This window comes from Microbacterium hydrocarbonoxydans (genome assembly GCF_000956475.1).
Taxonomy (GTDB): domain Bacteria; phylum Actinomycetota; class Actinomycetes; order Actinomycetales; family Microbacteriaceae; genus Microbacterium; species Microbacterium hydrocarbonoxydans_A.
In genome coordinates this window covers 165,859-214,798 of record NZ_JYJB01000004.1, presented here as the reverse complement: position 1 = coordinate 214,798, position 48,940 = coordinate 165,859, and the positions used below count along the sequence as shown (strand labels likewise).

The 48,940-nt window shown below is 68.9% G+C and carries 48 protein-coding genes and 1 riboswitch (1 of these 49 cut by a window edge); of the genes, 8 read left to right on the top strand and 40 right to left on the bottom strand.

Annotation, left to right across the window (positions count from 1 at the left end):
- The first annotated feature begins 554 nt into the window (after window positions 1-554).
- Complete coding sequence (locus RS84_RS02260) at window positions 555-1,754, top strand: CoA transferase (protein WP_045256120.1); 1,200 nt, start codon at window positions 555-557, stop codon at window positions 1,752-1,754.
- Here RS84_RS02260 and RS84_RS02255 read toward each other — a convergent pair.
- Genes RS84_RS02255 through RS84_RS02245 form a run of 3 tightly spaced genes read right to left on the bottom strand, consistent with a single transcriptional unit; the run spans window position 1,739 to window position 4,839 of the window.
- The gene (locus tag RS84_RS02255; protein WP_045256119.1) at window positions 1,739-2,533 is read right to left on the bottom strand and encodes a DUF4184 family protein; all 795 of its coding nucleotides are present in this window, start codon (window positions 2,531-2,533) and stop codon (window positions 1,739-1,741) included. The genes RS84_RS02260 and RS84_RS02255 overlap by 16 nt on opposite strands.
- 12 nt (window positions 2,534-2,545) lie before the next feature.
- A complete protein-coding gene (gene tyrS, locus RS84_RS02250; protein ID WP_045256118.1) occupies window positions 2,546-3,847 on the bottom strand; it encodes a tyrosine--tRNA ligase in 1,302 nt (433 codons plus the stop codon).
- Window positions 3,848-3,885: 38 nt separating this feature from the next.
- Window positions 3,886-4,839: an aldo/keto reductase gene (locus RS84_RS02245; RefSeq protein WP_045256117.1), complete on the bottom strand. Its 954-nt coding sequence runs from the start codon at window positions 4,837-4,839 to the stop codon at window positions 3,886-3,888.
- A 54-nt stretch (window positions 4,840-4,893) separates the two neighbouring features.
- On the opposite strand from RS84_RS02245, the gene RS84_RS02240 reads away from it, so the two are divergent.
- A complete protein-coding gene (locus RS84_RS02240) occupies window positions 4,894-5,250 on the top strand; it encodes a MerR family transcriptional regulator (RefSeq protein ID WP_045256116.1) in 357 nt (118 codons plus the stop codon).
- A 6-nt stretch (window positions 5,251-5,256) separates the two neighbouring features.
- Here the strand turns inward: RS84_RS02240 and RS84_RS02235 are convergent, their stop codons facing one another.
- On the bottom strand, window positions 5,257-6,039 hold the full coding sequence (locus RS84_RS02235; protein ID WP_045256115.1) for a hypothetical protein: 783 nt from the start codon (window positions 6,037-6,039) through the stop codon (window positions 5,257-5,259).
- Complete coding sequence (locus RS84_RS02230; RefSeq protein WP_045256114.1) at window positions 6,036-6,680, bottom strand: SatD family protein; 645 nt, start codon at window positions 6,678-6,680, stop codon at window positions 6,036-6,038. Before RS84_RS02230 ends, RS84_RS02235 begins: the two co-directional genes overlap by 4 nt.
- A 60-nt stretch (window positions 6,681-6,740) precedes the next feature.
- Here RS84_RS02230 and RS84_RS02225 point away from each other — a divergent pair, with 60 nt between their 5' ends.
- Entirely contained in the window at window positions 6,741-7,340 is a 600-nt protein-coding gene (locus RS84_RS02225; protein WP_045256113.1) for a DUF1349 domain-containing protein, read from the top strand.
- Between the two features lie 35 nt (window positions 7,341-7,375).
- Here RS84_RS02225 and argH read toward each other — a convergent pair whose 3' ends face one another.
- The 20 genes from argH to RS84_RS02125 all read right to left on the bottom strand — a co-directional run bounded on the left by argH (window position 7,376) and on the right by RS84_RS02125 (window position 30,310).
- A complete protein-coding gene (argH, locus tag RS84_RS02220; RefSeq protein ID WP_045256112.1) occupies window positions 7,376-8,806 on the bottom strand; it encodes an argininosuccinate lyase in 1,431 nt (476 codons plus the stop codon).
- Window positions 8,806-9,741, bottom strand: coding sequence for an ornithine carbamoyltransferase (gene argF / locus RS84_RS02215; RefSeq protein ID WP_045256111.1), 936 nt, complete (start codon window positions 9,739-9,741; stop codon window positions 8,806-8,808). The genes argH and argF overlap by 1 nt, the downstream gene beginning before the upstream one ends.
- Window positions 9,738-10,949: an acetylornithine transaminase gene (locus RS84_RS02210; RefSeq protein WP_045256110.1), complete on the bottom strand. Its 1,212-nt coding sequence runs from the start codon at window positions 10,947-10,949 to the stop codon at window positions 9,738-9,740. The genes argF and RS84_RS02210 overlap by 4 nt, the downstream gene beginning before the upstream one ends.
- Window positions 10,946-11,863, bottom strand: a complete 918-nt coding sequence (argB, locus tag RS84_RS02205; protein WP_045256109.1) for an acetylglutamate kinase — start codon at window positions 11,861-11,863, stop codon at window positions 10,946-10,948. Before argB ends, RS84_RS02210 begins: the two co-directional genes overlap by 4 nt.
- Window positions 11,860-13,017, bottom strand: a complete 1,158-nt coding sequence (gene argJ, locus RS84_RS02200; RefSeq protein ID WP_045256108.1) for a bifunctional glutamate N-acetyltransferase/amino-acid acetyltransferase ArgJ — start codon at window positions 13,015-13,017, stop codon at window positions 11,860-11,862. Before argJ ends, argB begins: the two co-directional genes overlap by 4 nt.
- Complete coding sequence (gene argC, locus RS84_RS02195; protein WP_045256107.1) at window positions 13,014-14,066, bottom strand: N-acetyl-gamma-glutamyl-phosphate reductase; 1,053 nt, start codon at window positions 14,064-14,066, stop codon at window positions 13,014-13,016. Before argC ends, argJ begins: the two co-directional genes overlap by 4 nt.
- Before the next feature lie 225 nt (window positions 14,067-14,291).
- Window positions 14,292-16,424, bottom strand: coding sequence for a bifunctional hydroxymethylpyrimidine kinase/phosphomethylpyrimidine kinase (locus RS84_RS02190; RefSeq protein WP_052676176.1), 2,133 nt, complete (start codon window positions 16,422-16,424; stop codon window positions 14,292-14,294).
- Window positions 16,421-17,269, bottom strand: a complete 849-nt coding sequence (gene thiM, locus RS84_RS02185; protein ID WP_045256106.1) for a hydroxyethylthiazole kinase — start codon at window positions 17,267-17,269, stop codon at window positions 16,421-16,423. Before thiM ends, RS84_RS02190 begins: the two co-directional genes overlap by 4 nt.
- Window positions 17,259-17,353: riboswitch (TPP riboswitch) on the bottom strand. Its footprint overlaps the gene before it by 11 nt.
- Window positions 17,354-17,359: 6 nt before the next feature.
- Window positions 17,360-18,340, bottom strand: coding sequence for an NAD-dependent epimerase/dehydratase family protein (locus RS84_RS02180; RefSeq protein WP_045256105.1), 981 nt, complete (start codon window positions 18,338-18,340; stop codon window positions 17,360-17,362).
- Window positions 18,341-18,397: 57 nt separating this feature from the next.
- Window positions 18,398-19,114 (bottom strand): DUF402 domain-containing protein, encoded by a 717-nt coding sequence (locus tag RS84_RS02175; protein WP_052676175.1) that lies wholly within the window; start codon window positions 19,112-19,114, stop codon window positions 18,398-18,400.
- A 37-nt stretch (window positions 19,115-19,151) separates the two neighbouring features.
- Complete coding sequence (gene pheT / locus RS84_RS02170; protein ID WP_045256104.1) at window positions 19,152-21,656, bottom strand: phenylalanine--tRNA ligase subunit beta; 2,505 nt, start codon at window positions 21,654-21,656, stop codon at window positions 19,152-19,154.
- Window positions 21,656-22,696: a phenylalanine--tRNA ligase subunit alpha gene (gene pheS / locus RS84_RS02165; RefSeq protein WP_045256103.1), complete on the bottom strand. Its 1,041-nt coding sequence runs from the start codon at window positions 22,694-22,696 to the stop codon at window positions 21,656-21,658. Before pheS ends, pheT begins: the two co-directional genes overlap by 1 nt.
- 42 nt (window positions 22,697-22,738) lie before the next feature.
- Window positions 22,739-23,665, bottom strand: coding sequence for an amino acid ABC transporter permease (locus RS84_RS02160; protein WP_045256102.1), 927 nt, complete (start codon window positions 23,663-23,665; stop codon window positions 22,739-22,741).
- Window positions 23,662-24,309 (bottom strand): amino acid ABC transporter permease, encoded by a 648-nt coding sequence (locus tag RS84_RS02155; RefSeq protein ID WP_045256101.1) that lies wholly within the window; start codon window positions 24,307-24,309, stop codon window positions 23,662-23,664. Before RS84_RS02155 ends, RS84_RS02160 begins: the two co-directional genes overlap by 4 nt.
- Window positions 24,310-24,386: 77 nt before the next feature.
- Complete coding sequence (locus tag RS84_RS02150) at window positions 24,387-25,304, bottom strand: glutamate ABC transporter substrate-binding protein (RefSeq protein ID WP_045256100.1); 918 nt, start codon at window positions 25,302-25,304, stop codon at window positions 24,387-24,389.
- 42 nt (window positions 25,305-25,346) lie between these two features.
- Window positions 25,347-26,096 carry an amino acid ABC transporter ATP-binding protein gene (locus tag RS84_RS02145; RefSeq protein ID WP_414738809.1) on the bottom strand — a complete coding sequence of 250 codons (750 nt, stop codon included), beginning with the start codon at window positions 26,094-26,096 and terminating at the stop codon, window positions 25,347-25,349.
- A gap of 284 nt (window positions 26,097-26,380) precedes the next feature.
- Entirely contained in the window at window positions 26,381-27,343 is a 963-nt protein-coding gene (locus RS84_RS02140; protein WP_045256099.1) for a TAXI family TRAP transporter solute-binding subunit, read from the bottom strand.
- Window positions 27,340-28,716, bottom strand: coding sequence for a sensor histidine kinase (locus RS84_RS02135; protein ID WP_045256098.1), 1,377 nt, complete (start codon window positions 28,714-28,716; stop codon window positions 27,340-27,342). The genes RS84_RS02140 and RS84_RS02135 overlap by 4 nt, the downstream gene beginning before the upstream one ends.
- A 3-nt stretch (window positions 28,717-28,719) precedes the next feature.
- Window positions 28,720-29,391, bottom strand: a complete 672-nt coding sequence (locus RS84_RS02130) for a response regulator transcription factor (RefSeq protein WP_045256097.1) — start codon at window positions 29,389-29,391, stop codon at window positions 28,720-28,722.
- A gap of 106 nt (window positions 29,392-29,497) precedes the next feature.
- Window positions 29,498-30,310: a TrmH family RNA methyltransferase gene (locus RS84_RS02125; RefSeq protein ID WP_045256096.1), complete on the bottom strand. Its 813-nt coding sequence runs from the start codon at window positions 30,308-30,310 to the stop codon at window positions 29,498-29,500.
- Window positions 30,311-30,398: 88 nt separating this feature from the next.
- Between RS84_RS02125 and RS84_RS02120 the strand changes: the two genes are divergently transcribed.
- Entirely contained in the window at window positions 30,399-30,851 is a 453-nt protein-coding gene (locus tag RS84_RS02120) for a DUF2809 domain-containing protein (RefSeq protein WP_045256095.1), read from the top strand.
- Window positions 30,852-30,859: 8 nt separating this feature from the next.
- Here RS84_RS02120 and rplT read toward each other — a convergent pair whose 3' ends face one another.
- The 3 genes from rplT to infC form a co-directional block, all read right to left on the bottom strand.
- Entirely contained in the window at window positions 30,860-31,246 is a 387-nt protein-coding gene (gene rplT / locus RS84_RS02115; protein ID WP_017202428.1) for a 50S ribosomal protein L20, read from the bottom strand.
- A 33-nt stretch (window positions 31,247-31,279) separates the two neighbouring features.
- Window positions 31,280-31,474: a 50S ribosomal protein L35 gene (rpmI, locus tag RS84_RS02110; protein WP_025105280.1), complete on the bottom strand. Its 195-nt coding sequence runs from the start codon at window positions 31,472-31,474 to the stop codon at window positions 31,280-31,282.
- A 73-nt stretch (window positions 31,475-31,547) separates the two neighbouring features.
- Window positions 31,548-32,222 (bottom strand): translation initiation factor IF-3, encoded by a 675-nt coding sequence (gene infC, locus RS84_RS02105; RefSeq protein WP_082061995.1) that lies wholly within the window; start codon window positions 32,220-32,222, stop codon window positions 31,548-31,550.
- A 206-nt stretch (window positions 32,223-32,428) separates the two neighbouring features.
- Between infC and RS84_RS02100 the strand changes: the two genes are divergently transcribed.
- The gene (locus tag RS84_RS02100) at window positions 32,429-32,821 is read left to right on the top strand and encodes a DUF1844 domain-containing protein (protein WP_045256094.1); all 393 of its coding nucleotides are present in this window, start codon (window positions 32,429-32,431) and stop codon (window positions 32,819-32,821) included.
- 209 nt (window positions 32,822-33,030) lie between these two features.
- Here RS84_RS02100 and RS84_RS02095 read toward each other — a convergent pair whose 3' ends face one another.
- The 6 genes from RS84_RS02095 to RS84_RS02070 form a co-directional block, all read right to left on the bottom strand.
- The gene (locus RS84_RS02095; RefSeq protein ID WP_045256093.1) at window positions 33,031-33,882 is read right to left on the bottom strand and encodes an SseB family protein; all 852 of its coding nucleotides are present in this window, start codon (window positions 33,880-33,882) and stop codon (window positions 33,031-33,033) included.
- Window positions 33,866-34,612 carry a bifunctional 1-(5-phosphoribosyl)-5-((5-phosphoribosylamino)methylideneamino)imidazole-4-carboxamide isomerase/phosphoribosylanthranilate isomerase PriA gene (priA, locus tag RS84_RS02090; RefSeq protein ID WP_045256092.1) on the bottom strand — a complete coding sequence of 249 codons (747 nt, stop codon included), beginning with the start codon at window positions 34,610-34,612 and terminating at the stop codon, window positions 33,866-33,868. Before priA ends, RS84_RS02095 begins: the two co-directional genes overlap by 17 nt.
- Before the next feature lie 100 nt (window positions 34,613-34,712).
- Window positions 34,713-35,348 carry an imidazole glycerol phosphate synthase subunit HisH gene (gene hisH / locus RS84_RS02085; RefSeq protein WP_045256091.1) on the bottom strand — a complete coding sequence of 212 codons (636 nt, stop codon included), beginning with the start codon at window positions 35,346-35,348 and terminating at the stop codon, window positions 34,713-34,715.
- Complete coding sequence (gene hisB / locus RS84_RS02080; RefSeq protein WP_045256090.1) at window positions 35,345-35,956, bottom strand: imidazoleglycerol-phosphate dehydratase HisB; 612 nt, start codon at window positions 35,954-35,956, stop codon at window positions 35,345-35,347. The genes hisH and hisB overlap by 4 nt, the downstream gene beginning before the upstream one ends.
- Window positions 35,953-37,047, bottom strand: coding sequence for a histidinol-phosphate transaminase (locus RS84_RS02075; protein WP_200891950.1), 1,095 nt, complete (start codon window positions 37,045-37,047; stop codon window positions 35,953-35,955). Before RS84_RS02075 ends, hisB begins: the two co-directional genes overlap by 4 nt.
- Before the next feature lie 100 nt (window positions 37,048-37,147).
- On the bottom strand, window positions 37,148-37,510 hold the full coding sequence (locus RS84_RS02070; RefSeq protein WP_045256088.1) for a LysM peptidoglycan-binding domain-containing protein: 363 nt from the start codon (window positions 37,508-37,510) through the stop codon (window positions 37,148-37,150).
- 292 nt (window positions 37,511-37,802) lie between these two features.
- On the opposite strand from RS84_RS02070, the gene lexA reads away from it, so the two are divergent.
- A complete protein-coding gene (gene lexA / locus RS84_RS02065; protein WP_045256087.1) occupies window positions 37,803-38,489 on the top strand; it encodes a transcriptional repressor LexA in 687 nt (228 codons plus the stop codon).
- 7 nt (window positions 38,490-38,496) lie between these two features.
- Here lexA and RS84_RS02060 read toward each other — a convergent pair whose 3' ends face one another.
- Entirely contained in the window at window positions 38,497-39,672 is a 1,176-nt protein-coding gene (locus RS84_RS02060) for a GAF domain-containing protein (protein ID WP_235281362.1), read from the bottom strand.
- Between the two features lie 110 nt (window positions 39,673-39,782).
- On the opposite strand from RS84_RS02060, the gene RS84_RS02055 reads away from it, so the two are divergent.
- Window positions 39,783-41,591 (top strand): flavin-containing monooxygenase, encoded by a 1,809-nt coding sequence (locus RS84_RS02055; RefSeq protein ID WP_152641733.1) that lies wholly within the window; start codon window positions 39,783-39,785, stop codon window positions 41,589-41,591.
- 52 nt (window positions 41,592-41,643) lie between these two features.
- On the opposite strand, the gene metE is transcribed toward RS84_RS02055, so the two are convergent.
- Together metE and RS84_RS02045 are read right to left on the bottom strand one after the other, a co-directional pair.
- Window positions 41,644-43,956 carry a 5-methyltetrahydropteroyltriglutamate--homocysteine S-methyltransferase gene (metE, locus tag RS84_RS02050; RefSeq protein ID WP_045256084.1) on the bottom strand — a complete coding sequence of 771 codons (2,313 nt, stop codon included), beginning with the start codon at window positions 43,954-43,956 and terminating at the stop codon, window positions 41,644-41,646.
- Window positions 43,957-44,052: 96 nt separating this feature from the next.
- Window positions 44,053-44,994 (bottom strand): methylenetetrahydrofolate reductase, encoded by a 942-nt coding sequence (locus RS84_RS02045; RefSeq protein ID WP_045256083.1) that lies wholly within the window; start codon window positions 44,992-44,994, stop codon window positions 44,053-44,055.
- Window positions 44,995-45,173: 179 nt separating this feature from the next.
- On the opposite strand from RS84_RS02045, the gene RS84_RS02040 reads away from it, so the two are divergent.
- The gene (locus RS84_RS02040; RefSeq protein ID WP_045256082.1) at window positions 45,174-47,033 is read left to right on the top strand and encodes a prolyl oligopeptidase family serine peptidase; all 1,860 of its coding nucleotides are present in this window, start codon (window positions 45,174-45,176) and stop codon (window positions 47,031-47,033) included.
- Between the two features lie 46 nt (window positions 47,034-47,079).
- Here RS84_RS02040 and smpB read toward each other — a convergent pair whose 3' ends face one another.
- The 3 genes in view from smpB to ftsE are tightly spaced (at most 53 nt apart) and all read right to left on the bottom strand, a layout consistent with a single transcriptional unit that may run on beyond the window.
- Window positions 47,080-47,556, bottom strand: coding sequence for an SsrA-binding protein SmpB (gene smpB / locus RS84_RS02035; RefSeq protein WP_045256081.1), 477 nt, complete (start codon window positions 47,554-47,556; stop codon window positions 47,080-47,082).
- A 53-nt stretch (window positions 47,557-47,609) separates the two neighbouring features.
- Window positions 47,610-48,524 (bottom strand): permease-like cell division protein FtsX, encoded by a 915-nt coding sequence (ftsX, locus tag RS84_RS02030; RefSeq protein WP_045256080.1) that lies wholly within the window; start codon window positions 48,522-48,524, stop codon window positions 47,610-47,612.
- Window positions 48,521-48,940, bottom strand: partial view of a cell division ATP-binding protein FtsE gene (gene ftsE / locus RS84_RS02025; protein ID WP_045256079.1) — the 3' end only. The gene runs 633 nt beyond the window's last position; 420 of the gene's 1,053 nt are visible here — the last part of the coding sequence; its start codon lies off the right edge, out of view; it ends in the stop codon at window positions 48,521-48,523. Before ftsE ends, ftsX begins: the two co-directional genes overlap by 4 nt.

Genomic DNA, 48,940 nt, shown 5'->3' with positions numbered 1-48,940 from the left:
CCCCACCGAAGTGGAGTCGAGGTTATTTGGCATTTGACAAGTGCACGCTGTTGAGTTCTCAAGGATCGGACGCTCCCCCGACCCAACCATCACAGTCAGGCCCGAAGGGCAACTTCTCAATCTTACCCAGCTCATTTCGCATGTCAAATCGACACGCATTTTGGCTGAATTCCAGATCTGCCGCTCGGTCCTTATCGCGCCGAAGCAACTTCACTAGCTTATCCATCCCGCCGTGCTTGTCAAATCGGCCTGCGGTGCAGATCTTTCGATCCGCGGTGCTGAGCCTGACAGCCCCAGAGGGTGGATCTCCCATCCTAGACGCGAAGCGACTGTCTCACAAGTGAGTGGATGTGGGAGGTGGTTCTCCGCTTGAGGGGGGTGAAGCTCTCGGCCTCTCCGCTTCCCTGTGGGGCGAACAAGTAATAAGTTACGTGGATTCCGGGGTTCTGGCAAATCGGAGCGCTGCCCCCGGGCGTGTCGTCGCACCGCGCGAGGACGATTCCCCCAGTCCAGCCCATGAAACGCCCGAGCGATCGCCGGAGTACGCTCGCATCATGCAGGTTCCGCTGCCTTCGAAGCTCGCCGTCGGCGACCTCGCCTGGTCGAGCGTCGCCGCCTTCGCGGAGGCGGCCGGCATCCGCGCCCCGCTCGATCCCGCGAGTATCGCGCTCGCCTATCGGAGCGACCGTCTGCTCACGGTCGACGGCCTCGCGCCTGACGTGTGGTCGCCTCTCTCAGGGTTCTGGCGAACCCGCGATGGCTGGGTGCGCACGCACGGCAATTACCCGCATCATGCGCGGAGGCTTCTGGACGGTCTCGATGTCGTCGACGCAGCCCACGTCCCCGCGGCATTCGCGGAGAGGACCTCAGCCGAGGCAGTGGCCGCGATCACGGCGCAAGGTGGTCTGGCGGTCGAGGTCCGACCCGAGGACCATGCGCGCGATGCGGACCTCCGGTCTACGGCCCTGGTCGAAGTCGCTCATCACCCCTCCCCCGGAGGCGGACGCAGCCGTGACGATCGGCACGGTCCGGAGGGCATCCGCGTCCTCGACCTCACGCGGGTGATCGCCGGCCCGGTGTGCACGCGGAGTCTGGCGCTGCTCGGCGCCGACGTGCTCCGCATCGATCCGCCCGGTCTGCCGGAGCCCGAGTGGCAGCACTTCGATACCGGGCACGGCAAGCGATCTGCGGTGCTGGATGCTCGTTCGCCCCTGCTCCGCGAGCTTCTCGATCTGGCGGATGTGGTCGTGCTCGGCTATCGCCCTGCCGCTCTCGCGCGCCTGGGTCTCTCGCCCGGTGAGCTGATCGAGCGTCATCCCGGCCTGATCGTCGCGCAGCTCAGCGCGTGGGGCATCGACTTTCCGGAGCGCGCCGGTTTCGACAGCCTGGTCCAGGCAGAGTCGGGCATCGCGCTGATCGAGTCCCCCGACGGCGATCGACCCGGTGCCCTTCCGGCTCAGGCCCTCGACCACAGCGCGGGATATCTGCTCGCGGCATCCGTGCTCTCGCTCCTGAGGAGGCGGCAGGTCGAAGGCGGAAGCTGGATCACCCGGACGTCGCTGCGCCGCATCGCGGCCGAGCTGCTGGGGATGCCGCGCCGCCCGGCACCGGAACCGGAGCTGGACATCGATCCCGCCGAGCACACGGCGGTCTTCGATATCGGCGGACGCATCGTGACGACCGCTCGCCCGGCTGTTCCGGGGGTCGAGTTCCGTGCGCCGAGACCCTGGGGAGCGGATCAGCCGCGCTGGTGAACCGACCGGAACACGGGGAGCAGGCCGCAGAGCAGCAGGATGAGCGCACCCCAGACCGCGCACGCCGGTGGAAGCACTCGATACGCGAGGTGCTGTGCGGTGAAATCCGCAGTCAGGGGTCCGTACGCGAACAGACCCATGAGCCATGCCGTCGCCAGGATCACGGGCAGCGAGATCCACCATGAGATCCGCACCGCGGCCGGCAGCATGCGCTCGATGTCGTCACGCGGAGAGGCCGCCCGCAATCGCAGCACCGCCCACACGGCGATGATCATCAGGGCGATGACCGCTGAGCCGTGTTGCAGCCACTTGAACCCGGTGAACGGCCCCCACTGCTGGTCGAGGAGGGGGAAGACCGACACTCCCCATCGCCCCTCGTGCGTGAACGAATCCCACAGGATGTGCGACGCCGCGCCCAGGATCAGCGACACCGCAAGCAGCATCGGGTACCAGTGCGAGTGCCCGGCCCCGACCGCACTGAGCAGCGAGGAGCGGGCTGTCGCCGACCACTCGCGCGGCAGTCTCCTCGCCAGCCACGCAGGCGCGAGCTCGGGCACGGCCGGGCGCAGCACCACGCGCCAGATCAGGAACAGCGCGAACGCGAGAAGCCCGGTCCATACGAGGTTCGCGTACGTGTGCGTGAACCCGTACCCGATTCCCGCGCCTCTGACGAAAAGAGGCAGGTCGGGCGTCATCGTTCCGATCGCGATCGCCGCGGGCATGAGCGGCGTGCGCACGAACGGCAGAGCGACCAGCGCGTGGCTCGGAGTGAACGGCATCCGCTCGGGAGATCAGCCGATGAAGACGCCCGCGAGGGTCTTCTTGCCACGGCGGAGCACGGAGACTCCCCCGGGCAGAGCGCCCTGCACGGTCGCTGCATCATCGTCGACCTTCACGCCGTCGAGCGACACGCCGCCCTGGGCGATCGCACGCCGAGCCTCGCTGAGGCTGGAGACGAGGCTCGTGGCCACAAGAGCCTCGACGACGGGACTTCCCGCGGCGACGGTCGCGTTCGGAAGCTCCTCCAGCGCCGTGCGCAGCGTCGAGGCGTCGAGCGCGGTCAGATCCCCCTGGCCGAACAGGGCCTCGGATGCCGCGATCACGGCGGATGCGGCCTCGAGCCCGTGCACGGTGGCGACGACTTCGAGAGCCAGGCGCTTCTGCGCGGCGCGACGGAAGGGTTCGGACTCAACGAGGGCCGCGTACTCTTCGATCTCGGCACGGGTGAGGAACGTGAAGACCTTGAGACGGTCGATCACATCGGCATCCGTCGTGCTCAGCCAGAACTGGTACATGCGGTACGGGCTGCACATCTCGGCATCGAGCCAGATGGCGTTGCCCTCGCTCTTGCCGAACTTGGTGCCGTCGCTGTTGGTGATCAGCGGCGTGCCGATCGCGTGCACCGAGACGCCCTCCGCGCGGCGGATGAGGTCCGTGCCGCTGGTGAGGTTGCCCCACTGGTCGCTGCCACCCGTCTGCAGCACGCAGTCGTACTGACGGTACAGCTCGAGGTAGTCGAGACCCTGCAGGATCTGGTAGCTGAACTCCGTGTAGCTGATGCCCTCGTCGGAGTTGAGACGCGCGGCGACGGCATCCTTCTTCAGCATCGTGCCGACACGATAGTGCTTGCCGATCTCGCGCAGGAAGTCGATCGCCGACAGCGGCGCCGTCCAGTCGAGGTTGTTCACGATGCGAGCGGCGTTCTCGCCCTCGAAGCTCAGGTAGCGCTCGACCTGCGCGCGCAGGCGTCCGACCCACTCGGCCACGGTCTCGCGAGTGTTGAGCGTGCGCTCGGCCGTGGGTCGGGGGTCGCCGACCAGACCGGTCGAGCCGCCGACCAGTCCGAGCGGCTTGTGGCCGGCGAGCTGGATGCGACGCAGCGTCAGCAGCTGCACCAGATTCCCCAGGTGCAGGCTGGGCGCGGTCGGGTCGAACCCGCAGTAATACGTGATGGGGTCTCCCGCGAGCAGGGCGCGAAGCGCCTCCTGGTCGGTGGACACGTGGACCAGGCCACGCCAGACGAGTTCGTCCCACACGTTCTCGAACGTGGGATCGATCGCCGGCGCCGCGGTCGTCAGATCGGGAGTTGACACGCGCTCAAGGCTATCAGCGACGTCACGTGCGGATCGCCTCAGAGCGGGGCGTCCAGCCGCGCGAGGTCCTCGGCGGTGAGAGAGATGGCTGCAGCATCCATCGCTGCGTCCAGCTGGTAGAGCTTGCTGCCGCCGATGATGGGACGGATGCCGTGGGCCAGCTGCCACGCAAGAACGATCTGTCCCCGGCCGGCGCCGTGCTCGGCGGCGATCTCGGTCAGCGCCGTGAGCCTGTCTTCTGTCCCCTGGTGCTGATAGACATCCGGAATCGGCTTGTCCTGATTGTCGTACGCGCCGGAGAGCAGCGGGGTGTACGCCCAGATCTCGATGCCGTTCGCCGACGCGAAGTCCCGCTGCTCGGCGCTCAGGACGCCGAAGGGATGCACGACGCCCGGCGGCCTGGTACCGGGTCGCACCTGCAGATACGTGCTGTTGAGCTGGAGCGCGTCGATGGGGACGCCGCCGATCGCCTTGGCGTGGGCGCGAGCGCGCTCCACACGCCACGCCGGGTGATTCGAGGCGCCGACGCGCCGTACGAAGCCCTCCGCTGTCAACCCGGCCAGCCCTTCGACGGATTCTTCGATCGGCACCGAGCGGTCCTCCTGGTGCAGCCAGAGGAGGTCGACCACGTCGATGCCGAGTCGACGGCGGCTCCCATCGAACGCCTCGCGGATCGCCCTGGCGGAGAGTCCTGTGCGGTGTTCCGGCCACGAGCCCGGCCACAGAGGTTCGGCTCCGACCTTCGTGGAGATGCGGATCCGTTCTCGCGCGCTCGGCCGCTCGGCCAGCCAGCGCCCGATCACGGTCTCCGAGGCCCCTCCGTGGCCGGTCGGACTCGCCCAGAAGCTGTAGCAGTCGGCGGTGTCGATCCACGTGCCTCCCCGCTCGACGAATCGATCGAGCAGGGTGAACGACGTGTCCTGGTCGACGAGGGATCCGAAGGACATCGCGCCGAGCACGAGGGGCGATGCGCTGCTGTTCAGGTCTGTCATGTCTTCACCCTGCAACCTGGAGCGCGCTCCAGGTCAACTTCTAAGCTCGACCTCATGGCGACGTACACTCCGGCCGAGACCGCGGCCCGCTCCGGATTCAGCATCGACACGCTCCGCTACTACGAGCGCGAAGGCATCCTGCCCGCCGTTCCCCGCACTCCCGGCGGGCATCGCGCGTACTCGGACGCCGAACTCGGACTGCTCGAGTTCCTCAAGTGCCTTCGCGAGACGGGCATGCCCGTGGAGCGGCTGCGTCGATACGGACAGCTGTGCCAGGTCGAGGACAGCGTGCCCGAGCGGATAGCCCTGCTCGAAGAGCATGCCGAGGCGGTCGAGCGGCAGCTCGCAGAGGTTCTGGCGCAGCAGCAGCGGCTCGCGGAGAAGCTCGCCTGGTATCGTTCGCTCGGCTGAGCCGGATCAGCTGTGTGCGGCCCACCACACCAGGAACGCCGCTCCGAGCCCGATCACCCAGCTGACCAGGCTTCCCACCAGGAAGTACTCGGCCCGCGCACCCGTCTCGCCGTCGCGCGAGATCTCCGGAAACCGGACGATGCCCTTCGCCGCGAGCATCGCCGCGAGGATCGGGTACGCCGCCGCCAGCGTGAGGATCATCACCAGGATCCGCTCGAGCGGCCCGATCAGACGACCGCCCTTGAACCCCGCGCGCGGGTCGCGGACGGCCAGCGCCCCCTGGTCCGCAGCCTCGACCCCCTCGGTCACCGGTGCGGGCGCTTCGGGCACGGGTGCCGCCGCGGACTCGAGGGGGCGCCAGGTGTGCTCGCCGTCGAGCGCAGCGCGCACCACGAGGTTCGCCGACTCGAGCAGGAAGACGCCTGCGCCCAGTGCCAGAACGGCCAGATCGAACGGCACGTCGCCGAATGGCGACCGCAGCGCCCAGACCTCGCCGATCAGCCCTGCTTCGGTGCGAGCGCCGAACCAGACGACGGCGCCGACACTCACGACTCCGAGCAGTACGGCCGGCCAGAAGCCGAGAGGAGCCTGACGTTCGGACGGCATGCACCATACCCAGAGCGTCCCGACGATCAGAGCCGCGATCATAGGCAGGAGCGCGTCGCTGACGCTTCCCAGGATGAGCAGGATCACGGTCACCGTGAGATAGCCGATCCAACGCCGGGGTGCGAACTGCCTGACGAGATCGGCGGCGCCGACCGCGAGAAGCATGAGCCCTGCGATGATCATTCGTCGCCTCCTCTGAGGGTGGCCACTCCCTCGAGCAATGCCGCGGCGCCCGCGTTGCGCAGCGCTTTGGAGACGCTGGGCTGCGAGATGCCCTCCTCCGTCGCGAGCTCCTGCTGCGAACGCCCTTGAAGCCGTCCGTAGGTGAGCCGGCGTTCGCGCTCGCTCATCGCGCCGACGATCTCGTCTCTCGCGAGGAGGTAGGCGTTGGATGCCGCGATGGTGCTCTGCATGACCTCATCCTGCCCCGGGGCTCCGACAATCCACGTCCGCGTGCGCGGCACGGCGCGCTCCTCCCGCGCGTGCACCGTCTCGATCGCCGCGCGGGCGGCGTACCAGCCCGGCCCGTCGGCGAGTTCGCGATGCACCGATTCCACGGCCCGCACCTCTCCCACCCCGATCCCGAAGCGGAAGGCGACGCCGTCCGGCAGACGCAGCTGAATCATCAGAAGCGAGACTAGAGCGTCTCCCAGGTCGCGATAGACGCCCTGCTGCTCGTCGCCCACCGTGGGCGTGAGGGGCTGATCCGCGAGCGGCAGGTCGGCCTCGACCTGGGCGATCGCCTCGTCCAGGATGCGCTGCGCCTCGGCACGATCGCGCAGCTTGCGCGATCCGACGATGTCAGCGAGAACGGCGATGACCATGGCATAACCGTAACACGAATATTCATTTACTTATGCCTGATTTGGTTATAGTTTGGATTCATGCCTGATTCGTACATCATCCCCTGGACCGACGGCGCCTGGACCCACTCCCCCGCCTCCGTGACCGAGATCATCGCCGACGACGCCACCCAGCTCGACATCACCGCCGTCGAAGGCAGCGATGCCTGGCGACGCACCGCCTACGGCTTCGTACACGACACCGAGCATGCGCTGCTCGCTCCGCTGGCGGTCGGCGAGGCCATGGAGGTCACGTTCCACGCCCCCTGGGAGGGACAGTTCGATCAGGCCGGCGTCTTCGTGAAGATCGACGACGAGCGATGGATCAAGGCGGGAGTCGAGTACGCCGACGGCCACCTCGGGCTCGGCGCCGTCGTCACCCACGGGAGCTCGGACTGGTCGGTCGGGTGGGTCGACGAGTGGCTCTCGAGCACCATCACGGTGCGGATCAGCCGGTGGCCGGATGCCGTGATCGTGAGGGCCCGCGCCGACGACGGCGAGTGGCGGCTCGTACGCGTGGCCCCCTTCAGCGGGGACGCCGAGGCATCCGCCGGTCCGCTCCTCGCCGCACCGACCCGCTCGGGCCTCACTGTGCGATTCACGCGCTGGGCGCGCACCGCCGCCGACGACGCGCTGCACTGATGCGCATCGCCGGCTGAGCGATCGGAGCCGAGCCGCTACAGACCGAGCGCGTGCACCGCTGCCTGAGCCCGAGCGATGAGCTCGGCACGCTGCTCGGCGACACGCACAGGCGCGGTGCCGCCGGCGCCGGCACGCGAGGCGACCGACCCCTCGATCGTGAGGACCTCCCGCACCTCGGGCACGAGGTGCGGGGACACCGAGAGGAGCAGCTCGTCGGATGCGTCTTCGAGGCCGATGCCGCGCTCCTCGCAGACGCGGACGAGCGCGCCGGAGATCTCGTGGGCGTCACGGAACGGCACCCGGCGCTTGACCAGCCACTCGGCCACGTCGGTGGCGAGCGAGAAGCCCTGCGGGGCGAGGGCCGCCATGCGCTGCGTGTCGAACTGCAGTGTCGCGACCATGCCCGCAAACGCGGGAAGCACGACCTCGAGGGTCTGCACCGAGTCGAAGACCGGCTCTTTGTCCTCCTGGAGGTCGCGGTTGTACGCGAGCGGGAGGCCCTTGAGCGTCGCCATCAGTCCCGACAGGTTGCCGATGAGTCGCCCCGACTTGCCGCGTGCGAGTTCGGCGATGTCGGGGTTCTTCTTCTGCGGCATGATGCTCGAACCGGTCGAATAGCTGTCGTGCAGGGTGACGAAGCCGAACTCGCGGGTGTTCCAGAGGATGATCTCCTCTGCCAGACGCGAGAGGTCGACCCCGGTCATCGCCGTGATGAAGGCGAACTCTGCCACCACGTCCCGGGCCGCGGTGCCGTCGAGGGAGTTCTCCGCCGGACGGTCGAGACCGAGCTCGGTCGCGACGAGAGCGGGATCGAGGCCGAGCGTGGAACCGGCAAGCGCTCCCCCGCCGTACGGCGAGACGCCGGCCCGGCGACGCCAGTCGACGAGACGCTCGAGCTCGCGCACGAGCGGCCAGCCATGCGCCAGCAGGTGGTGAGCGAGCAGCACGGGCTGCGCGTGCTGCAGATGCGTGCGGCCGGGAAGGATCGCATCGGGATGCGCCTCGGCCTGCGCCACGAGCGCATCGATCACGCGCAGGATGTCGCGGGCGATGACCCTGGCGTGGTCGATCAGGTACATGCGCACCAGGGTGGCGATCTGGTCGTTGCGGCTGCGTCCGGCGCGCAGGCGGCCGCCGAGCTCAGGGCCGAGTTCGGCGATCAGCGCCTGCTCGAGAGCGCCGTGCACGTCCTCATCGGACGGCTGCGGCAGCAGGGTGCCGTCGGCGACCTTGCTCGCGACAGCATCCAGCCCCTCATGCATCCGCTTCGCCTCGTCGGCTTCCAGATACCCGGCAGCCTCGAGAGCAGTGGCATGCGCGTGGGACCCGGCGACGTCGTACGGCGCGAGGATCCAGTCGAAGTGCGTCGACCGGCTGAGCTCGGCGAGCTCCGGCGACGGTCCGCTCGCGAACCGGGCTCCCCACAGGGCGCCCTCGTTCGTTCCCTCGTTCTTGTCGGCAGCCATCACGCGGCCGTCCCGTTCTTCTCGAGCAGCCAGACCAGGAGCGCCTTCTGCGCGTGCAGCCGGTTCTCGGCCTCGTCCCAGACCACGCTCTGCGGTCCGTCGATGACCTCGGAGTCGACCTCGTAGCCGCGGTCGGCAGGCAGGCAGTGGATGAAGATGGCTTCGGGATCGGCGATGCTCATGATCTCGGGAGTGACCTTGTAGCCGCCCAGGTCGCGGATGCGCGCGATCTTCTCCTCCTCCTTGCCCATCGACACCCAGGTGTCGGTGACCACGACGTCGGCTCCTGCCGCCGCCTCCACCGGATCGGTGTAGAGGGTGATCGAGCCGCCGGTCTCTGCGGCGCGACGATCCGCCGCCTCGACCACGTCGGCGCGGGGAGCGTAGTCGAGCGGCGACGCCATGCGCACGTGCATGCCGGCGGTCACGCCTGCGAGTGCGTAGGAGTGCGCCATGTTGCTCTGCGCATCGCCGAAGAACGTCAGGGTGAGCCCCTTCAGGTCTCCCTTGTGCTCGCGGATCGTGAGCAGATCGGCGAGCAGCTGGCACGGGTGGAAGTCGTCGGAGAGCGCGTTGATCACGGGCACCGTCGTGCCCGCCGCCATCTCCTCGAGCCCCGCCTGCGCATACGTGCGCCACACGATCGCCGCGACCTGGCGCTCGAGCACACGAGCGGTGTCGGACGGGGTCTCCTTACCGCCCAGCTGGCTGTTCGCGGTCGAGATGATGAGGGGCGAGCCTCCGAGATCTGCGATCCCCACCGCGAACGAGACCCGGGTGCGGGTGGACGACTTGTCGAAGATCACGGCGACGGTCTGCGGACCGGCGAGCGCCTTGTTGGCCCAGCGATCCTTCTTCAGCTCCAGCGCGAGGTCGAGGATCTCCGCCTGCTCGGCGGGGGTCAGGTCGTCGTCACGCAGCAGGTGGCGGGTCATGCGGGGGCCTTTCCGGAAGTGGTGAGGGATGCCGAGACGTCGGCGAGTGCCACCGTGAACAGTTCGCGGAATTCGGCGAGCTCGGCGTCGCCGATCGTGAGGGCCGGTGCGATGCGCACGGTCTCGGGGTTGGCGGCGTTGACGATGAGTCCGCGCTCCTGGGCCGCCGCGACGACCGCACCCGCGACGGGGGCTGCGAGCGCCACACCGACCAGCAGTCCGCGCCCGCGGATGCCGTCGATCAGCGGCGAGTCGATGCCGGCGATGATCTCGCGCAGCTCCTCGCCGCGGCGCGCGGCGTTCTCGACGAGCCCCGCATTCTCGATCTCGGCGAGCACGGCGTCAGCCACAGCCGTCGCCAGCGGGTTGCCGCCGAATGTCGAGCCGTGCGAGCCCGGGGTGAACAGGTCACTCGCTGCGCCGTAGGTGACCAATGCGCCGATCGGGAATCCGCCGCCGATCCCCTTGGCCAGGGTGATCGCGTCGGGCGTGATGCCCTCGTGCGAGAAGCCGAACCAGGCTCCGGTGCGGCCTGCGCCGGTCTGGATCTCGTCGACGATGAGCAGCGCGCCGTGCTTCAGGGTGAGCGAGCGGGCAGCGGCGAGGTACCCCTCCGGCAGTTCGACCACACCGGCCTCGCCCTGGATCGGCTCGACGATGACGGCCGCGACGCGGTCGTCGATCGCCGCCTCGAGCGCCTCGATCGTGGCCGGGATGTGCTCGACGCCGCCGGGCATCGGCTCGAAGGGCGCGCGCATCGACGCCTTCGCGGTCATCGCGAGCGAGCCCATCGTGCGGCCGTGGAAGCCGTTCTCGAGTGCGATGATGCGCGGCTTCTCGGCTCCGCCGTGCAGGCGGGCGAGCTTGAACGCGGCCTCGTTGGCCTCGGCGCCCGAGTTCGAGAAGAACACGCGACCGTCGATGCCGGCGCCCGCGAGGCGCTTGAGCCGGGCCGCGAGAGCGAGCTGCGGCGGCGTCGCGAAGTAGTTCGACACGTGCGCGAGCGTCGCGGCCTGGCGGGACACGGCCTCGACGAACACCGGGTGCGCGTGGCCGAGCGAGGTCACGGCGATGCCGGCGAGGAAGTCGAGCAGGCGGTTGCCGTCGGCATCCCACAGATACGAGCCCTCTCCGCGCGTGAGCATCGCGAGGCGGGGGCCTGCGTTGAGGACCAGGTGATTCGCTGCGTCGTCCTGCCAGTTGCTCATGCGTTGTTCCCTGCGCTTTCCAAGACCACTTCTGTTCCGATTCCCTTGCTGGTGAACAGCTCGACGAGCACCGAGTGAGGCACGCGTCCGTCGATGATCGCCGCCGCGTCGACGCCGCCTTCGACCGCGTCGAGGCAGGCCCGCATCTTCGGGATCATTCCCGATTCCAGGCTCGGCAGCATCTCGATGAGAGCCGTCGAGGTCAGGTGCGAGACGAGCGAGTCGCGGTTCGGCCAGTCGGCGTAGAGCCCGGGGACATCCGTGAGGATGACGAGCTTGCGTGCGCCGAGCGCCACCGCGAGGGCAGCGGCCGCGGCATCCGCGTTCACGTTGAGCGACTGGCCGGGGTGATCGAGGTCGGGGGCGATCGAGGAGATCACGGGTACCCGCCCAGCGGCTAGATGGTCGAAGACGGCTGTGGGGTCGACCTGAACGACGTCGCCGACCCGTCCGAGGTCGACCTCTTCACCCTCGATGACGACGCCTCGACGGCGTCCGCCGAAGAGACCTGCGTCCTCGCCGCTGAGGCCGGTCGCGATCGGGCCGTGCGAGTTGATCTTCGACACCAGCTGCGGGTTGACCTGGCCTGTGAGCACCATGCGGACGACGCTGATCGCCTCGGTCGTGGTGACGCGATAGCCGCCCTTGAACTCGCTGGGGATGTCGAGTCGGCCCAGCATGTCGGAGATCTGCGGACCGCCGCCGTGCACGACGACGGGCTGCACTCCGACGTACCGCAGGTAGGCGATGTCCTGAGCGAACGCCTCCTGCAGCTCGTCGGAGACCATGGCGTTGCCGCCGTACTTCACGACGACGATCTGGTCGCGGAACTTCTTCAGCCACGGCAGTGACTCGATGAGCGTCTCGGCCTTGACCGCGGCGATCTCGGCCGGGGTGTCCTGGATGTCGGTCATGAGGCGTACGCGCTGTTCTCGTGCACGTAATCGTGAGTGAGGTCGTTGGTGAGGATGGATGCCGTGGCCTCGCCGACCTTGAGATCGATGATCAGGTGTGTGGCCCTGGGGGTCAGGTCGACCTCTTCGCGCGGACGATCGGGGCCGCCCTCGCTGCAGACCCGGACGCCGTTCATCCAGACGTCGACGTCGTAGGGGTCGAACTGGGCGCTCGTCGTGCCGATGGCCGCGAGCACTCGCCCCCAGTTCGGGTCGTTGCCGAAGATCGCCGCCTTGAAGAGGTTGTTCCTGGCGACCGAGCGGCCGACCTCGACGGCCTCCTGTTCGGAGGCCGCGTTCTGGACCTCGATCGTGATGTCGTGGCTCGCGCCCTCGGCGTCGCCCTGGAGCTTGACCGCGAGTTGCTGTGCGAGCTCGGTGAGGGCGGCCGAGAAGTCGTCGAGATCGGGCGCGATGCCGGACGCGCCGTTGGCGAGCAGCGTCACCTGGTCGTTCGTCGACATGCAGCCGTCGGAGTCGAGGCGGTCGAAGGTCTGGCCGGTCGCCCGGCGCAGCACGGCATCCGCCTCGAGCGGCTCCAGAACGGCATCCGTGGTGATCACGACGAGCATCGTCGCCAGGCCGGGAGCCAGCATGCCTGCGCCCTTGGCCATGCCGCCGATCGTCCATCCGTCGCGGCTGATCACGGCGGTCTTCGCGATGGTGTCGGTGGTCATGATCGCCTGGGCGGCGAGCTCGCCGCCGTCGGCGGAGAGCTCGGCGATCGCCTGCTCGGTGCCGGCGAGCACCTTGGCGCGGAAGACCTCGTCGCCTGTGCCGATCAGGCCGGTCGAGCAGACGAGCACATCTCCCGCGCTGATGTCCAGCAGCTCGGCCGCCTTCTCGGCGGTCTGGTGCGTGGTCTGGAAGCCGAAGCTGCCTGTGAAGCAGTTCGCTCCGCCGGAGTTGAGCACCACGGCCTCGACCACTCGATCGGCGACGGCCTGCTGCGACCAGATGATCGGGTTGGCCTTGGCGCGGTTGCTCGTGAAGACGGCGGCTCCGACCTTGCGCGGCCCGCGGTTCACCACGACGGCGACATCGGGCTTGCCTGTGGTCTTGAGGCCGGCGGCGACTCCGGCCGCCTCGAATCCAGCGGGGGCGGTGACACTCACGGTGCGACTCCGTTCACGGAGAGCGCGCGGGCTTCGGGCAGCCCGAGCGCGATGTTCATGGATTGGATGGCGGCACCCGCGGTGCCCTTGACGAGGTTGTCGACCGCGGTGACGACGGTGACGCGGTTCGCCGCGCGGTCGATCGCGAGGCCGATCAGCGCCGTGTTGGCGCCGAGGACGTCGGCGGTGCGAGGGACCTGCCCCTCGGGCAGCAGCTGCACGAAGGTCTCTCCGGCGTAGGCGCTCTCCCAGGCCTCGCGGATCTGCGCGTCTGTCGCGTCGCCGACGATCGGAGCCGTCGAGGTGGCGAGGATGCCCCGTGACATCGGCACGAGCACCGGCGTGAAGGAGATGCGGATGCCGTCTGCGTCCGCGCCCGACGCTGCGGCGAGCGCCTGCCGGATCTCGGGGATGTGACGATGAGTGCCGCCGACCGCATAGGGGTTGGCGGTGCCGAGGATCTCGCTGCCGAGAAGATTCGTCTTGAGGCTCTTTCCCGCGCCGGACGGGCCGACCGCGAGCACCGAGACGATGTCGCCCGGATCGATCACGCCGGCGGCGACGCCCGGAGCGAGGCTGAGGCTCACGGTCGACGCGTTGCACCCCGGGGCCGCGATGCGTGCCGCCCCGCGGAGGCTCTCGCGCTGCTTCGCACCGTTCACGAGGAGCTCCGGAACGCCGTACGCCCACGGCTCGTGGAACTCTCCGCCGTAGAACGCGTCCCATGAGTCCTTCGAGGTGAGCCGGTGGTCGGCGCCGGCGTCGATCACCAGAGGCACGGAGCCCAGGGCGTCGGTGTACTGGCCGGACTGCCCGTGAGGCAGGGCGAGGAACACGATGTCGTGCCCGGCGAGGATCTCGGGCGTCGTGTCCTGCAGCGTGAGGTGCGCAAGCGAGCGCAGGTGCGGCTGATGCTGGATCAGCGGCTGGCCCGCGTTCGAGTGCGCCGTGACGGTGTGGATCTCGATGTCGGGGTGGGCGGCCAGGAGACGGAGGATCTCGCCACCCGCATAGCCGGATGCGCCGGAAACGGCGACCGTGTACGTCATGCTTCTACCTTAACGCTGGGAGGGTCTGGGGCCGGAGCGGCGACACCGGCACTCGACCGCCGTGCGTACGCAGGCAGGAGCGCGGGGTCGCCTAGAGTCGGCGGCCGCCGCGGCGTCGGCGCACAGCGATGACGCTGGATACACGCGTCGAAGAAGCTGTGGTGGCCGAAGGCATGCCGCGACGATAGCGCGGGCGCCACGGCATCCGCAAATCCGCTTCGTAACTCAGCCGCACAGCGGTGCCGCGAAGAACTCCCGCTCGTGCGCCGCTGCGGTCTCGAAGGCGCGGCGCATGATCGTCCGACGCTCGGGCGTGACCGTCGCCGCCGTCTGCGAGACGTAGGCGATCGCCTGGACGGTGGCCTGCTCGAATGCCGGGTCGGCGTATGTGGCGAGCCACGAGGCGTACGGATGCCGCGGATCACGGGCGTACTCGCCGAACTCTCCTGCATGCAGGCGGCGGCCCAGATCGTCGTACAGCCAGAAGCAGGGCAGGATGGCAGCGATGAGCTCCGCGTAGTCGCCGCCGAATGCGGTCGCACGCAGATGGTCGAGATACGCCAGGGTCGCGGGGGCGTGCTCGGCCGCGAATGTCGCGGCGCTGACGCCGGCCTCGGGCGTCAGCCAGGAGGCGTGCAACTCGAGCTCGCCGACGATCGAGCCGTGCGCGGAGTTCGCCCAGAACGCCTGCTCGGCCGAGGTCGGCGCGAGTCGTGACGCCTCGGCGAGCACTCTGGCGTACTCGCGCAGGTACAGCGCGTCCTGCGCCAGGTAGAAGACGAAGGCGTCGCGGTCGAGCGTGCCGTCGGCGAGCGCTCGGATGAAGGGCAGCTCGTCGATCTCCGAACGGATGTCTGCGATGCTCGCCCACCACTCCGCCGCGATGTCCTCGGCCGTCGGCCGGGTCTCCAGACCACCGCGTGCCCACAGACCGGCGAAGTGACTGATCGGGCCGTGTCCCTGTCCGACCGCGAGCGCCTCGCTCTCGCGCAGCGACTCCCGCAGCCAGGCGCGGGCCTCCGCCACCGCGTCGGCCGGCGCCTCTCCGCGTGCGAGACGGGTCGCGAGCGCCGACGACAGCGAGCAGCCAGTGCCGTGCGTGTTGCCGGTCGCGATCCGCGCGCCCTCGAACTCGACGATCGCGCCGTCGCCCACGAGTGCATCGGGGGCATCCGCTCCGACGAGGTGCCCGCCCTTCACCAGCACTCGCGCGCCGACCGCCGCCGACAGCACCGATCCGGCGGCGAGGGCGTCGTCCCAGCCGTGAACGTCGCGTCCGACCAGAACCGCGAGCTCGCCGAGATTGGGGGTGATGACGTCGGCGCGGGTGAGCAGCTCGCCGAGCGCGTGTTCCGCCTCGGCGTCGAGAAGCCGGTCACCGCTCGTGGCCACCATCACCGGATCCACCACCACGATGGGAGGCCGCACCGAGTCCAGCCAGTCGATCACCGTGCGGATGACCTCGGCGTTCGCGAGCATCCCGATCTTCACGGCGTCGATCACGATGTCGTCGGAGATCGCGTCGAGCTGTTCCCGGAGGAAGCCCGTCGGCGGCACGTGCACGGCGCGGACGCCCTGAGTGTTCTGAGCGGTGAGAGCGGTGATCACGGCCATGCCGAACCCGCCGGACGCCGCGATGGATTTCAGGTCGGCCTGCACGCCGGCGCCGCCAGAGGGATCGCTGCCGGCGATGCTGAGCACGCGCGGGACCCCGGCTGCCCGCCACTGCCGCACGAATGCGGCGGCGGCGACCGCGGGGTCGGGGGCGGTGCACAGCGCCGACACGACAGCGAGTCCGGCCGCACCCGCATCGCGCAGCACCTCCGTGTCGTCGATTCCCACGCCGCCGATGGCCACGCAGGGAAGCGGGCTCGCGGCCGCGAAGGCGCGGAACCCGTCGACGCCGAGAGCCGGAGGATGATCCGGCTTGGTCTTCGTCGGCCTGATCACCCCCACGCCGAGGTAATCCACGCTTCCCTCGGGGAGCGCGAGCGCGGCGTCGAGGTGAGCGCGGCTGTTCGCGGTGAGGCCGATCAGGGCTCCGGCGCCGAGCTCGGCACGGGCGCGCAGGACCGAGACGTCGCCCTGTCCGAGGTGCACCCCGTCGACTCTCGCCCCTGCGGCCCTGGCGGCGAGCGCCGCGTCGAGGCGATCGTTGACGACCAGCAGGGCCCGCCCGTCGATCACGCGCGACAGCTCGATCAGCTGTGCAGCGGTCTCGGCATCCGTCGCCTTCTTGTCACGCAGCTGGACGACGCGCACTCCCCCGTCCACAGCCTGCCGGACCGTCTCGACCACCCCGCGCTCCCCGCACAGCTCCGGATCGGTCACGAGGTACAGCGACAGGTCGGCGATCACAGCGCACCCGCCTCGACGCGGGCGGCGGATGAGATGTCGGCGGGCTGCACGGCGGCGAGCGCATCGAGAAGCGCCACCGCGAAGCCGCCTGGTCCGGTCGAGACCTCGGCGGCGCGCTCCGCGGCGATCGTGTACACGAGGCTGGCCGCAGCGACGGCGATCAGCGGCGCGTTGCCATTCGCCCTGGCGGCGCCGAGGAACGCGGCCATGACGGCGCCGAGCGCGCAGCCGCCGCCCGTCACGCGCGTGAGCAGCTCGTGTCCGTTGTCGAGACGGAACGCCCGTTCGCCGTCGGTGATCAGGTCGACGGGGCCGGAGACCGCCACGACGCTGCCGAATCGCACTGCGAGCGACCGCGCAGCGTCGATAGCGGCATCCGTGCTGTCCGTCGCGTCGACGCCCCGGCCGCCGCCGCTCAGGCCCGCGAGGGCGAGGATCTCGGAGGCGTTTCCGCGGATCGCCGTGGGCCGGAGCTCGGCGAGGCTGTGGGCGAGAGCGGTGCGCACAGGCAGGGCGCCGATCGCCACCGGATCGAGCACCCAGGGGGTTCCGGATGCGGTGGCTCCTGCCACCGCTTCGAGGCTCGCCGCGCGCTGTTCGGGCGTCGGGGTGCCGAGATTCACGAGCAGCCCGGAGGCGATCCCCGCGAACACGCCCGACTCCCCCACGATGTCGACCATCGCGGGAGCCGTGCCGACTGCGAGCAGCACATTGGCGGTGAACCCTGTGACGACCGAGTTCGTGATGCAGTGCGTGAGCGGCGGAGCGGCACGCAGCGCCGCCAGGAGCGACGCGGCCTGTTCGACGAGGTCGGAGGCGGATGCGGGACGCAGAAGATCGCTCATGCGACATTCCCTTCGCTAGTGCTAACTAGATCAGGTTCGACGGGTCTGTTCTCAGCCGCGGATGCGGCACCCCGTGTCACTGCTCGCAGTCTAGCGAAGCGGCGACCGCCTCAGCTCGGCGAGGAGTTCATGCTCCTGCCGCCCCGTGAGCCCGGCTCGTCGTTCTCGCCCCACGCCCCGCGTCCGCTCGTCCTGGAGCACGTCTGCGACCATGTCGGCCAGCGGACGCAGAGCTCCGCCGTTCACCCGGTAGCCGGCGTTCGAGCGCGCCATGAACCCTGTCATCTCCGCCGGCAGCCACAGCGGGAGGGAGCGCTCGCCCGCCCAATGCTGCACACCGTGCGCCACGAGCCACTCCTCATCGGCGGACACGGTGCCGCCGGTGTGGCCGGTCGCAGTGCGGAACAGCGTGAAGACATCGGCGAGCGGATGCTGTGCTCCGATCGCGTTGATCGCACCCGTGACCCGGGTGGCGGTGATGAAGGCGGCGAGGTCGTCGACGTGGATCACCTGCGCCGTTCTTCCCTCGGTCGGCGGCAGCAGCACATCACCGGCTCCCGCCCTGTCGAAGGCCGCGGCCCAGTACCCGAAGCGGTCGCCGGGATCGCCTGCTCCGACGATGAGTCCTGGCCGTACGATCAGCGCCCGATCACCGAGCGCGTGAACGGCGTTCTCTGCCGCGACCTTCTGCGGTCCGTACTCGTACTCGTCTCCGGCTTCGGCTGCCGGGTGCAATGGCGCTGACTCGTCCGCACCGACCGTGACCTCATCGGAATAGACGGACATCGACGACACATATGTCCACCTCGCCGTCCTGGTGCCGAGAGCCGCGACCGCCGCCGTGACGTGATCGGCGCGCGACGAGACGTCGATCACGTGATCCCAATCCTGCGCCTCGACCGCCGCGTACGCGTCGGGATCGTCGCGGTCTCCCCGCACGAGCGAGGCACCATCGGGTGCCGCACGTCCACCGCGAGCCAGACATGTCACTATCACGCCGTCGTCGAGCATCCGCCGCGCGATGCGGCCCGACAGCCAGCCGGTGCCGCCGAGGATGAGAGCGTTCGTCATACGCCCATGTCATCAGCCTCCGCCCCTGTCGGGAAGCTGTTCCGCCCAGAGCAGACGTCAGGAGCGCTGCAGTTCGTCCAGTCCGCTCAGAACGGGGATCGTCCAGGCGGGATCCGGGCGCCACGCGACCCACTCCGGGTCGAACGGCCATGCTCCCTGATGGAACGACTCGATCGCGGCATCCGCATGCCGCTCGATCTGCGCGGCCTGTTCCCGGGTCAGCCGCCCCTGGCCGATCGCGGCGACGACTTCGTCCTCGTCCTTGAGATGAACCGTACGGTCCGCGCCGATCCACACGTCGAGGATGTGATCAGAGGAGTAGGTGTCGCGATCGGTGCGCAGGTGCGCGTTCTCGAGGTTCACGTACCATCCGTCGAACACCCAGTCGACGTCGTCGGCGTGCTTCCAGAACAGGCACACCGACCAGGCTGCGCCGACTGGAGCGATGCGGAGACTGCCTCCGCCCCACCATTCCTCGACGATACGGGTGCGGCTGTCGAGCCAGCGACGCTCCAAGGGGATCGAGCGCACACGCGCGCCCGTGACCGTGCCCTGCGCCTCCTGCAGCGTCCCCGGCGCGAGCCAGGCCACGAGTCCCCGCTCGTCGTCGCGCACCACGCGCATCGGGCTGATGGTCGACGGATCTCCGGGCTGCCAGCCCGGGGCGCGGTAGTGCCAGTCGATCTGCTCTCCGGGTGCGAGGAACGGTCCCACGCCGAGCGGCCGGGCTCCCTCCGGAACGGCCGCCGGGGTGCTGTGCGGGAGGATGCTCATCCCGACACGCTACCCCGGCGCCGTACTCGGAATCCGGTCAGTCGCGCAGCGTGGCGCCGAAACGCTCGGTCGCGACAGCCACGCCGGCGAGCTTCGCCGCAGTCGCCTCGGCTGCCGTCAGGGTGCGGTCGTCGGCACGGAACCGCAGCGCGAACGTCAGGCTCTTCGAGCCTTCCGGCACACCCTCGCCGCGGTAGTCGTCGACCAGGCGCAAAGACTCCAGCAGCTCACCCGCGCCCTCGATCAGCGCCGCACGCAGCTCGGCCGCCGGCAGCTCGGCCGGCACGACGAGCGACACGTCCTGCGTCGCGGCCGGGAAGGCCGACAGCGACGCAGCCACGACAGACGCGCCCGCAAGGGAGAGGATGCCGTCGAGGTCGAGCTCGAGAACGGTGGCGCGGCCGGGCAGATCCGCATCGGCCGCCACATCGGGATGCAGCTCGCCGACGTATCCGACCTCGGTCTCGCCGATGCGCAGCACACCGCTGCGACCCGGGTGGAGCGCCGCGCGCTGCCCCTGCTCCACATCGATCTCGACGCCCGCCGCAGCCGCGATCACACGCACGGCGTCAAGGGCCTCGGCCAGCCCCGCCGGTTCTGCCGGGCGCCCCGGCTGGCGCGCCGAGACGTTGCCGGTGAGCACGGCCGCGACGTGTCGACGCTGCGGCGGGATCGACGCGTTGAGCTCGGCGAGCTTCTCGTCGCTGGGGCGCGCACCGAGCGGCGGCACGTCATCGGTGCCGTAGGTCACGCCAGGCTCGGGGAGGAACACGACTCCGGTCTCGAAGATCGCGAGATCGGTGAAACCGCGCGAGATGTTGCGGTGCGCGATCTGCAGCAGACCCGGGACCAGCGAGCGGCGCAGGAAGGGCGCAGCCCCGTCGAGCGCGTTGGCCAGGCGGATGCTGGGCAGCTTCTCGCCCGAGGCCGACCCGTGCAGGTCGTTCTGGACGTCGCTGGTGAACGGGAACGCCGAGGTCTCGACGAATCCGGCCGCGGCGAGGGCGTTGGCGACCCGGCGACGACCCTGCTGGTGCGCCGTGAGCCCTCGACCGGACGGCGGCGTGGGCAGCACGGAGGGGATGCGGTCGAGCCCGTGGATGCGGGCGACCTCCTCGGCGAGGGTCCACTTGTCGGTGAGGTCGGGGCGCCAGGTCGGCGGGATGACGACCCAGCTGTCCTCGCCGGTCGTCACGTCTGCGCCGATCGTCTCCAGTGCACCGGTGATCTCGGCATCCGTGTAGTCCACGCCGATGAGCCCCTGCACGAAGCCGGCCGGAAGCACGATCTCGCCGATGAAGACCTCGGAGAACAGCGCGCCGCCCTCGTCGGTGAGCGTGCCTCCGGCGAGCTCGACCATGAGGTCGGCCGCGCGACGGGCGGCGACGAACGGGATCAGCGGGTCGACGCCACGTTCGAAGCGCTTGGACGCCTCGCTGGGCAGCTTGTGACGGCGTGCCGAGCGCGCGATCGTGACGGGGTCGAACGTCGCGGCCTCGATCAGGACGTTGCGGGTCGCATCGTTCATCTCGGTGGTTCCGCCGCCCATGACGCCGGCGATGCCGATCGGGCCGGAGTCGTCTGTGATCAGCAGGTCCTCGACGTGGAGAGCGCGCTCCTGACCGTCGAGCGTGGTGATCTTCTCGCCCGCCGTCGCGCGACGCACCGTGATGCCGCCGCTCAGCGTGTCGAGGTCGTAGCCGTGCAGCGGCTGGCCGAGCTCGAGCATGACGTAGTTCGTGATGTCGATCAGGATGCCGAGCGACCTCATGCCGGCCAGCGACAGGCGTGCGATCATCCACGGCGGCGTCGGACGCGACGGGTCGACGTCTCGGACGACGCGCGTGACGAACTCGCTCGCGCCGACGCGGCCGCGCACCGGCGCCTGATCGTCGACGATCGCGGTGTGACCCGTGCCCGGCTGCAGTTCGGCGAAGTCGCGCTCTGCCGGGTCGCGGAAGGTCGCTCCGGTCGCGTGCGAGTACTCGCGCGCGACCCCGCGCAGCGAGAAGGCGTAGCCGCGGTCGGGGGTGACGTTGATCTCGACCGCGACATCGTCGAGGCCGAGCAGCGCGATCGCATCGGCGCCGACCGGTGCGTCGATGCCGAGGTCCGCCAGGACGAGGATGCCGTTGTGCTCGTCGCCGAGGCCCAGCTCGCGTGCCGAGGCGATCATGCCGTCGGACACGTGACCGTAGGTCTTGCGGGCCGCGATCGGGAACGGGCCGGGCAGCACGGCGCCGGGCAGGGTCACCACGACCTTGTCTCCGGCGACGAAGTTGTGCGCGCCGCAGACGATGCCGCGGACGCCGCCGTGGGCCTCGCCCACATCGACCTGGCACCAGTTGATCGTCTTGCCGTTCGACTGCGCTTCGGCCTCGATCGAGACGACCTGACCGACGACGACCGGACCCGAGATCTCGAAGCGGTGGATGTCCTCCTCTTCGAAGCCCACCGACACCATCGCCGCGAGGACGTCCTCGGGGGTGGCATCCGCTGCCAGATCGACGTACTCACGCAGCCACGAAAGCGGGACGCGCATCACACCACCATCCCGAACTGCTCGCTGAATCGGATATCGCCCTCTGCCATGTCGCGCATGTCCTGCACGTCGCTGCGGAACATGAGACCGCGCTCGACGCCCATGCCGAACGCGAAGCCGCTGTAGACGTCGGGATCGATGCCCGCTGCGCGCAGCACGTTGGGGTTGACCATGCCGCAGCCGCCCCACTCGATCCAGCGCGCGCCGCCCTTGAAGGTCGGGTGCCACAGGTCGAGCTCGGCGGACGGCTCGGTGAAGGGGAAGAAGTTCGTGCGGAAGCGCGTCTTCGCCTCAGGACCGAAGAGCTGCCGGGCGACGTGATCCAGCGTGCCCTTGAGGTGCGCCATCGAGATGCCCTTGTCGATCACGAGGCCCTCGAACTGGGTGAACACCGGCAGGTGCGTCGCGTCGAACTCGTCGGTCCGGTAGACGCGGCCGGGGCACAGCACGTAGATCGGCAGCTCGCGGTCGAGCATCGAGCGCACCTGCACGGGGCTCGTGTGCGTGCGCATCACGAGGTGGCGCGAGGTCGGATCGACGTAGAACGTGTCCTGCTCCTGGCGAGCGGGGTGGTCGACGTCGAAGTTCAGGGCGTCGAAGTTGAACCACTCGTGCTCGAGCTCGGGACCTTCCGCGATCTCCCAGCCCATGCCGACGAAGATGTCGGAGATCTGCTCGCTGAGCAGGGTGAGCGGATGCCGGGCTCCCACGCGCGTGCGGGACGGAACGGCCGTGATGTCGACGCGCTCGGCTTCGAGACGTGCCGCGACTTCGGCGGCGGCGAGCTCGGCTTCCTTCGCGGCGAGCGCCTGGGTGACCTGACCGCGCCCCTGGCCCACGAGCTTGCCGAACGCCGCCTTGTTCTCCGGCGCGACCTGTCGCATCGAGGCGTTCAGGATCGCGAGCGGCGACCCTTCCGCGACGTGTGCGGCTCGCGCCGCCTTGAGCTCGCTGGTGTCGGCTGCCGCGCTGATGGCTTCGAGAGCCGCGGCGACGGCGGCTTCGACCGCTTCTGGGGTGATCTCTGGTGACTCAGACACGAGAGTCGAGTCTACCGGGGACGGGCCCCTGGTCCGCGCGGCTCACAACCCCTGTGCGCCCGAATTGTTCCCGTCGTACTTCCCGGCACGGCTCTGCAGAGCGATCGCCTCGGTCAGGGTCGCCTCGTCATCAGCTGCGACATTGCCGATCGCCGCAGCCTGCTTCGGCGATCGCTTCACTCGGCGCTGCATCCGATAGGCGATGTACGAGAGCACGAGGCAGACCGCGACGTACATCGTGCCGCCGATCATCGCCGACTGGATCAGCGGCGAGCCGTACGGCGCCTGGTTGCCGATCTGGTTGATGACGTACAGCAGCTCCTGGTACGTGATGATGAAGCCGAGCGCGGTGTCCTTCAGCGCGACGACGAGCTGCGCGATGATCACGGGCATCATGGCCCGCACGGCCTGCGGCAGCAGGATCAGTCGCATGACGCCGCTCTTGCGCAGGCCGATCGCGTAGCCCGCTTCGCTCTGGCCCCGCGGCAGAGACTCGACTCCGGCGCGGAGGACCTCGGCGAGCACCGAGCCGTTGTAGACGATCAGCGCGATCACGACCGCGAAGTACGGAGGCATCTTGATGCCGGCGACGGGGAGACCGTAGTACAGCAGCATCATGAGCACGAGCACCGGAACAGCGCGGAGCACCTCGATGATCCATCTGACCGGCTCGCGCACCCATGCGTGGTCCGACAGCCGGCCGATCCCGAGGACGAAGCCGAGGACGACCGAGCCGACCGCCGCCACGGCGAACGCGGCGAGTGTGCTGAGGAGCCCTTGCCCGAACCGCACCCAGACGGCGGAGAAGGTGAAGATGTTCCACTTCTCGGCGGTGAACTGTCCTGTCGCGTATAGACGCCACACCACCCAGCCGAGCACGGCCAGGACGACGAGCACCGTGAGGATTCCGATGAGGCGGTTCCTGGCGATCGCCTTGGGACCGGGGACGTCGAAGAGTACAGAGCTCATCGCGCGATCCTCCACTTGTTCTCGAGGTGACGCTGCAACCAGCCGAGCAGCAGGACCAGTGCGACGAAGATGACCATGACCCACAGGAGAACGACCAGCGCGTTCTCACCGCGCTCACTGAGCGCCGCGCGGATCGTGCCCAGGTTGACGACCGAGAATCCGGCAGCGACCGTGGTGTTCTTCATCAAAGCGATCAGCACGCTCATCATGGGAGGCACCACAGAGCGCGTCGCCTGTGGCAGGACGACGTACCGCATGACCTGCCCGAAGTTGAGTCCGATCGCGCGCGCCGCCTCGGCCTGACCGACCGGCACGGTGTTGATGCCGGCGCGCAGCGCCTCGGCCACGTAGGTTGCGGTGTACACGCCGAGCGCCACGACGGCGAGCAGCGTGTAGTTCAGGCGCTGCCCCACCAGGATCGGCAGGCAGAACGCGAAGAAGAACATCACGAGCGTGAGCGGGGTGTTGCGGATCCAGTTCACATAGATCCCGCCGACGGCCCGCGCGATCGGAACAGGCGACACGCGCGCTGCTCCGACGATCAGCCCGAGCACAAGGGCGATGAGGCCACCGCCGAAGAAGAGCACGAGGGTTCCCCCCAGTGCCTCCCACCAGAGGTCGAGGTTGTCGGTGATGACTCCCACTGCTGCTCCTGTCGAGTCGGGATGCTGATGTCGTGCGAAAAGCGGAGCGGCCGGCTCTCCGGCCGCTCCGCTCAGTGTCAACCGACCGGGTCGACCTCAGGCTGCGTCGCCTTGACGCCCGAGGCGCCGAGGTTGTTGTCGAAGATCTGCTGCCAGATGTCTCCGCCGTCCGTCAGCTGCTCGTCGAAGTACTCGACCAGCGCTGTGTCGCCCTTCGCCACGCCGATGCCGTAGCGCTCCTCGCTGAACGGCTCGCCGACGACCTTGATCTTGTCAGGGTCCTGAGCCGCATAGCCGATGAGGATCGCCTCATCGGTGGTGACGGCATCCACCTGTCCGTTCTTCAGGTCCTCGACGCACTTCGAGTACGTGTCGTACTCCTTGGTCGGCACCTCGGGGTAGTTCGTCTTGATGTTCTGGATCGGCGTCGAGCCGGTCGCGGAGCAGACCGTGGTCGACGAGTCGAGGTCGTCGACGCTCTTGATCTTGCTGTCGGATGCGACGAGCAGGCCCTGGCCGGTGATGAAGTAGGGACCCGCGAAGGAGATCTGCTCCTTGCGCTTGTCGGTGATCGAGTATGTGCCGACGTAGTAGTCGATGTCGCCGTTCACGATCGCCTGCTCGCGGTTCGCCGACGCGATCGCCTGGAACTCGATCTTCTCGGGGTCGACGCCGAGGGATGCAGCCATCCATCGAGCGATGTCGACGTCGAAACCGGTGCGCTCGTTGGTCACCGGGTCGAGGTAGCCGAGTCCGGGCTGGTCCTCCTTGACACCCACCTTGACCGTGCCGCTCGACGAGATCCGGTCGAACGTCGGGCTGCCGTCGATCTTGACGTCCTTCTCGATCGTCCACGGCGTCGAGTCGGCCGCCGGCTCCTCCGAGCCGCCGCCGCCGTCGCCCGACGTCGTCGGCGTGCCGCTGTTGCAGGCGGTCAGCGCGAGCAGCGCTGCTGCCGCGATCCCGATTCCTGCCAGTGTCCGTGTGCGTCGCATGTGCGTCTCCTTCGTGTGCTGTGTGTGCAGGGACAGAAAAGATCAGTGGGTGAGCAGCTTCGAGAGGAAGTCCTTGGCGCGGTCGCTCTTCGGATGCGTGAAGAACTCCTCCGGCGTGGCCTCCTCGACGATGTGCCCGTCGGCCATGAACACGACACGATGGGCGGCCTTGCGCGCGAACCCCATCTCGTGCGTGACCACGATCATCGTCATCCCCTGTTCCGCGAGCTCGACCATGACGTCGAGGACCTCGTTGATCATCTCGGGATCGAGTGCGCTGGTCGGCTCGTCGAACAGCATGACCTTCGGATGCATCGCCAGAGCGCGCGCGATCGCCACGCGCTGCTGCTGACCGCCCGAGAGCTGGGCCGGGAGCTTGGAGGCCTGCTTGGCCACGCCGACGCGCTCCAGGAGCTCCATGGCCTCCTTCTCGGCCGCCGCCTTCTTCAGGCCGCGCACCTTGATCGGACCGAGCGTGACGTTCTCGAGGATCGTCAGGTGGGCGAACAGGTTGAAGGACTGGAACACCATCCCGACGTCGGCGCGCAGGGTCGCGAGGGCCTTGCCTTCGGCAGGCAGCTCCTTGCCGTCGATGCGGATGCTGCCGCTGGTGATCGTCTCGAGCCGGTTGATCGTGCGGCAGAGAGTCGACTTGCCCGAACCGGAGGGGCCGATCACGACGACGACCTCTCCTTCGTTCACGGTGAGGTCGATATCGGTGAGGGCCTGGAACTCTCCATAGTGCTTCTGGACGTTCTCGACCACCACGAGGGCCGAACCTGAGGTCATCATCTCTCCAAGCTAGCCACGTCGCACGCGGGCTTCTAGGTCACGCACGCGACATTTACCCGTTCGTAACAGGTGCTGCGTCTACGCTGACATACCCGTCGGGTCACCCCACGTCCTGCCCCTAGCAGGCCGTGGGGTCGCCGTGACTGCTGTCCTCAGCCCCCGGACGACGCAGTCAGGCTGGCACCCGATCGGTGTGATCGCTGATGCGATCGACCCCAGATTGGCAGAGCGGGCAGGCGACATGCGGCTTTCTTGAGCGTTTCTTGAGGGTTGGGCGATGGCGGTCATTCCCGCATGCCGCGATAGAAGTCGACGGCGCCCGGGTGCAGCTCGACAGGGCTCGTGAAGACGGCCTGGCGCCGATCGAGAAGAGCAGCCGCCGGCACCTCCGCCGCCATCTCCTGACGGGCGTCGAAGAGCGTGACGAGGATGTCGCGGACGACCGCATCGGGTGTGGACGATGCGGTCACGAGGTAGTTGGGGACCGCCATGGTCGGAGCGCTCTGCGTCAGTCCGTACGTCCCGACCGGCAGATCGGCGGTGCGGTACGCGTTCGCGTAGCGCTCGTTGATCGCGGTGACCCACGTGCGTTCGATCGGGAGCAGTCGAACCGGCTGGTTCGATGCCAGCTCTTCGATGCCGGGGGTGGGCAGGCCTCCCACCCAGAAGAATCCGTCGATCTCGCCCGATCGCATCGCCGAGATCGAATCGCTCAACCCGAGCTGGGGATCCTGGATCGTGTCGATGCCGACCCCTGCGGCGTCGAGGACGCGGGTGGCGATCACATTCACGCCCGAGTCCCTCGCGCCGAGCGATATCGTCGAGCCCGCGAGATCGGCGATCGAGTCGATGTCCGACTCCCCGCGCACGACCACATGGAGGTACTCGTCGTAGAGCCTCGCAACGGCGACGACCGGCAACGGCTGATCGAACGCGCCGGTGCCCATCACGGCGTCTGCTGCGGCATCCGCCTGTGCGAAGCCGAGCAGAGCCTGCCCTGAGCCGACGCGACGCAGGTTGTCGAGCGAGCCGGCCGTCTGCTCCACCTGCACCGTGACGTCGAGCGCGTCCGAGAGGGCTGCGCCGATGCGCCCCCCGTAGTCGTAGTACACGCCCGTCGGGCTGCCACCGGCGATCGCGTACGTCTGATCCGTCCACTCAGCGGCGCGGGTGCTGCATCCGCCCAGGCCGAGCATCGCGACCACCGCGAGAATCGCGGCGCCGATCCGCCGCCCTGCTCCCCTCATTCCGCGTCACCGTCCCGCATCCGCAGGGTCACCTGCAGTCCCCCGTCCTCCGCAGCCGCCACCAGGAGATCGCCGCCGATCGAGCGCATCAGATCCGTGGCGATCGCGAGCCCGAGTCCGGTGCCGGGCACGTCCTCGCCGTCCGCGCCCCTCCAGAAGCGGTCGGTCGCCTGCCCGAGCTGCTCGGGCGAGAGCCCTGGGCCATGGTCGCGGACGCTGACGCTGCACTCGTCGCCCTCCCGGCGGGCCTGCAGCTCGACCACGCCGCCACGGGGCGAGAACTTCACCGCGTTGTCGATGAGCGCGTCCAGAGCGCTCTCGACGATCATTCGATCGGTCACGCTCAGCACGGGCCCCCCGCCACCGGCGTGCAGCGTGATTCCGCGCTGCGCCGCGACTTCGCGCCACGCTCCGGCACGCCGAGCGGCCAATGCCGTGAGATCGACGGCGGAGAAGGTCGAGTCCCCCCGTCCGCTGCGGGTGAGGGCGAGAAGAGTCTCCAGGATCTCCGCCATGCGCCGCCCCTCCTGGCGGGTCTCCTCGACATCGGCATCCCATTCGCTGCCGAGGCCGGTCGCGAGGTGCTCGACGCGCAGGAGCAGCGCGTTCAGGGGGTTGCGCAGCTCGTGCGAGGCGTTGGCTGCGAACTCCTGCTGCCGTGCGAACACGCGCTCGATCTCGTCTGCCATGCCGTTGAACACCCGGGTCATACGGCGCAGCTCTGGCGGCCCGGTGTCGACATCGACCCGCGCGTCCATCGCGCCGCGCTCGATCGCCGCCATCGCCTCGTCGAGTCGCCGAACGGGTGACAGCACCCAGCGGGCCAGCTGGAACACGAGCAGCACGCCGACGGCGATCGCGGCCACCGAGACGGCGGCGAAGATCGCGATCTGCCGCGTTATGGCTCCACGAGCGGCGTCACCGGTCGCCGAGATCATCACCGCGCCGATCACGTCGCCGTCGTCGAACACCGGCTCGACCAGCGACACATCCGCGACAGCCCACGGCTGCGCCGGGTTGGGGATCTCGGCTCGACGCCCGGAGAGCGCTTGAGAGACCTGCTCGATCTGCATCTCCGACAGCGCGGGCGATGCTCCCTCACTCGCCGACCACACGCCGCCGGCGATGTCGAAGACCGAGACCCGCGTGCCGTACACCTCGTGGAACCGAGCGGCCTCGGCGTCGAACACCGCGGTGCTGCCGGCGAGAAGGGACTGCCTCGCGGTTGTCACGAAGTAGCCGAGGTCGCCGAGCTGCTGCGTGTAGAACGCCTGCTGGATGCTCCGCGCGGCGCTCCATCCCGCCGCTCCGCCGAGGGACAGCAGCACCGCGATGAGGGGCACCAGGAAGACGATGACGAGCCGGGTGCGCACGGGTCAGGAGCTCACGAGTCGATATCCGACGCCGCGCACCGTCTCGATGAACCGGCGTGCACCGGCCTTGCGCCGGATCGCACCCACGTGCACCTCGAGCGAGTGAGTGAAGCCGCGCCAGTCGGTGTTCCAGACCTCGCGGATCAGGCGGTCCTTCGGCACGGCCACGCCGGGGTGACGAGCGAGCACCGCGACGATGTCGAACTCCTTCGGCGTGAGATCCACCGGCGCATCGCCGACGAGCAGCTGACGTGCGACCAGGTCGATCCGCACATCGTCGCCCGACACGATGACGACGCGCTCCGCCTCGGGGTGCACGGGCCGGGCACGCCGCGTGACCGCCTCGATGCGGGCGAGGAGCTCGTGGACGTCGTAGGGCTTGACCACGAAGTCGTCCGCTCCGGCTCGGAGCCCCTTGATCCGCTCGGTGACCTGGCTGCGCGCGGTGACGACGACGATCGGAACGTCGGATCGCGCGCGGATGCGGCGGCACAGGTCGATGCCGTCGACGTCGGGAAGCCCCAGGTCGAGCAGGACGACCTCGGTGTGCGCATCGAGGATCTGCAGGGCGGATGCTCCATCTGATGCGCGCTCGGTGGCGTAGCCCGACCTCGCGAGAAAGGCGTCGAGCGCCGCAGCGACGCGCTCGTCGTCTTCGATTATCAGAATCCGCATCGATCCTGCCCCTTTTCAGCCGGCGCCCCCTCGCACGGCGGACATCACCGCGCGCTACCGGGGATCTACCGTACCAGCCGGCGGAGGGCCGCCCTGACGGCGCGACTCACAGTCCGGCTGCGGCGCGCTGTGCGAAGGCGCTCTCGTACAGGCAGACGCTCGCCGCGGTGGCGAGGTTCAGCGACTCCGCCCTTCCGAAGATCGGCAGCTTCAGCACATGGTCGGCGAGGGCGAGCGCGCTGTCTTCCAGACCGCGCGCCTCGTTGCCGAACAGCCACGCGGTCGGGCCGGCGAGGACGCCCTCTGCACGCGCCGCGAGCAGATCGTCGCCCTTCACATCCGCGGCGAGGACGTTCAGGCCGGCCGCGTGCGCCTGCTCGATGACCTCGTCGAGATCCGCCGCCACGGAGACCGGCAGGTGGAACAGCGATCCGGTCGTGGCGCGGACGACCTTGGGGTTGTACGGATCGACCGTACGTCCGGTGAGCACCACGGCGTCGGCGCCCGCGGCGTCGGCCGCGCGGATGATCGTGCCGAGGTTCCCGGGGTCTCGGATCTCCTCGCAGATCGCGACGAGCCGCGGTGACGACGCGAAGACCTCGCAGACCGCGGTCGGCGTCTGCCTCACGACGGCGACGAGCCCCTGCGGTGTGACGGTGTCGGCCATCGCGCCGAGAACGTAGTCGGTCACGTGCACGGCGTCGACGCCTGTGTCGGCTGCTTTCGCCCGGATGTCGGGATGCTTCTCCCAGCCGTTCGGAGTGGCGAACAGCTCCACGATCGCGTCGGGGCGGTAGGTCAATGCCTCGCGCACCGCCTGGGGGCCTTCGAGGAGGTACAGTCCGGTCTCGGCGCGCGCACTGCGCTTGGTCAGTTTGGCCACGGCACGGACTCGGGGGGAGCGGGGGTTCTCCAGCACGCTCTCAGTCTAGGGATAGCGAAGCCTCTCCCCCACCATGCGGCGCCGCCTCGGGAGACGTGCGGCGTGCCGGGGTAGGGTGCGTCAGATGACGTCCCCTACCGCAGCGGCTCCGAGTCGACGCCGGATCGTTCTCGGGGCTCTCGCCCTGCTCACGGTGGGATCCGGTCTGCTCGTCCACGCGACGGTCGATGGGCCGTTCGGCGACGCGGCCGGCGACGCGTTGTACGCCGTGCTGGTCTATCTTCTCGCAGCGTGGGTTCTGCCTCATTCGAGGATGCTGAGACCGGCAGTCGTCGCGGTCGCGATCTGCGCGGGGATCGAGCTCTTCCAGCTCACGGGGTTCCCGCGCGCGTGGGCATCGGTCTTCCCGCCGTCGGCTCTGCTGCTCGGTTCCGGCTTCGACGTCCGCGACATCCTCGTCTACACGGTGGCCATCTGCGCAGCGGCCATCATCGACGCGGCGCTCACGCGAGCATCCGCCCGCCCCTCCCCGGGAAACGCCGCAGGGCGCCCTCCCGAAGGAGAGCGCCCTGCGTGAAGAGGTGCTTACGCAGCCGACTTCGGCGCGTTGACGTCGGAAGGCAGAGCCTTCTTCGCCGTCTCCACCAGCGTGGTGAAGGTGGCCGCGTCGTTGACCGCGAGGTCAGCGAGCATGCGACGGTCGACCGTGACGCCCGCGAGGCCGAGGCCCTGGATGAAACGGTTGTAGGTCATGCCGTTCTGGCGTGCAGCGGCGTTGATGCGCTGGATCCACAGACGACGGAAGTCGCCCTTGCGCTTGCGACGGTCCCGGTACGAGTAGACCAGGGAGTGGATGACCTGCTCCTTGGCCTTGCGGTAGAGGCGCGAACGCTGACCGCGGTAGCCGGAGGCGCGCTCGAGGATGACCCGGCGCTTCTTGTGAGCGTTTACCGCCCGCTTGACTCTTGCCATTTTCCTGTGTTCCTATTCCTGCGATCGGGCGCGTCAGCGACCGAGAAGCTTCTTCGCGACCTTGAAGTCTGCCTTGGCCAGAACCTGGTCCTGGTTGAGGCGACGGGTGCGACGGCTCGACTTGTGCTCAAGGTTGTGGCGCATGCCGGCCTGCTGCTTCTTCAGCTTGCCGCTGCCGGTGATCTTGAAGCGCTTCTTAGCACCCGAGTGGGTCTTCTGCTTCGGCATCTTCTCTTCCTTCGTATGGCGCCTTCTCAGGCGACGTTGTCAACCCGCGGTGCGGGAGTCTTGGGGGCGGATCTCACTCCGCCGTAGCCGCAGCCGGAGCATCCGACTCGCTCTTGGCTTCACGTGCAGCCTGCTTGTTCGCGGCGCGCTGTGCATCGCGCGCAGCGTTCTGCTCCTGCTTCGCCTCGGACTTGCTCTTGAGCGGAGCCACGATCATCACCATGTTGCGACCGTCGATGGTCGGGTTCGACTCGACCGTTCCGAGCTCTGCGACATCTTCGGCGAACTTGCGCAGAAGACGGACACCCTGCTCGGGGCGAGACTGCTCGCGACCGCGGAACAGGATCATGGCCTTCACCTTGTCGCCGGCCTTGAGGAAGCCCTCGGCGCGCTTGAGCTTGGTCGTGTAGTCGTGCGCCTCGATCTTCAGGCGGAAGCGGACCTCCTTGAGAATGGTGTTCGCCTGGTTGCGGCGAGCCTCCTTCTCCTTCTGGGCGGCTTCGTACTTGAACTTGCCGTAGTCCATGATCTTGACCACGGGCGGCTTCGAGTTGGGTGCGACCTCGACGAGGTCGAGGTCGGCTTCCTGCGCAAGGCGCAGCGCCGCCTCGATGCGGACGACGCCGATCTGCTCACCCGCGGGGCCGACGAGGCGGACCTCGGGGACGCGGATGCGCTCATTGGTGCGGGGATCGCTGATGCGGAACTCCTTAGACGATGGTTTCGGCCACCAGGATGCTGTCGGCATCCCGGGCGAAATCGGAATCGTCCCCTACCCGCCGGCATTCAGACGCCGGCTCTGCACCCTGACAACCGGCGCATCTCTCGATGCGATCCGGCGGAGTGCTAGACCCGGTAGCCTTGAACGGCAAGCGCGGGTGGGAAGTGAATCCTCTTTCGTGCCGGAGCATGACGCTCCGGAGCCCGACACAGTCTAACAGAAGGCAAGGCGAAGTGACGAACCAGGCATCGGACGAGGCTGCACGCGAGCGCGAAGAGCGCTGGGCACGGCAGGAGGAGGCGGCTTCATCCGCCACCCGGGACATCGCCGACGTCCCCGCAGTCGAGGTGATCACGACCACGGCCGTGCATCTCATGAGCGCGGCGGCGGTGAAGCTCGGCCTCGCCGACGACCCCGACGCGCAGCTCGACCTCGACGAGGCGCGCAAGCTCATCAACGCGCTTGCCGGTCTCATCACCGCCGGCGCGCCCGAGATCAGCGACATGCACGCGCGATCGCTGCGCGACGGGCTGCGGTCGCTGCAGCTCGCGTTCCGCGAGGCGTCGACCATTCCCGACCCGATCGGCAAGGGGCCGGGCGAGAAGTGGACGGGGCCGGTCAACTAGCCCGTGGGCTTCGGCCCTCCGGGCTCCGGGATGGCCTGGTCAGGCAAAGAGCGGGGACCCTCCCGCTTCGCGGGCCCCTCCCGATTTGCCTGACCAGGCCATCCCTGCGCCCTGCGGGTCTGCGCGCTCGCGTCGCCGTCGACTTCGGCTGAAGAAGTACGAGTGCGACCCAGACGAAGGGCGCCCTACGACCGCGGACCCTGCGGAGTTCAGGCGGAGCGGCGGAGCTTCACGGTCAGCGAGTCCGCGAGCACGGCGATGCGGTCGTCGGCGGCCCAGCGCTGCGCGAGACGCTGCAGGACCGCATCCAGCACCTCGCGCTCGAGGCCGTCGACGAGCTCGAGGATCACCACGAGCTCGGGACCGCGAAGTCGTGCATCGGGATCTCCCGCCTCGACCGCGACATCGATCACGGCCAGTTCATGCGCCACGCTCTGCTGAAGCGCGGCGAAGACCTCGGGCGACAGGAAGCTCGGCTCCCATGCGTGGCCCTGGGCGACGGCCCAGACGGCGGGCCGGCGAAGGACGAACTCGGTGGCGGACGTCGGATCGAGAACGATCAGATCGGTGTCCTCTGACGACGCCGCGAGCGCCGCACGCACAGCCTCGACCGGGATCGGCCGCGCCGTCGCATCCCACCTCTGCATCGCCTCGACGGAGGAGAAGACGGGCTGCACGCGACGCCCGTCAGGAGCGGCCACCGTCACGATCGAGAGCTCCTGCGTCTTGTCGACGACGAGACCGGTCGGACCGACGCCGTCGTCGCCCTTCTCGGCGACGAGCGGGATGAGTACGCGCGCAGAGCGGAACGCATCGACGACCTCGGCCTGCGAACCATCCCCTGCCCGGAAACGCTGCAGCGCGTCGAGAAGCGCCGGGTCGGCGGAGCCGTCGTCTGCCGCGTGCGGATTCGACTCGAAGCTGCGCCCCTCCCAGGGGACGCCTGCCGAGTCGCCGGCTCCGCCTGGAGGTGCCGAGTCGCCGGGTCCGCCTGGAGGTGCCGAGTCGCCGTGATTGTGCGACTCCGGACCGCAGGAGTGCGGCTCAGTCTCCTGCGACATCCAGCGCCTCGGCCAGCGTGAACGCGCCGGCGTAGAGAGCCTTGCCGACGATCGCGCCCTCGACGCCGAGCGGCACGAGTTCGCGAAGAGCCGCGATGTCGTCGAGGTTGGCGATGCCGCCGGAGGCGACCACCGGCTTCGGGGTGCGCGAGGTCATCTCGCGCAGCAGGTCGAGGTTCGGGCCGCGGAGCGTGCCGTCCTTCGTCACGTCGGTGACCACGTAACGGCTGCATCCGGCATCCTCGAGGCGGTCGAGAACCTCCCAGAGGTCGCCACCGTCCTTGGTCCAGCCGCGCGCGGCGAGCGTCGTGCCACGCACGTCGAGTCCGACTGCGATCGCCTCGCCGAATCGCCCGATCACGTCGGCGGCCCACTCGGGGTTCTCCAGTGCAGCGGTGCCGAGGTTGATGCGCGTCGCGCCGCTCTCGAGTGCAGCCTCCAGTGTGGCGTCGTCGCGGATGCCGCCGGAGAGCTCGATGTTCACGTTCTTGAACTGCTTGATGACCTTGCGGAGGATCGGCGCGTTGCTGCCCCGGCCGAAGGCGGCGTCGAGGTCGACGAGGTGAATCCACTGGGCGCCCTGCGCGACCCACTCCCCCGCAGCGTCAAGCGGATCGCCGTAGCTGGTCTCGCTGCCGGCCTCACCCTGAGTGAGCCGGACGGCCTTGCCGCCGGCCACGTCGACGGCGGGGAGCAGGGTGAGAGAGGGAGACTGCGCGAAGTCGTTCATGACGTCCTTGAGTGGTGGGAAAGCGCCCATGGCAGGCACGAGAATCGAGGGTACCCCTGCGATCGGCGCTCACCCAAATGCGTGACGCCGTGCGCCCGAGTCAGAGACTGCCCACCCAGTTGCGCAGCAGCTGGATGCCGGCGTCGCCGGACTTCTCGGGGTGGAACTGAGTCGCCGACAGCGGCCCGTTCTCGACGGCGGCGAGGAACGGGTCGCCGTAGGTCGTCCAGGTGAGAACCGGCTGCGGGAACGGCGGAATGACGTCGAGCTCCCACGACTGCGCGGCGTAGGAGTGCACGAAGTAGAAGCGCTCTTCTTCGATGCCGCGGAACAGCACGCTGTCGGCGCCGGGCTCGACGGTGTTCCAGCCCATGTGCGGCAGCACCGGGGCATTCAGCTCGGTGACGGCGCCCGGCCACTCGCCGAGGCCTTCTGTGTCATGGCCGCGCTCGACACCGTGCGCGAAGAGCACCTGCATCCCCACGCAGATCCCGAGCACCGGGCGGCCGCCCGCAAGTCTGCGATCGATGATCTCGTCGCCGCCGTGCGCGTACAGCGCATCGCGCACGGCTTGGAAGGCCCCGACTCCGGGCACCACGAGACCGTCCGCCTCGAGTGCGAGCTTCTTGTCACGGGTGAGCACGGCATCCGCTCCGGCTGCAACGAGGGCCTTGACGGCGGAGTGCACATTGCCGGATTCGTAGTCGAAGACGGCGACCCGGGGCGCGGAGGTCACAGTGCGCCCTTGGTCGATGGGATGCCGTCGACCAGCGGATCGAGCGCCTTGGCCTGACGGAAGGCACGCGCGAACGCCTTGTACTCCGCTTCGGCGATGTGGTGCGGGTCACGGCCGCCGAGCACGCGGACGTGCACGGTGAGGCCCGCGTTGAAGGTGATGGCCTCGAACGAGTGCCGCACCAGCGCACCGGTGAAGTGACCGCCGATCAGGTGGTATTCGAAGCCCGCGGGCTCGCCCTCGTGCACGAGGTACGGCCGCCCGGAGATGTCGACCACGGCCTGCGCAAGCGCCTCGTCGAGGGGCACCAGAGCGTCGCCGTACCGGGAGATCCCCGACTTGTCGCCGAGGGCCTCGCGGATCGCCTGTCCGAGGACGATCGAGATGTCCTCGACCGTGTGGTGGGCGTCGATGTCGGTGTCACCCGATGCCCGCACCGTGAGGTCGGTGAGCGAGTGCTTCGCGAACGCCGTGAGCATGTGGTCGAAGAAGGGCACGGACGTGTCGATGTGGCTGACACCCGTTCCGTCGAGGTTCAGCTCGAGTTCGACCGTGGACTCCGACGTGCTGCGGACACGACGAGAGGTGCGAGGCGCGGGGGTGCTCATGATGCCGATCCTATCGAGGCGAGGGCGTCGAGGAATGCGGTGGTCTCCGCCTCCGTTCCGGCTGTGACACGCAGGTGCCCCGGGATCCCGACGTCGCGGATCAGCACGCCCTGGTCGTACAGCTGCTGCCAGACCGTCTTCGGATCGCGCACGCCACCGAAGAGGACGAAGTTGGACCATGATTCGTGCGGCGTGTAGCCGAGCGCCTCGAGCGTCGCCGAGATGCGGTCGCGCTGCTCGATGATCTCGTCGACCATGGCGAGCATGACGTCCGCATTGCGCAGGGCGGCGATGGCCGCGGCCTGCGTGAGCGCGCTCAGGTGATACGGCAGACGCACCAGCCGCAGGGCGTCGATGAACGCCGGGTCGGCGGCGAGATAGCCGACGCGGGCGCCCGCGAACGCGAAGGCCTTGCTCATCGTCCGCGACACGGCGAGCCGCGGACGCCCCTCGAGAAGAGTCAAGGCGGATGCCGCATCCCGCGGCGCGAACTCCTGATAGGCCTCGTCGACGATCACGACGCCACGGGCAGCGTCGTACACGGCTTGGACGACGTCGAGCCCCAGCGGCGTACCGGTCGGGTTGTTGGGCGAGCACAGCAGGATCACGTCGGGATCGACCGCGCGCACCTGCTCCGCGGCTTCCTCCGGAGTGATCGTGTAATCCGATTCCCGAGTCCCCGCGACCCAGCGAGCACCCGTGCCCTGCGCGATCAGGGGGTACATCGAGTAGGTCGGCGCGAAACCGAACGCGGTGCGCCCTGGGCCGCCGAACGCCTGCAGGATGTGCTGGAGCACCTCGTTGGAGCCGTTGCCCGCCCAGATCTGCTCAGCGGTCAGACCGTGCCCGAGGTAGTCTGCGAAACCCTCACGGAGAGTGGTGAACTCGCGATCGGGATAGCGGTTCACGTCGCGGATCGCCACGGCGATGTCATCGAGGATGTCGCTGGCGACCGCATCCGGCACGGGATGAGTGTTCTCGTTGACGTTGAGTGCGATCGGAAGCGGCGCCTGCGGGGCTCCGTATGGAGTGAGCCCACGGAGGTCGTCGCGAAGAGGCAAGTCGTCGAGAGAAGCGGTCACCCTTCCCATGCTAGAACGCGATGCCCCCGCACCCGACCCACGTGACACAACTCACCCCTTGGGTGCCTGAGCCCGTCGGAGGCCTTGGGCGCTTGAGCCCGTCGGAGGCTCAGTTCGAGTACTGTGCGGGGATCGCCAGCTCATCGCCGACCTGCAGCGTCGATCCCGCGAGCATGTTGAGATCGCTGATCTCGTCGATGACCACGCGAGGATCTTCGTTCGGCGCCACCTTCGAGGCGATGGACCAGAGCGAATCGCCGGGCACGACGGTGATGGTCTCGAACGTCGCTGTCGACGACGCCTCGTTCGAGGCGAGAGCGCTGCCGCCGCTGAGGACGCCGAACGCGATGCCGGCTGCGAGCGGAACCGACGCGAGAACCAGGAGCACCCGTCGCCCCCGCGCGGTCACCCGCAGTCGCGTCGCAGGACGCTCGGGAAGAACTGCCGCGGTGCCGAAGGCGATGGTGCTCATGTCATGCTCCTTCTCGTCGCTTCCGTAGGGAAGCCCCCAGAGGGGAAGTTGGCGTAGCGTTCGCATGCACGGCTCGGCCGGGAGCCGTGGATGCGAAGCTACGTTCCGAATGTATCTTCGAATTCGAACATCTGTCAAGCGTTCTTCGAAAACGGATTCGAGAATCTGCCGACACGCTCGAACAGATCTTCCAGATCGGCGCGTTTCTCGGATACGGTTTCGATACGGACACCACATCACGGACCACCGACATTCGAACTGCGGCCCCGGAATCACGCATCTAAGGAGCACGATGAGCGACAACTCCGCCCCCGAACCCGAGGCGCCGCGAACCCGCCGCCGCAAGAGCCTGAGCCCGAAGCAGATGGCGATCCTCGAGGTCATCCAGAGCTCGATCAGCCGTCACGGATATCCGCCCAGCATGCGAGAGATCGGCGATGCGGTGGGTCTGAAGTCGCTCTCCAGCGTCACGCACCAGCTCGGCCAGCTCGAGCTGAGCGGTTACCTCCGCCGCGACCCCGGCAAGACCCGCGCGATGGAGGTCCTGATCGACCTCCCGGGATCGAGCGGCGAGAACCCCGCTGATGTCGCGACGCCCGTGGGCGATGCGGCGCTGGTGCCGCTCGTCGGCCGCATCGCGGCCGGGGTGCCGATCACCGCCGATCAGCAGGTGGAGGAGATCTTCCCGCTGCCGCGCCAGCTCGTGGGCAAGGGCGACCTGTTCATGCTCAAGGTGTCGGGCGAGTCGATGATCGACGCCGCGATCTGCGACGGCGACTGGGTCGTGGTGCGCACCCAGCACACCGCCGAGAACGGCGAGATCGTCGCGGCGATGCTCGACGGCGAGGCGACGGTGAAAGTGCTTCGGCGGCGAGACGGGCACACCTGGCTGCTCCCCCGCAACTCTGCCTTCGAGCCGATCCTCGGCGACGAGGCCACGGTGCTCGGCAAGGTCGTGGCCGTGCTCCGCGCAGTCTGAGTCGCGGTCACCCCGCTCGGTGCACGACGAGTTGCACGCCGTCGACGACACGATACGGGTTGCCTGCGACGAGCGCGCCGACCGCGCGACGCAGCCGTGAGAACTCGGCGCGAACCGTCACCTGATGATCCGCGTCGCCGAACAGCTGCCGGCTGAGTTCTCCGGCGGAGGTTCCCGCAGGCCCGGCCTGCGAGAGCGCGGCGAGGAGCTGCGCATGGCGAGGGCTGAGGGACATCCGCCACGAGGAGTCTCCGGCCTGCACCTCCAGCATGGCCGGTGTGGCGACGAGATCGAGCACGGAGGTGAACACCACCCGCCCTGGCGTCGGACGGATCAGCCATCCGCTGCCCAGGCGCTCCGGCAGGCATAAGCCGAGTTCCGGCACGGCGACGGCGCGATCGGCCTGAGGAGCCTCCACACGATCGCGCGCCGAGAGCCCGCGCTGGGCGGCGACCCACCCGTGATCGTCGACGACGAGAAGCGGGCCGTTGACACCGGCCAGCAGCGGTTCCGCAGCGCGGCGAAGACGCTCGAGCCCCTCGCCATGATTCCTCCACAGGCGGGCCGTGGCCAGTTGCACGGATGCCGACACGAGCGCTCGGATCGCCGGATGCAGTGTCAGCGCCGGTCCGCTGACATCGACGACTCCGAGCAGCGAGCCGTCGATCGGATCGTGGATCGGCTCCGCTGTGCAGTACCACGGCGCCTGCGCCCTCTCGAAGTGCTCGGCGGAGAAGAGCTGCACCGGCGCCCCTTCGACGAGCGCGGTGCCGATCGCGTTCGTCCCCACCGCACCCTCGGTCCACAACGCGCCTTCCACGAATCCCAGCGCATCCGCGTGGCTCTTCACCCGATGCGCACCGTCGCGCCAGAGCACGGTGCCCTCGGCATCCGTCACCACGACGAGGTATGACGACGCGTCCGCCGCCGCGAGCAGCGGCGCGCGGAGCTCGTCGATGACCAGAGCGAGCCGCGAGCGCCGGCGTCGTGCTTCGATCTCGGCCGCCGACAGCGGCTCGTGCCGGCTGCGTGCCTCGGGATCGACTCCCAGGCTCAGCGTGCGGTGCCACGATCTCTCCACGACGCGGCGCGGCGGCTGCGGCGGCTGCGCCCCGGAGAGCACGGCGTCATGCACCCGCACGAGGTTGCGGGCGAGCCCAGCGAGATCCGGCGACGATGCCATGGCGGGGAGTCTAGCCATCCGTCCGTTGCAACACCGTGCAACTCTTACCCCGAGACACCCATCCGGCGTCTCATGAGTTCATGATCGACACCGATGAGCGGCCCGCGACGATGCCGGCCGCACCCACCCAGCCCACAGACCTCGCGACCGCGTGGTTCTCCGAGTTCGAAGACGCACTCGCCGCCCGTGACATCGGGCGCGCTTCTGGCCTGTTCGCGGCGACGAGCTTCTGGCGCGACCTGATCGCGTTGTCCTGGAACATCACGACGGTCGAGAATCCGCACGGAGTCGCCGATCTCCTCTCGGCGACCCTCGACGGGACGGCACCGCACGGATTCCGCCTGACCGAGCCGGCCGAGTCATCCGACGGCGTCACGACGGCCTGGTTCGAGTTCGAGACGGCTGCAGGACGCGGCAGAGGCCTCCTCCGCCTGATCGACGAGAACGGCCCGAAGGCCTGGACGCTGCTCACCACGCTCTACGAGCTCACCGGGCACGAGGAGCCCCTGCGCGAGCGGCGTCCGAAGGGGGCCGAGCACGGCGCCCGCCGTGACCGCGTCACCTGGCTCGAGAAGCGACGGGCGGAAGAGCAGTCCCTCGGAGTCGACACCCAGCCCTACGTTCTCGTGATCGGCGGAGGGCAGGGCGGCATCGCACTCGGAGCACGGCTGAGACAGCTCGGCGTGCCGGCACTCGTCATCGACAAGCATCCGCGTCCCGGCGATCAGTGGCGAAGCCGTTACAAGTCGCTGTGCCTGCACGACCCTGTCTGGTACGACCATCTGCCGTACATCAAGTTCCCCGAGAACTGGCCGGTCTTCGCGCCCAAGGACAAGGTGGGCGACTGGCTCGAGTCCTATGTGAAGGTCATGGAGGTCCCGTACTGGTCGAACACGGTCGCCACGAGCGCCTCCTTCGACGACGCTTCGGGCACGTGGAGCGTGCAGGTCGAGCGTGAGGGCAAGCCGCTCACCCTCCAGCCCACGCAGCTCGTGTTCGCGACCGGTATGTCAGGGAAGCCGAATGTGCCCGAGTTTTCCGGACAGGACGTCTTCCGCGGCGAGCAGCAGCACTCCTCTCAGCATCCCGGTCCCGACGCGTACGCCGGCAAGCGCGTGGTCGTGATCGGCAGCAACAACTCCGCATTCGACATCTGCGGCGCGCTGTGGGAGAACGGCGCCGATGTCACGATGGTGCAGCGCTCCTCGACGCACATCGTCAAGAGCGACACGCTCATGGACATCGGTCTCGGCGATCTGTATTCGGAGCGCGCGATCGCCGCCGGTGTCACGACCGAGAAGGCCGACCTGATCTTCGCCTCGCTCCCCTACCGGATCATGCACGAGTTCCAGATCCCCCTCTACGAGCAGATGAAGGAGCGCGACAAGGAGTTCTACGATCGTCTGACCGCCGCCGGGTTCGACCTCGACTGGGGAGACGACGGCTCCGGCCTGTTCCTGAAGTACCTGCGTCGCGGATCCGGTTACTACATCGATGTCGGTGCAGCCGAGCTCGTGGCCGACGGCGAGGTCAAGCTGGCCAAGGGCGACGTCGACCATCTGACCGAGGATGCCGTCGTCCTGAAGGACGGGACGATCCTGCCCGCAGATCTCGTGGTCTACGCCACCGGCTACGGCTCGATGAACGGCTGGGTCGCCGACCTGATCAGCGACGAGGTCGCAGACCGGGTGGGCAAGTGCTGGGGACTCGGCTCGGACACCACGAAGGACCCGGGACCCTGGGAAGGCGAGCAGCGCAACATGTGGAAGCCGACTCAGCAGCAGAACCTCTGGTTCCACGGCGGCAACCTGCATCAGTCGCGGCACTACTCGCTGTACCTGTCCCTGCAGCTGAAGGCGCGCCACGTCGGCCTGGACACCCCGGTGTACCGTCTGCAAGACGTGCACCACCGGTCCTGAGGACCGCAGAGGCCCCGCTCCGTTCGGACCGGAGCGGGGCCTCTGCTGTGTGTCACACCGTGACCGAGACGTCCTCGCGCACACGCCTGGTCGCCTCGACGATGTTGCGCAGCGACGCGACCGTCTCGTCGTAGCCGCGCGTCTTGAGACCGCAGTCCGGGTTCACCCACAGCTGACGCAGCGGGATCTCGTCGACGGCCCGGCGCAGCAGAGTCTCGACCTCTTCGACGCTCGGCACGCGAGGCGAGTGGATGTCGTAGACGCCCGGCCCGATGCCGTGATCGAATCCGGCCTCGGCGACATCAGCCACGACCTCCATGCGGCTGCGCGCCGCCTCGATCGAGGTGACGTCGGCGTCCAGCGCGCGGATCGCATCGATCACGACGCCGAACTCCGAGTAGCACAGGTGCGTGTGCACCTGGGTGCCCGCGGCGGCGCCACCGGTCGCGAGGCGGAACGAGTCCACCGACCACTTCAGGTATGCGGGCTGGTCGGCCTTCTTCAGCGGCAGCAGCTCGCGCAGGGCAGGCTCGTCCACCTGGATGATCGCGATCCCGGCGGCCTCGAGATCGGCGATCTCGTCACGCAGCGCGAGCGCGACCTGGTTCGCGGTCTCGCCGAGCGGCTGGTCGTCGCGCACGAAGGACCACGCGAGGATCGTCACGGGGCCCGTGAGCATCCCCTTCATGTGCTTCGTCGTCAGCGACTGCGCGAAGCTCGACCATCCGACCGTGATCGGTGCGGGACGCGAGACGTCTCCCCAGAGGATCGACGGACGCGTCGCGCGGGAGCCGTAGGACTGCACCCAGCCGTTCTCGGTGACGTCGAAGCCATCGAGGTTCTCGGCGAAGTACTGCACCATGTCGTTGCGCTCGGGCTCGCCATGCACGAGGACGTCCAGGCCGAGGTCCTCCTGCAGCGAGACCACGCTGGACACCTCGCGACGCAGGAACTCCTCGTAATCCTCCGCGGGGATCTCCCCGCGGGTGAAGCGGGCGCGCGCCTGCCGGATGTCGCCGGTCTGCGGAAAGGAGCCGATCGTGGTGAGCGGCAGGGCGGGCAGGCCGAGCGCCTCCTGCGCCGATTCGCGCTCCTCGTACGACGGGCGGGAGAAGTCCGCCTCTGTGAGTGCGCGACCGCGGACGGCGCCGTCGCGCACGCCGGGGGCGGACAGACGATCTGCCAGGGCTGCGGATGCCGCATCGAGCTCGCCCGCGATCGCGTCGCGTCCCTCGGAGAGCCCGCGGGCGAGCGTCACGACCTGCGCGACCTTCTGGTCTGCGAAGGCCAGCCACGACACCAGGCGTGCATCGAGCTTCGTCTCGTCGTCGACGTCGTGGGGCACGTGCAGCAGAGAGGTCGAGGTGGATGCCGAGACGGATGCCGCGCCGAGCCGGCCGAGAGCCTCGAGGCGGTCCGCGGCCGCCGCCAGATCCCCGCGCCAGATGTTGTGCCCGTCAATCACGCCGCCCACGAGGGTCTTGTTCTCCAGCCCCGGCGCCGACGTGGGAACGCCGCCGCGGACGAGGTCGACCGCGATCGCCTCGACGGGCGCCGCGGCGAGCACGGCGAAGGTCTCGCCGAGGTCGGCGTACGGCGCCGCCACGAGGATCGAGGGGCGCGCCGGAGCGCCGCCGAGCACCGCGAGTGCGCGCGCCGCGGCATCCGCCAGCTGAGCGGTGGAGGCCGGAAGCGACTCGCTCACCAGCGCCGGCTCGTCGAGCTGCACCCACTCGGCTCCCGCGTCCTTGAGCGCCGCGAGCAGTTCGACGTAGACGGGCAGAAGTTCATCGAGGCGCGACAGCGGGTCGAAGCCCTCGGGCGCGGCATCCGACGCCTTCGCCAATGCCAGCAGAGTGACCGGTCCGACGATCACGGGTCGCGTCACGAAGCCGGCGGCGACGCCTTCTGCGACCTCACGCACGAGGCGGTCGCTGGAGAGCGAGAAACTCGTCTCCGGTCCGATCTCGGGCACGAGGTAGTGGTAGTTCGAGTCGAACCACTTGGTCATCTCGAGCGGTGCGCGCTCGCCTTCGCCGCGCGCGATGGTGAAGTACGCGGGCAGCCCGATCGCGCCGTCGGCGGAGCGGAGATCTTCGAAGCGCGCCGGGATCGCGCCGACCGTCACGGCGGCATCGAGCACCTGGTCGTAGAACGAGAACGATTCGGGGATGGCCGAGTCCGCCTGGCCGAGGCCGAGAGCGGCGAGCCGCTCGCGAGTGGCGGCGCGCAGCGCGGCGGCCGTCGCCTCGAGCTCGGCGAGATCGGAGCGGCCGGCCCAGAACGCCTCGACGGCCTTCTTGAGCTCACGGCGGCGGCCGATGCGGGGGTATCCGAGGATGGTGCCAACGGGGAAATCGGACATGAGGAGATTCCTTTCAGCGGTGGTACGGGTGGTTTCGGGCGTCGACGAACACTGCTGCAGCGCGGGCTGCGTGCGGCGAGGGTCGACCGGTCGAGGTCAGCGCATTCGTGCTGCGGGCAGGACGCCGGCCTCTTCCAGGACTGTGAGCACGGTGTGGTGCTGGTTGAACGCGTACAGATGGATGCCGGGTGCGCCGCCCGCGACGACCTCGCGCGCGAGCCGGGCTGCCCACTCCACGCCGATCTCGTGGCGCCCCTCTGGCGTGGGTTCGACGTCCAGCGCGATGGAGAGCTCACTCGGCAGCGTCTCTCCCGTGAGCTCGAGAACGCGTGCGAGGCGAACCGGCGACACGATCGGCATGATGCCCGGGAGGATCGGGATCGTCACGCCCTCGGCGCGTGCCTTCTCGACGAAGCTCAGGTAGTCGTCGGAGTGGAAGAAGAGCTGCGTGATGGCGGACGAGGCGCCCGCAGCCTGCTTCGCCAGGAGGGCATCGATGTCCTGCCAGCGGTGCGTCGAGCGCGGGTGCCCGTTCGGGAATGCGGCCACGGCGACGGTCGCCTTGCGCCGGGCGCCGACGGTCGCAGCCCCGGGGAGACCAGGAACGGGGGCCTCCTCGTAGGGAGAGCGCTCCGCCTGCACCCGGTCGATGAGCTGCACGAGCTGGGCCGCGCTCTCCAGGTCCCCGAGGAACGGCTCGTCGTGGCCCGCGGGCGGGTCGCCGCGCAGCGCGAGGAAGCTCAGGATGCCGGCATCGAGGAACTCACGGATGAGTGCCGCCGCTCCCGCGTAGGTGTTGCCCACGCAGGTGATGTGCGCGAGCGGCTCGACGTCGGTGTGCTCGCGGATGAAGCGGAGCACCTCGAGCGAGCGTCCGCCCGTCGAGCCGCCCGCGCCGTAAGTCACCGAGATGAAGTCGGGGCCTGCCGCCGCGAGCCGCCGCACCGTCTCGTGCAGCGCGGCCTGGCTCGACTCGGAGCGCGGCGGGTACAGCTCGAAGGAGAACGGCACTCGGGGGTTCAGCGTCTCGGAAGACATCTTCTACTCCTGGGACAGGGCGGGCACGGACCGCGGAAGACACAGATCTGCGTCTTCATCGCGGGCGGGTGCCGGGCTCGGCTGTCGCTCCACGCCCGGGCGAACCGGGCGTTTCCAGAAACCTATGTCATTCGGCTGCCGCGCGCATCAACTGTGACGGAGTGTGTCAGGCTCGAAGCATGTCGACGCCGTACGGATTCTGGTCTTCGCCGTTCACCGCCGCCTCGGTCGCGGCATCCGCCCCCCGCATCGACGGCGCAGCCTTCGTCGGCGACGAGATCTGGTGGAGCGAGTCTGTCCCGGCCGAAGGCGGACGGATGACGGTGCGCAGCTCGTCGGGTCGAGAGGTGCTGCCGGCGCCCTGGAGCGCTCGCTCGCGCGTGCACGAGTACGGCGGCGGATCGTGGACGGCGGATGCCGACGGCACGCTGTTCTTCGTCGACGCTCGCGAGCAGCGCGTGCACCGTCTGTCCCCCGACGCACAGCCGATGCCGCTCACACCCGCGGGCCCCGCTCACGGAGGGCTCCGGCTGCAGCAGGGACGGCTGTTCGCCGTCCGCGAGGACCTCACGGTCGACCCGCACCTGCGCGCGATCGTGGAGATCCCCGTCGACGGCTCCGCCGCGGAGGACTCCTCGGCGATCGACGTCATCGCGAGCGGCCCCGGGTTCTTCGCGCACCCCGCACTCTCCCCCGACGGCGCCCGGATGGCCTGGGTCGAGTGGGGCGGAGAGCGGATGCCGTGGGACGAGGCGATGCTCGCGCTGACCCGCCTCGATGATCACGAGCTCGTGAGCGTCCGCACCCGAGCGGCTCTGCAGCCGGAGTGGGTCGGCGATGACGAGCTGCTCTACGCCGACGACCCCGACGGTCGCTGGCAGCTGCACCGCCTGCGGCTGGACGCGCCGTCTGCGGGCGTCGAGGGCGTGCGCATCACCTCGACGGACGCCGACACCGGATACGGCCTGTGGGTGCTGGGCAACCGCTGGTATCAGCCGCTCACCGACGGACGCATCGTCGCGGTGCGCACCAACGGCCGGGACGAGGTCGTGGTGATCTCGCCCGACGGAAGCACTCAGGTGCTGGACGTTCCCTGCGACGGGCACGTGAGCGTCGACGCGACCAGCGGCTCCCGGGTGCTGCTCAGTGGCAGCGGCTCGACGGTCGCGCCCGGAGTGTGGTGCGCGGACCTCGCCACCGGAGAGGTCGCGACGGTCACGGGCGGCTCGCCCGTCGATGCCGCCTGGATGCCGCCCTCCAGGCAGATCGTCGTCGATGGAGCTCACGGTCCTGTGCACGCCTTCGCCTACGAGCCCGCGAATCCCGCGGCCGAGCCGCCGTCGGATGAGCTTCCTCCCTACGTCGTGTTCGTGCACGGCGGACCCACTGCGCACGTCACGGGCGCAGCATCCGCGGCCATCGCGTTCTACACGAGCCGCGGCATCGGCGTGCTCGACGTGAACTACGGGGGCTCGACCGGCTATGGACGCGCCTACCGGGAGCGGCTTCTGGGGCAGTGGGGCGTGGTGGAGGTCGACGATGTGATCGCCGCCGCACGCGGGCTGGCGGATGCCGGGCTCGCCGACCCGGCGCGCATCGCGATCCGCGGCAGCTCAGCAGGTGGATGGACGGTGCTCTCCGCCGTGGTGCGAGGAGGCACGTTCGCCGCGGGGATCAGCCGCTACGGCGTGACCGATCTGCGCGCCCTCGCCGAGCACTCGCACGACTTCGAAGCGCACTACATCGAAGGACTCGTCGGGCCGCTGCCGGCATCCGAGTCGCTCTACATCGAACGGTCGCCGCTCACGAACGCCGATCGCATCGACGTGCCGGTGCTGCTTCTGCAGGGAGCGGACGACCCCGTCGTGCCACCGGCGCAGTCGGAGGCAATCCGCGACGCTCTGGCCGCGCACGGTGTCGATCACGAGTACGTCTGCTACCCCGGCGAGGGTCACGGCTTCCGCCGCGCGGAGACCATCATCGACGCGCTCGACCGCGAGATCGCGTTCCTGCAGCGCGTGTTCGCGAAGGGCTTGTGAGTCCTTCGTCTCGCTAGTCTTCGGCGCCCTCGCTCGGGAACCGGGGCTACTCGCCGACGCGGTTGCGCAGCCGCATCGCGCGCTCGGCCTCGCGGGTGTCCTGACGCTCGCGGAGCGTCTGGCGCTTGTCGTACTCCTTCTTGCCCTTCGCGAGCGCGATCTCGACCTTGGCGCGACCGTCGGAGAAGTACAGCTTGAGCGGGACGAGCGTGTAGCCGCCGGCCGAGACCGCGTGCTGCAGCTTCGCGATCTCCTCGCGGTGCAGCAGCAGCTTGCGGATGCGCTTGGCCGAGTGGTTGGTCCAGTGCCCCTGCGAGTACTCGGGGATGTGCACGGAGTCGAGGAACACCTCGTTGCCCTTGATGAAGGCATACCCGTCGCTGAGGTTCGCGCGTCCCTGACGCAGCGACTTGACCTCGGTGCCGGTGAGCACCATCCCCGCCTCGTACGACTTCTCGATGTTGTAGTCGTGACGTGCGCGACGATTGGTCGCGATGACCTTCTCCCCGCGTTCCCTGGGCATGATGCTCTCCTGATTCCGTGTCGCGCACGTGCGCACGACAGCCCGTCAGCTTATCAGGTGCGCAGCCAGCGACGGATCGCGAAGCCCGCAGAGAGGGCCGCGAGCACGATGCCGATGCCGATCAGCACGGGCACGACGATCGCCGCATCCCTCATGCCGACCCAGGTGGTGATGAAGGCGACTCGGCCGCGCAGGTATCCGTCGACGCCGAAGTGCACACCGGCGAGCACTGCGGCGCTCGCGAGCACCGAGCCGAGGAAGGCCGCGAACACGCCCTCCAGGACGAACGGCGTCTGGATGAACCGGTTCGACGCTCCCACCAGGCGCATGATCCCGATCTCCTTGCGTCTCGCGTACGCAGACAGCCTGATCGTGGTGCCGATCAGCAGGATGGCCGCGATCAGCATGAGCACGGCGATGCCGACCGCGATGTAGGTGGCGACGGTGAGGGCCGAGAACAGAGGTTCCAGGTACTGCAGCTGATCCGTCACCTGCTCGACACCGCTCTTGCCGTTGAACGCTTCGACCAGCACCTGAGACTGCGTCGGATCCTTGAGCGTCACGTAGAAGCTCTCCGACATCTGATCGGCGGTGAACAGGCTCGCCTTGTCCTCGCCGAGCTGGTCGACGATGTTGGCGTAGGCCTCGTCCTTGGTCTCGAACCGCACATCGGAGATCAACCGGGCGAGGGCATCGTCCTCGAGCTGCGCATTCACGGCCGCGGTCTGCTCCTCCGAGGCCGCGCCGTCGACGCACTCCGTGGACTCGGACAGAGTCGAGCACATCGACACGACGACCTGGGCGCGCTCCGACCAGTAGGCGCGCATCGTGCCGATCTGCGCCTGCATGAGGATGGCCGCGCCGACGAAGGTCAGCGACACGAAGGTGACCAGCACGACGGAGATGACCATCGAGATGTTGCGGCGAAGGCCGCCGAGCGCTTCCGCCAGGATCAGACCGATTCTCATGAGGTCGGCCCCACTTCGTCGCCGTCATCGGACAGGCCCAGCCGATCGGCGACGCCGAGCTCCGCCACATCGACCTGGGGAAGCACGATCGGGTGGGTGCGAGGGCCCACCGCCGTCGGCTGCTCGGCCTCGGGGGCCGGCTGCGGCTCCGCCGGGGCGGCCTGGGCCTCGGGAGTCTCGGATGCCGTCGGCACGGCATCCGATGTCGTCGCCGCCGCCTTGCGCTGCGCGCTGAGCTCCTCGGTGAGCGCCGCCCTGACCACGGACAGGTCGGCGGTCTGGCGCTGCACCTCCTGCACGGCGGTGAGCGCGGCGGCTGCTGCCGCCCCGCGCACCTCCTCTGGCACGAGACGCGGGATGTTCGAGGTGTCGCCGTATCCGCCGTGCACTTCGTCGCGCACCATCTCGCCGTCGCG

Excerpts from the sequence above, each read along its gene's own strand:
- priA (WP_045256092.1), bottom strand. The coding sequence starts at position 34,612 with ATGAACGACTTCGCGCAGTCTCCCTCTCTCACCCTGCTCCCCGCCGTC.
- argC (WP_045256107.1), bottom strand. The coding sequence starts at position 14,066 with ATGACGTACACGGTCGCCGTTTCCGGCGCATCCGGCTATGCGGGTGGC.
- hisB (WP_045256090.1), bottom strand. The coding sequence starts at position 35,956 with ATGAGCACCCCCGCGCCTCGCACCTCTCGTCGTGTCCGCAGCACGTCG.
- RS84_RS02040 (WP_045256082.1), top strand. The coding sequence starts at position 45,174 with ATGTCGACGCCGTACGGATTCTGGTCTTCGCCGTTCACCGCCGCCTCG.
- RS84_RS02120 (WP_045256095.1), top strand. The coding sequence starts at position 30,399 with ATGACGTCCCCTACCGCAGCGGCTCCGAGTCGACGCCGGATCGTTCTC.
- RS84_RS02210 (WP_045256110.1), bottom strand. The coding sequence starts at position 10,949 with ATGAGCAACTGGCAGGACGACGCAGCGAATCACCTGGTCCTCAACGCA.
- ftsX (WP_045256080.1), bottom strand. The coding sequence starts at position 48,524 with ATGAGAATCGGTCTGATCCTGGCGGAAGCGCTCGGCGGCCTTCGCCGC.
- RS84_RS02240 (WP_045256116.1), top strand. The coding sequence starts at position 4,894 with ATGGCGACGTACACTCCGGCCGAGACCGCGGCCCGCTCCGGATTCAGC.
- RS84_RS02260 (WP_045256120.1), top strand. The coding sequence starts at position 555 with ATGCAGGTTCCGCTGCCTTCGAAGCTCGCCGTCGGCGACCTCGCCTGG.
- RS84_RS02075 (WP_200891950.1), bottom strand. The coding sequence starts at position 37,047 with ATGGGAAGGGTGACCGCTTCTCTCGACGACTTGCCTCTTCGCGACGAC.
- smpB (WP_045256081.1), bottom strand. The coding sequence starts at position 47,556 with ATGCCCAGGGAACGCGGGGAGAAGGTCATCGCGACCAATCGTCGCGCA.
- pheT (WP_045256104.1), bottom strand. The coding sequence starts at position 21,656 with ATGCGCGTCCCGCTTTCGTGGCTGCGTGAGTACGTCGATCTGGCAGCG.
- RS84_RS02230 (WP_045256114.1), bottom strand. The coding sequence starts at position 6,680 with ATGGTCATCGCCGTTCTCGCTGACATCGTCGGATCGCGCAAGCTGCGC.
- RS84_RS02140 (WP_045256099.1), bottom strand. The coding sequence starts at position 27,343 with ATGAGGGGAGCAGGGCGGCGGATCGGCGCCGCGATTCTCGCGGTGGTC.
- rplT (WP_017202428.1), bottom strand. The coding sequence starts at position 31,246 with ATGGCAAGAGTCAAGCGGGCGGTAAACGCTCACAAGAAGCGCCGGGTC.
- RS84_RS02245 (WP_045256117.1), bottom strand. The coding sequence starts at position 4,839 with ATGACAGACCTGAACAGCAGCGCATCGCCCCTCGTGCTCGGCGCGATG.
- rpmI (WP_025105280.1), bottom strand. The coding sequence starts at position 31,474 with ATGCCGAAGCAGAAGACCCACTCGGGTGCTAAGAAGCGCTTCAAGATC.
- thiM (WP_045256106.1), bottom strand. The coding sequence starts at position 17,269 with ATGAGCGATCTTCTGCGTCCCGCATCCGCCTCCGACCTCGTCGAACAG.
- RS84_RS02180 (WP_045256105.1), bottom strand. The coding sequence starts at position 18,340 with ATGACGAACGCTCTCATCCTCGGCGGCACCGGCTGGCTGTCGGGCCGC.
- argF (WP_045256111.1), bottom strand. The coding sequence starts at position 9,741 with ATGACCCGCCACCTGCTGCGTGACGACGACCTGACCCCCGCCGAGCAG.
- RS84_RS02095 (WP_045256093.1), bottom strand. The coding sequence starts at position 33,882 with ATGTCGCAGGAGACTGAGCCGCACTCCTGCGGTCCGGAGTCGCACAAT.
- infC (WP_082061995.1), bottom strand. The coding sequence starts at position 32,222 with ATGCCGACAGCATCCTGGTGGCCGAAACCATCGTCTAAGGAGTTCCGC.
- lexA (WP_045256087.1), top strand. The coding sequence starts at position 37,803 with ATGAGCGACAACTCCGCCCCCGAACCCGAGGCGCCGCGAACCCGCCGC.
- argH (WP_045256112.1), bottom strand. The coding sequence starts at position 8,806 with ATGGCTGCCGACAAGAACGAGGGAACGAACGAGGGCGCCCTGTGGGGA.
- RS84_RS02225 (WP_045256113.1), top strand. The coding sequence starts at position 6,741 with ATGCCTGATTCGTACATCATCCCCTGGACCGACGGCGCCTGGACCCAC.
- RS84_RS02175 (WP_052676175.1), bottom strand. The coding sequence starts at position 19,114 with ATGAGCATCCTCCCGCACAGCACCCCGGCGGCCGTTCCGGAGGGAGCC.
- RS84_RS02130 (WP_045256097.1), bottom strand. The coding sequence starts at position 29,391 with ATGCGGATTCTGATAATCGAAGACGACGAGCGCGTCGCTGCGGCGCTC.
- RS84_RS02070 (WP_045256088.1), bottom strand. The coding sequence starts at position 37,510 with ATGAGCACCATCGCCTTCGGCACCGCGGCAGTTCTTCCCGAGCGTCCT.
- RS84_RS02045 (WP_045256083.1), bottom strand. The coding sequence starts at position 44,994 with ATGTCTTCCGAGACGCTGAACCCCCGAGTGCCGTTCTCCTTCGAGCTG.
- argB (WP_045256109.1), bottom strand. The coding sequence starts at position 11,863 with ATGACCGACATCCAGGACACCCCGGCCGAGATCGCCGCGGTCAAGGCC.
- metE (WP_045256084.1), bottom strand. The coding sequence starts at position 43,956 with ATGTCCGATTTCCCCGTTGGCACCATCCTCGGATACCCCCGCATCGGC.
- RS84_RS02255 (WP_045256119.1), bottom strand. The coding sequence starts at position 2,533 with ATGCCGTTCACTCCGAGCCACGCGCTGGTCGCTCTGCCGTTCGTGCGC.
- RS84_RS02235 (WP_045256115.1), bottom strand. The coding sequence starts at position 6,039 with ATGATCATCGCAGGGCTCATGCTTCTCGCGGTCGGCGCCGCCGATCTC.
- RS84_RS02055 (WP_152641733.1), top strand. The coding sequence starts at position 39,783 with ATGCCGGCCGCACCCACCCAGCCCACAGACCTCGCGACCGCGTGGTTC.
- RS84_RS02150 (WP_045256100.1), bottom strand. The coding sequence starts at position 25,304 with ATGCGACGCACACGGACACTGGCAGGAATCGGGATCGCGGCAGCAGCG.
- RS84_RS02060 (WP_235281362.1), bottom strand. The coding sequence starts at position 39,672 with ATGGCATCGTCGCCGGATCTCGCTGGGCTCGCCCGCAACCTCGTGCGG.
- RS84_RS02145 (WP_414738809.1), bottom strand. The coding sequence starts at position 26,096 with ATGATGACCTCAGGTTCGGCCCTCGTGGTGGTCGAGAACGTCCAGAAG.
- RS84_RS02160 (WP_045256102.1), bottom strand. The coding sequence starts at position 23,665 with ATGAGCTCTGTACTCTTCGACGTCCCCGGTCCCAAGGCGATCGCCAGG.